Here is a 56585-nt window from a genome sequence, read left to right on the forward strand (position 1 = left end):
CCGCGGTGCCCGCTCCCGGCACGGTCGCGGCCGCGGCGACGGGCCCGGCCGTTTCCACGACCGTCCCCACCGGCGGCGTCCCACCCGTGCCCGGTGCCGCACCCGCTGCCGAGGTGACCGCCGAGCCCGGCCCGGTGACCGGCACAGCGGTCGCGGCCGGCCCGGCCCCGACCGGATCGGTGCCCGCGACGGCCGGCGCCGCGACCGCCGGTGCGCTCCCCCTCGTCGCCGAGGCGGCCGCCGCGGCTGCCGGTGTGGCCACGGCGACCGCTACCTCGGCTCCGGTTGGCGGCACGGCTCCCGGCGACTCCCCGGTCGCCACGGGGACCGCGCTGCCCGGCATCGGGAGCGCGTCGTCGGCCGGCGCCGGGGCCGCCGGGACCGGCCAGGATGCCGACGGCTCGGCGCCGGGCGACGGGTCGGCCGAGCCGACCGCCTTCAGCATCTCCGGCTCGGCGCCCTCGGCCGCGGCAGCGGCGACCGCGGACGCCGACGGCGCGACCGGCGCCGCGGCGAACCTGCCCGTGGCCGGGCAGGTCGCCCGCCAGGTCGCCGTCCTGCGCGGTGCCCCGGACGGCTCGCACACGATGACCCTGGTCCTCACCCCCGAGACGCTCGGACCGGTGGAGGTCTCCGTCACCGTCACCAAGGGCACGGTCGACCTGGTCCTGCGCGGGGCGCACGAGCACGGGCGCGCCGCGCTCCTCGACGCCCTGCCCGACCTGCGCCGCGACCTCGAGTCCGTGGGCCTGGTGACCGCCAAGCTCGAGGTGTCCAAGGACAGCGGCGGGTCCTGGCTCGACCGGCACACCGCCGGCCAGCAGGGCCACCAGGGCTCCGGTGAGCGGCCCGGACAGCAGGGCCCGTCCGACGGACGGTCACGACCATGGCTGCGCCCTGCCGATAGCGGAGAGACCAGGACCGTCCCGACCGCCGGAACCGCGTCGTCGGGCGTCGACGTCCGCGTCTGAACAGGAGACCCACCCATGACAGACCCGGTCAGCGGCGCCGCCGGCGCCACGTCCACCTACGCGACCCCGCAGGTCGACCGCCCCGACCAGATGGGCAAGGACACGTTCCTCAAGCTCCTGGTCGCGCAGATGCGCTACCAGGATCCGTCCAACCCCGTGGACAGCACCCAGATGATCGCGCAGACCGCGACCTTCACCCAGGTGGAGAAGCTCGAGCAGCTGGCCACGATGGGCGCCACCGCCCTGGTGCTCCAGGAGCACGCGGCCGCGGGCGCGATGGTCGGGCGCCGGGTCACCTACACCGACACCAACGGCGCCCCGGTCACCGGCCTGGTCTCCTCCGTCCGCCTCGCCTCCGGCAACTCCGAGGCCGTCGCCGTCGTCGACGGCAAGGACGTGCAGGTCGGCCGGATCACCGCCCTCTCCACCCCCACGCCGAGCTCAGGGACGAGCTCCTCCGCGGCGTCCTGATCCACGTCCCGTCCCGACACCCGAGGAGATCCTCCGCATGCTCCGCTCCATGTTCTCCGCCATCTCCGGCCTCAAGGCCCACCAGGCGAAGATGGACGTCACCGGTAACAACATCGCCAACGTCAACACCGTCGGCTTCAAGAGCAGCAGCACCGTCTTCCAGGACACGCTCTCGCAGGTCGTCCGGGCCGGTGGCGCTCCCGCCGCCGACCGCGGCGGCACGAACCCGGCCCAGATCGGCCTGGGCGTGAAGCTCGCGGCGATCACGACGAACTGGACCAACGGCGCCGCCCAGTCCACCGGCCGCTCGACCGACTTCATGATCGAGGGCGATGGCTTCTTCGTGACCCGGGGTCCCGGCGGCGAGCAGCTCTACACCCGGGCCGGCTCGTTCGACTTCGACGCCACCGGCCGGCTGGTGACCCCGGACGGCAGCATCCTGCAGGGCTGGGTCGCGAACGCCAACGGCGCCATCAACCCGAACGGGCCGATCGAGGACCTGACCGTGCCCTACGGCGCCACGGTGCCGCCGCGGCCCACCGGGGCGTCGGCCCTCGGCGGCAACCTGAACTCCGACGCCGCGGTCGGCGCGTTCGTGCAGACACCGGTCCGCATGTACGACCAGATGGGCGTGGCGCAGCAGGTCACGTACACGTTCACCAAGCTGGACGAGAACGAGTGGCAGCTGACGGTCAACAACGGTGACGACGACGGCGACCCGGCCACGCCGCCCCCGGCGCTCGCGCTCACCAACGCCGACGGCACCGCGTTCGACGGCGTCGTGCGGTTCAACCCCGTGAACGGGGCGATGACGGCTCCGGCCGGCCAGATCCGGTTCGCACCCGGCGCCGTGGCGTGGCCCGGCCCGGTGGGGATCGACCTGGCGGAGCTGACCCAGTTCGGTGGCAAGAGCGAGGTCGTGCCGACCGACGTCGACGGCTACGCCCAGGGCTCCCTGCAGGGCTTCGAGCTCTCGAACGACGGCACCATCACCGGCACCTACTCCAACGGGCTGCGGCAGAACCTGGGCCAGCTGTCCATGGCGTCGTTCAACAACCCGAGTGGCCTGGAGAAGGCGGGCAACTCCTCTTTCCGCGTGGCGCAGAACTCCGGCGAGGCGATGATCGGCGTCGCCGGCGCCGGCGGCCGCGGCATCCTCTCCTCGGGTGCGCTGGAGATGTCCAACGTCGACCTCTCCGAGGAGTTCACCAGCCTGATCGTCGCCCAGCGCGGCTTCCAGGCCAACAGCCGCGTGATCACCGCGTCCGACGAGCTCCTCCAGGACCTGGTCAACCTCAAGCGCTGATTCCGGACGCTCCTCCGGCGAGGTCGCCGGTCCCGCCCGCTCCCGATCGCTGGAGCGCGCGAGACCGGCGACCTCGCTCCTCCGGGTGAGCTGCCCACGGTCCGCTCGGCTCAAGAGCCGGCCGCGCGGAGCCGATGGGAACAGTGACGATTCCCGCCCCTCCCGACTTCACCCCCACCGAGCAAGAGGACCGTCCCGTGATCCGTGTGACCCGCCTGAACGGGGAGCAGTTCGCGCTCAACCCCGACCTCATCGAGCGGGTCGAGGCTCACCCCGACACCGTCGTGTTCCTGGTGGACGGCACCCGCTACGTGGTGAAGGAGACCGTCGACGACGTGCTCCGGGAGATCCTCGAGTACCGCGCCGGGATCCTCGCCACCTCCTACGAGATGGACCGGGGCGAGTACCGGCCCGACACCCCCGAACCCCTCGCCGGCGTCTCCTCCGTCGTCCCCTTCCCCGGACCCGAGGAGCGCTGACCCATGGATCCGGCCACCCTGATCGGCTTCGTCCTCTCCCTGGTCGCACTCCTGGTCTTCATGATCATGGAGGGCGCGGACCCGATGTCGCTGCTCTTCCTGCCGGCGATCATCCTCGTGATCGTGGCCACCTTCGGTGCGGCCATGTCCAGCCAGACGATGGACGACCTCAAGAAGATGCCCGGCTGGTTCAAGATGGCGGTGCTCCCCGCCAAGGTGCCGCCGCCGACCCAGCAGATCCAGACCCTGGTGAGCCTCGCGGAGAAGGCCCGCAAGGAGGGCCTGCTCGCGCTCGAGGCGCAGGTCAAGGCCATCGAGGACCCCTTCCTCAAGCGCGGCCTGCAGATGGGCATCGACGGCACCGACCCCGAAGAGCTGCGCACCGTCCTGGAGAGCGAGATCTCGGCCAAGAAGGCCGAGGACAAGGTCGCCGCGAAGTTCATGAACACGATGGGCGGCTACGCGCCCACCATCGGCATCGTCGGCTGCATCGTCGGCCTGATGAACGTCATGGGGAACCTCAGCGATCCCGAGGCGCTCGGCCCGATGATCGCCGCCGCCTTCGTCGCCACCCTCTGGGGCGTCATGGCCGCCAACTTCTGGTTCCTGCCGATGGGCGCCAAGATCATGCGCGTCAGCGAGCTGCAGGCCGCCCAGATGGAGCTGCTCGTCGAGGGGATCGCCGAGATCCAGGCCGGCACCAGCCCGCGCGCGGTCCGCCAGAAGCTCAACGCCCTGATCCCGCCGAGCGAGCTCGCCAAGGAAGCAGCGTGAGCGAGTTCGCGCGCTCCGCCAGCCGGGGAGCGCGTCCGCGAAGCGGACCGACGAGCGCCGGCGAGGAGGACCGGTGAGTGCCGGCCACGGCGGCAGCCGCAGGGCGAAGAAGCACGAGGAGGAGGAGCACGAGAACCACGAGCGGTGGATGGTGTCCTACGCGGACATGATGACGCTGCTGTTCGTGCTCTTCGTGGTGCTCTTCGCCATGAGCCAGGTGGACAAGGACAAGTTCGCCGCGCTGGCCAAGGGCCTCGCCGCGAGCTTCGGCGGCCCGATCACCGTCACGCCCGGCCCCACTCCGGAGGGGTCGGTCCTCGACGGGCTGTCCGGCGCCGTCGACATCGCCTCGGCCATCCCGCCGGATCCCACCGTCTCCGAGGCCGAGGTCGACGCCGCCGCGGCGGCCGCGGCCGCCGAGCGCGCCCAGCGGGTCGCGAACGAGGCCGAGAGCGCCTACGACGAGCTGGCCGCTGCCCGCGACCGGCTCGCGGCGGCGCTGGCGGAGGCCGGGTACCCCGACGCCGCGCGCTTCGAGATCGACGAGCGCGGCCTGGTGGTGCACATCGTCGCCGACGCGGTCCTCTTCGACGCCGAGGAGGCCGTCCTCCGGCCGGAGGGCACCGCGATCCTGACCGCCGTCGCGCCCACCCTCACCGAGCTGCCCAACGTGCTGCGGATCGAGGGGCACGCCAACCACCTGCCGGTCACCCGCGGCGGCCGGTGGCCCTCGAACTGGGAGCTGTCGGGCTGGCGGGCGAGCACCGTGCTCCGGTACCTGGTCGGTGACGGCGTCCCGGAGAACCGCCTGTCGGCGGCCGGCTACTCGTCCACCAAGCCGCTGGTGCCGATCTCCGACCCCAGCGCGCTCAGCGCCAACCGGCGCGTCGACGTCGTCGTCCTCTCCACCGCCTCGGCCGAGGCCAACGCACTGCTGCCCGGCATCGACGCCGGCCGGGCAGGGACCGCGCCGGCCGGCGCCGCCACCGGGGACACCGCACACGAGGAGGGCCACTCATGAGCAAGGACAAGCAGACCGAGACCGACGAGGAAGCCCCGAAGGGGAAGAAGAAGCTCTTCCTCATCCTGGGCGTGGCCGTGCTGGCCATCGCCGGCGCGGCGTACTTCTTCGTCTTCTCGGGCGGGAGCGCCGAGGCGGCAGCGCCGGAGCACGGCGGGTACACAGCGCTGGAGCCCATCGCGGTCAACCTGGCCGGCGGCGGCTACCTGAAGATCGGCATCACCCTCGACTACACCGCGGCTGCCGCGGGCGGGGGCCACGGCGGTGGCGGCGTCGACGGCGCCAAGGCCTACGACGCGATCATCTCGACGTTCTCGCAGGCCAATCCCGCCGACGTGACCGGCGCCCGGGACGCGCTGAAGGAAGCCCTGGAGCAGAAGATCATCGCGGCCTACACCGAGCACGACGTGCCGATGGTCATGGGCATCTACTACACCGAGTACGTCACGCAGTAACCCCGCGGAACCGCCAGGGCAGAAGTGGACATGCCCGCCCTGGCGGTTCCGGCTGGTCGACGCCCGGAGCGTCCGGGACGGCGACGGGCGCATCACGCCGGACACCTCCCGCACCACCGGTCACAGTTCTCCCGTCCCGCCGACGGCGGCCCCCGCCCCCGGTCAGGGTGACCCCACGCCCAGCCGATGAGTCAGTGCGTGACCACCCCCGAGACCGGCCCGGCCCCCCGCGGGGGCGGCTCCCAGGCCCCGGCGGCGGCACCGGCCGGCGGCTCCCGGAGCCGCCGCGGCGAGCCCCGCACCTACGACTTCCGCCGCCCCACGAAGCTCTCCCGCGAGCACGTCCGCGTCATGCAGATCGCGCAGGAGTCCTTCGCCCGCCAGGCGACGACGATCCTCACCACGTTCCTCCGGGCCGGTGCCCGCCTGGAACTGGTGAGCATCGAGCAGTTCTCCTACGACGACTACGTCCAGACGCTGCCCAACCCGGTGTTCATCACGACGTTCACGCTGGAGCCGCTGGCCGGCAAGGGCATGCTCGCCTACCCGCTGGACATCGCGATGGCGATCGTCGACCACCTGCTCGGCGGCTCCGGCGCGGCGGCCCAGCCCGCCCGGCCGATGACCGGCATGGAAACCACCATCACCACCCACCTGCTGGACCGGCTGCTCCGGGAGTTCGCGGCGTCGTTCGCGACGATCACCGAGCTCCAGCCGGCGATGACGGGATTCGAGTACAACCCCCAGCTGGCGCAGGCCGCCTCGGGCTCGGACACCGTCATGGTCGCCAGCTTCGCCATGGCCGTGGGCAGCCGCGAGGGCGAGGCGACGCTCGTCCTGCCGTTCTCCTCGTTCGCGCAGGCGCTGAACAACGCCGCCTCGCCGCAGCTGTCGGAGTCCGCGCTGCGCAAGCGCAAGAAGGCGGCCGAGGCACTGGCCGCCCGCCTCAACCTCGTCCCCGTGGACGTCAGCGTGCGGTTCGCGCCGCTCTCGGTGTCCTCGGCCGACCTGCTCTCCCTCGCCGTCGGAGACGTACTCCTGCTGCGCCATCCGCGTGACAGCCCGCTCGAGGTCACCACCAACGACGTGACGTTCGCCTACGCGATCGCCAGCAACCACCGCCGCCGTCTGGCCGCCTCGATCGTTCCCACCCCGCACGCCGCCGTGAAGGACACCGCATGAGCACCGACAGCTCCCAGGACTCCCAGACCGTCACCGCCGTGGTGGCGGCCGCGGCCCGCGCCGCGGCCGGCCTGGTGCCCGCGACGACGCAGCTCGTCGCCGGCGCACCGGTCAGCGACCCCGACACCGTCCCCCTGCCCCCCGGCGCCGCGTCGGCGGTCACCGCCGGCCTGTCGGGCGAGGTCAGCGGCGACGTCGTGCTGGTCGTCTCCGCCGACGTCGTCGAGGCGCTGAGCAACTCCCCCGTCGGGAAGATGGACGTCGCCGCCGCGCTGCGCCCCGCCCTGGAGGCCGCCGCGGCGACCCTCGGCCGGGTCCGGGTCGCCTCCGAGCGGGTCGAGGAGCCGGTCGCGGCCCTGGACGGGCTGCGCGACAAGGGCATGTTCGTGGCCGTGCCCCTCATGGCCGACGGGGAGCACCAGGCGACGTTCGCGCTCCAGGTGAACCTCCCCGCCGCCCGCGGTCAGGGCGGCAGCCTCGAGCTGCTCCGGCACGTGGCCATGGAGGTCACCGTCGAGATCGGCCGCACCCGCATGACCGTCCAGGAGCTGCTCTCGCTGCACCCCGGCGAGGTGGTCGAGCTCGACCGCGCCGCCAGCGCGCCGGCGGACCTGCTGGTCAACGGCACCCTCATCGCCCGTGGCGAGGTCGTCGTCGTCGACGAGGACTTCGGCCTGCGGATCAGCGAGATCGTCAGCGACGCCGCCGAGCTGGGTGCAACCGCATGACCTGGATGATCATCCGGCTGGTCCTGACCCTGGCGTTCGTCGGCGGGGTGCTGCTGTTCGCGGCGCGACTGGCCAAGAAGCGCGGCCTGGGCCAGAGCACCGGGCTGATCGAGGTCGTGGCCCGCCAGCGCATGGGCCGCACGAGCACGCTCAACGTCGTCCGCATCGCCGACGTCGTCCTGGTCGTCGGCGCGACCGAGGAGCACGTCACCCTCCTGGCCGAGGTGGACTCCGACAGCATCGACGCCGCGCTCCGCGAGCGGGCGCCGGTACGGCTGGCGACCGCTCCGGACTCCGCCGGCGACGACTCCCCCACCCTGGTCGCCCGGTCCCCCTCCACCGGTGTGCTGGCCGGCTCGGTCCTCGACCGCCAGGGCTGGGGCACCCTGGTCGACCAGATGCGCGAGCGGACGGTCCGCCGGTCATGACCGCCATGCTCCAGCGGCGGACGCCGGCGGCGGCGGCCCGGTGGCGCGCGTCGGCCGTCCTGCTGCTGATGCTGCTCTCCGGCGTGGCGGCGGTGCTGCTCGCCGGCCCGGCCGCCGCGGCGCCCACCAACCCGACGGCGCCCACGGCTCCCACCGAGCCGACCGTCCCGGGTGTGGGCGGGGCCGACGGCGGGGTCGACATCTCCATCGGCGGCGGCGACGCCAGCACCTCGATCACCCTGATCCTGGCGATCACCGTGCTCTCGGTGGCGCCCTCGGTGCTGCTCCTCGCGACCTCCTTCACCAAGATCATCGTCGTCCTGGGCATCACCCGGAACGCGCTGGGTCTGCCGACGTCGCCGCCGAACCAGGTGCTCACCGGACTGGCGCTGTTCCTCACGCTGTTCGTGATGGGTCCGGTCTTCGGCGACATCAACGAGATCGCGGTGCAGCCCTACATGGACGGCGCCCTCTCGGTGTCGCAGGCCTATGACGCCGGTGTCGTCCCGCTGCGCGACTTCCTGCTCGGCAACACCCGCGAGGACGAGCTCAAGCTGATGATCGGGCTGTCGGGCGAGGAGGCACCGGCCGACGCCGCCGCGGTCAGCATGACCACGCTGGTCCCGGCGTTCGTGCTCTCGGAGCTGAAGAGCGCCTTCATCATCGGGCTGGTCATCTTCATCCCGTTCCTGGTGCTCGACATGCTCGTCAGCGCCTCGCTCATGTCGATGGGCATGATGATGGTGCCCCCGACCATCGTGTCCCTGCCGTTCAAGCTGCTGCTGTTCGTCGTGGTCGACGGCTGGGCGCTGATCACCACCGCGCTCGTCGGCTCGTACGGGGGTGGCTAGGCATGAGTGACGCCGACGTCACCGAGATCGCCACCGCCACGATGATGGTCGCGGCCAAGGTCGCCGCCCCGATCCTGCTCACGGCACTGCTGGTGGGCTTCGCGATCTCGCTGTTCCAGGCTGCCACCCAGATCCAGGAGCCGACGCTGTCGTTCGTGCCCAAGATGATCGCGGTCGCCATCGCGCTGCTGGTCACCGGGAACTGGGTCCTCGCCTCGCTGGTGGACTTCACCGAGCACCTGTTCGCCCAGCTGCCGCGACTGCTCGACCGGACCTGACCCATGGACCTGTCGGTCCCCGCCGTCACCCTGGTCGCGCTGCTGCTCGGCACCGCCCGGGCCGCCGGGTTCGTGATGCTGGCCCCGCCGTTCAACTCGAAGACCATCCCCGGGCCGGTCAAGGGTGCCCTCGCGATGGCGCTGTCCCTGCTGCTGTCGACGCAGATCGCGCCCTCGCTGCCCGAGCCGACGGCCGGCTTCATCATCGTCGCGGCGGTCACCGAGGCGGTGATCGGGGCCGCGCTGGGCTTCGTCGTCCAGGTGCTGTTCACCGCCGTCCAGATGGCCGGTGACCTCATCGACGTGACCGGTGGTTTCTCGCTGCAGCCGGCCTACGACCCGCTGGCCATGACGCAGAACGCCTCGATCGGCCGGCTGCACTACCTGCTCGCCGTCACGCTGCTGTTCACCAGCGGTGGCCACCTGCTCATGGTCAAGGGCTTCGCGACCTCCTACCAGGGGCTGCCCGTCGGGGGCGAGGTCCCCGTGGACCAGCTCGGGGCGGTGCTGATCCAGGCGGTGTCGATGATGTTCCTGGCCGCCCTGCAGATCGCCGGGCCGATGGTCGCGGTGCTGCTGCTGGCCGACGTCGCCCTGGCGCTGCTCAGCCGAGCGGCGCCGGCGCTCAACATCTTCTCCTTCGGGTTCCCGGTGAAGATCATGCTGACGCTGTTCATGCTCGGCCTCACCTTCCCGCTGTTGCCGTCGGCCCTGGACTCCCTGCTCGAGCACGGGGTCCAGGCCATGGGCTCCCTCCGGAGCGGCTGACCGTGGCGGTGATCCGTGGCTAAGGACGGTCCCGGCGGTGAGAAGACCGAGAAGCCCACTGCCCAGCGCCTGAAGAAGGCGCGCAAGGAAGGGCAGATCCCCCGCACCCAGGAGCTGGGCACCTGGGCGGGGGTCGCAACGGCGAGCGTGCTGCTGCCGATGATCGCCGGCAAGGGCTTCGCCGAGGTGCAGAAGCTGTTCGTGCAGATCAAGGCCGTCGCCTCGCAGCCCGAGGACGCGGCGATCGCGGCGCTGCTCGGCCAGGCCCTGACCGCCTTCATGACCACGATCCTGCCGCTGGCCCTGGGCCTCATGGTGGTCGGCATCGTCGCGTCGGCGAGCCAGGGCGGCGTCACCTTCGCCACCAAGGGGATGAAGCCGACGCTGAAGAAGTTCAACCCCATGACCGGCCTGAAGCGCATGTTCGGCACCCAGGGCCTGTGGGAGGTGACCAAGGCACTGATCAAGACGGTCGCGCTCGTGGTGGTCGTCGTCATCACCAGCGACCGGGCGCAGACCCTGGTCTCCGCGGCCGGCGCGCTGCCGCTGTCAGCGGTGATCGACACCTTCGTCGACTCGGCGATCCTGATGTTCCGCGTGGTCGCCCTGACCGGTCTGGTCATCGCCATCGCCGACTACCTCGTGGTCCGCCAGAAGATGATGAAGCAGCTCAAGATGAGCAAGTACGAGATCACCCAGGAGCACAAGCAGGCCGAGGGCGACCCGTACATGAAGGCGCACCGGAAGGGGGTGCAGTTGTCCATGTCGCGCAACCGGATGATGGCCGAGGTCACCGAGGCCGACGTCCTGCTCGTCAACCCGACCCACGTGGCCGTGGCGCTGAAGTACGAGGCGGCCAAGGGCGCTCCGCGGGTCGTGGCCAAGGGCGCCGGCGAGGTCGCGGCCAAGCTCCGCGCGGTCGCCGCGGAGGCGCGGGTGCCGATGGTGCAGGACATCCCGCTGGCCCGCGCGCTGCACGCCTCCTGCGAGCTCGGGCAGGAGGTGCCGCCGCAGCTGTTCACCGCCGTCGCCCGGGTGCTCGCCTTCGTCATGCACCTGGGGGCGCGGGGGGTGCGCGGTGGCCTGCACCGGCCGGGCTTCGAACCGCCGGACACCACCGACCTGCCCAAGGCCGGTCGCCGCCGCGTCGTCCAGCCCGCCGCCTGAGCCCCGGCCCCTCTGCGCGGCCACGATCAGGTCACCTGATCCCAGCGCCTCCTCCCTCACGGTGGGCGGTGAGGGAGGACGCGCCATGGTGAGGGAGGACGGGGGCGCCCGGCGGTACCGGCCGCCCCCGTGCCTGCCGATGAGGAGGACGTGAGCCCGCGCCTGCCCTGCACCCACGGAGCGGACGCGTGAAGGGCCTCGGCAAGGCCGCCGTCCCCATAGGCGTCGTCGCGATCGTGCTCATGCTCGTGGTGCCGCTGCCCGCGGCGGCCATGGACCTGCTGATCGGCCTGAACCTCGCGCTCTCGCTGCTCATCCTGCTGGTCGCGATGCAGATCAAGAAGCCGCTGGACTTCGCCGTCTTCCCCTCGCTGCTCCTGGTGGCGACGCTGTTCCGGCTGTCGCTCAACGTCTCCTCGACCCGGCTGGTGCTGACCGACGGCTACGCCGGCAAGGTCATCGAGGCGTTCGGCCACATCGTCATCGCGGGCTCGCTCGTGGTCGGCCTGGTCATCTTCATCATCCTGACCGTCGTGCAGTTCGTGGTGATCACGAACGGCGCAGGCCGCGTGGCCGAGGTCGGCGCCCGCTTCACCCTCGACGCCATGCCCGGCAAGCAGATGGCCATCGACGCCGACCTCAACGCCGGCCTGATCAACGAGGACCAGGCACGCAAGCGGCGGCACGAGGTCACCGCCGAGGCCGACTTCTACGGCTCGATGGACGGCGCCAGCAAGTTCGTCAAGGGCGACGCCATCGCCGGCATCATCGTCACGCTGGTCAACCTGATCGGCGGCTTCGCCATCGGCGTCATGCAGCGCGGCATGGCACCCGCGGAGGCCGTGACCACGTTCTCGCTGCTGACCGTCGGCGACGGCCTGGTGTCGATGATCCCGGCCCTGCTGATGTCGACCGCGACCGGCATCATCGTCACCCGGTCGGCCACCGAGGGCGACATGGGCAGCGACCTCATCGCCCAGCTGGGCCGCTTCAAGCAGCCCGTCCGCATCGCCGGCGGAGCGTCCCTCGCCCTGTGCCTCATCCCCGGCCTGCCGAAGCTCCCCTTCCTGCTCGTCGGCGGCCTCTTCCTGGTCCTCGCCGCCCGCATGACCGACGAGCCGGAGGTCGACGAGGAAGCCGAGGCGCGGGCAGCCGCCGCCGAGGCCGAGCCGCAGCCGGACTCGCACGAGGCGATCGTCGAGAAGATGCGGGTGGACCCGCTGGAGCTCGAGGTGGCCTACGACCTGGTGGAGCTGGTCGACACCGCGCGCGGCGGTGACCTGCTCGACCGCGTCAAGGCGCTGCGCCGCAAGGTCGCCATGGAGACCGGTCTGGTCATCCCCCTGGTGCGCACCCGCGACAACCTGGACCTGCAGGGCTCGCAGTACGTCATCTGGCTCAACGGCGTCCCCGCGGCCAAGGGCATCTCCCCCGCCGGCACCGTGCTCGCCATCGGCGACAACCTCGACGGACTGCCCGGCAAGGCCACCCGCGAGCCGGTCTTCGGGCTGGCCGCCAAGTGGGTCCCGGTCGAGCTGCAGCGCGCTGCCGAGATGGCCGGCGCCACCGTCGTGGACCGCTCCTCGGTCATCACCACGCACCTGGCCGAGGTCGTCCGACAGAACGCCGCTGACCTGCTGGGCCGCGAGGACGTGCGCCTGCTCGTGGAGATGATCCGCCGCACGCACCCCGTCGTCGTCGAGGAACTGACCCCCGCCCTCCTCACCCTGGGAGAGGTGCAACGCGTGTTGCACGCGTTGCTCGAAGAGGGTGTGTCGATCCGGGACCTGGTCCGCATCTTCGAGGCACTCTCTGTGCGTGCGAAGCAGTCGACGGACCTGGACGGACTGGTCGAGGCCGCGCGCTCCGCACTCGGCTCGGCGATCAGCCATCCGTACGTGACCCCCGACGAGCGACTGCACGTCTTCACCCTCGACCCCGGCTTCGAGCAGCGGCTCCTGGAGTCGGTGCGGCAGAGCGAGGCCGGTGCCGTGCTGGCCCTGGACGCCGGTGCCGTCGACGCGCTCGTCGTCGGCTGCGGCGGGCTGCTCGAGGACGCCGAGCGGCAGGGCCTGTCGCCCGTGCTCGTCTGCTCGCCGCAGGTCCGGTCCGCCCTGGCCCGGCTCATGCGTCAGGTTCTTCCCCGGCTGCCGGTGATCTCGTACGCCGAGGTCTCCCGGACAGCACAGATCGAGTCGCTGGGAGTGGTGAGCGGTGCCGTTGCGATCCGTTGAGGCTGCCTCCCGCGACGATGCCATCGCCGCCGCGCGCGAGCAGTTCGGTCCGGCTGCCCGCGTCGTCGGGGTCCGTCGCGTCCGCTCCGGCGGCGTGCTCGGGTTCTTCGCGACCGAGCGCTACGTCGCCGAGGTCGCGCCCGACCCGTACGGCGCCCCCGGCGTGCCGGTGCCCGCTCCCGCACGACCGGCCGGCGCCCTGACCGAGGACCCCGACACCGGGTCCCTGGCCGCCTTCGGCTCGCCGCTCGCCTCCGCCGCGCCGGCGCGCGCCCGGACGGCTCCGCCCCGCAACGGTGCGGCCGCCTGGGCCGCCGAGGCCGCCCGGACCAGCGCTCCGTCCGCCCATGCGACTCCCCGCGCGACGCCCGCGCCCGCCGGTGCGACCCTCGGCCGTCGGGTCGAGGCGCCGGCGCCCCGCCCCGAGCCCGCCGACGACGCCCGGGTCGACGAGCTCGCCGGGCTCCTCGCCGGGCCGGCCACGCCGCCGCGGCAGCCGGCCGTCGCCTCCCGTCCCGGGGTGGCGCCCGCCAGCTTCGCGCGCGCCACCCGGGAGCGCCCCGTGCCGGCCACCGGGGACGAGGTCCCCGGGAACGGCCGGGCCGACGACGACGCCCCGGCATCCGGTGCCCCCTCGCCCTTCACCGCCGCGCTCGCGCGGATGGTGGCCGGCGACCGCGACGTCCAGCACGCGGTGCGCGAAGCGCTGGAGTCGTCCGACGCGGCGCGCTCCGGGGAGGCGCACAGCGGTGCCCGGGAACTTCGACCCGAGCCCCAGCCGGAGCCCCCGCCCGCGCCGGAGCCCGAGATCGAACCCGAGACGACGAACCAGCCAGCAGTGTGGTCGCGTGTGCCGCGCCAGAAGGAGGAAACGGTGGGAGACCAGGTCATCGCGCCGCCCTCCACGACGTTCGAGGAGCGGGTGGAGTCCCCCACCTGGACCGGCTCCGCCTCGGCCCCCGACGACTCGTTCACGGCTGATGCGTTCGTCGGCGAGCCCGTCACCGGCGGGACGTCGATCGCCGAGCTGCCCGCCGCCGTGCCATCGCCGGCCTCTCGCGAGGAGGCGATCGCCGAGGTGCTGCGCGCGGCCCTGGCCGAGGGGCACTCCGACGACGCCCTGGCCGGCATCCTGCGCAGGGTCGTCGCCGGGGACTCGCCGCAGGCCGCCCTGGTCGAGCCCTCCCCCGGCGTCGCAGCGGACGACTCCCCCTCGTCACCGGTGATCGAGACGCCCGCGGCCGAGCTGCTCGTGACTGAGGCACCCGTGACCGAGGCACCCGAGGTCGAGCTGACCGAGGCCACGCTGCCCGAGGTCGCGCTGGCCGAGGTCGAGCTTCCGGTGGCCGAGCTGCCCGAGGTCGAGCTTCCGGTGGCCGAGCTGCCCGAGGTCGAGCTTCCGGTGGCCGAGCTGTCCGTGCCGGTCCTGGCCGAGCCGCTCGAGGTGGCCCTTGCCGCGGAGCCCGTCGCCGCGTCCGCGACCGCCGCCGGGTCGATCTCCGACCTCTTCGGCCCCGTCGCCACGCCGGCCCCCACCCCGGCTGCTGCGTCCACCCCTGTCGGGCCCGCACCCGTGAGCCTGTGGGGCGAGGTGACCCCCGCCCCGGTGGCGGACATCCGCGCCGAGGAGCCGGGGACCGCGATCCGGGCACAGGCCACGCCGGCCCAGCCGGCCCCCGCCACCGAGCTGCCCTCCCCTCCCGTGGACGTGCCTGCCGTCGGGACGTCGCTGTTCGGGGAGCCCGCGGCCGCGGACCCCGGCACGCACACCGTGGGCGACCAGCGCACCCGCACGGAGAGCCCGGTGACCGAGGGCCCGGTGACCGAGGGCCCGGTGACCGAGTGCCCCGTGACCGAGGGCGCCGTGACCGAGAGCCCCGCGATGGGGAGCGCCGCCGTCGAGAGCCCCGCGGCCGAGAGCGCCGCCGTCGAGGCCGGGACCGGCATGGACCTCGAGGCCGCTCCCGTCCTGGCCCGCACCGCCAGCGACCCCGCCCCGGTCGGCCGGTCGATGACGCTGGACCAGACCACCGTGATGCCGCCGCTCTCGCTGCTGCCCGGTTCGCCCTCCCGCGGCCGCGGGCTGCCGCCCGTTCCGCCGCGCACCGGCCGCCCCTCGGTCCCGGCGTCGCGCTCCCGCGTCCCTGCCGCGTCGTCCGCCGGTCCCGTGGCCCCGCCGACGCACGGCCCCGCCGACGACGTCCCGCCGTCCCCCGGCCGTACGCCCGAGCTGCTGGCCACGGTGACCCGGCTCCCGGTCGCTCCGCTGATGGCCACGCCCGAGACGCCGGACCGGCCGGACCTGGCCGACCTGGCCGACCTCATCGAGGCCGACGGGTCGGGTCTGCTGGGCGCGGTGGATCTGCCCGCCGTCGTCCCGGCCCGGCCGGCGCGCGTGCGCATCGACCCGCCGAGCACGCCGGCAGAGGTGGTCTCGCGCCTCGCCGCCCTCGGCGTGCCGTCCGACCTGCTCGGCCCCACCTTTCTCGCGGACGTCGCGGCCGACGGCACCTACGCCGCGCTGACCCGCGTGCTCGGCGAGCGCCTGCCGGAGGCCCCGGAGCTCCCGACCGGCGCGGGCGACGTGCTGTTCGTCGTCGGTCCGGGTGTCGAGACGCTGCGCGCCGCGCGCTCGCTGGCCGCCACCCTGCGGCTGGACCCGGACCGCGTGCAGTGGGCCACCCGCGGTGACCTGGTGGGGCTCTCCCCCGAGGCGAGTCGGATGAGCACCATCGACACCGCGCTGCGCCGCCGGCAGGACGCCGCGACGTCCGGGACCGTGACGATCGTGGCCGTGGACGCGCCGCTGCGCTCGGACGCCTACTGGATGGCCCAGATGCTGGCCATCTGGTCCCCGGTCGCCGTCTGGGCGGTGGTCGAGGCGACCCGGAAGCCCGAGGACCTCGAGCACTGGCTCGACGGTCTGAGCCGCGTGGACGCGCTGATCGTGCAGGACACCGATCTCTCCGCTGATCCGGCCGCCGTGCTGGACCGCCTCACCGCGCCGGTCGCCGTCGTCGACGGACTGCGCGCCACCCCGCACCGGTGGGCCTCGGTCCTCTGCGAGCGGCTGGAGAGCGCACCGGCATGAACCCCCTGCGCTGGGACGTGCTCCTCGTCGGGTTCGTGCTGGCTCTTCCGGTGCTCGCGCTCGGGCTCCGGGGGGACCTGAGCGCTGAAGAGGTGGTGGCGCGGCTGCCGTGGTGCCTGGCGGCGGGCTGGGGCGCGGTGGCACTGCTGCGACTGGCCAGCGCTCCCCGGTCACCGGCGGGAGGGAAGGACGACGCCCGCCGTCCGCAGCAGCCGGTGCCCCAGGACGAACCCGCCGACTGACCCCGAGCTCGCCGCCGGCCCGCTCCCCACCAGCGCCTGTCCACAGGCCCGCGGCCGTCCACCGACTCCGCCGGGGCGCCCTGTTGCTGCCGGCGGCGGGCCAGCGTGGCCGGATGACGACGTCCGATCCAGCGGCATCCCTCCACCTCCGCCGCGACGCGGTCCGCGACGGGTGGTCCGACGACGAGCTCGGACGGCTGGTGCGCTCGGGCGAGCTCGCGCGATTGCGCCGGGGTGCCTACGTCGACGCCCTGCTGCCCGCGGAACCGGCCGACCGGCACCGCCTGCTCGTCCGCGCCACGTTCGCCGGGCTCCGGCTGCGCGCGGTGGTGAGCCACCAGTCGGCGGCGGTGCTGCACGGGCTCCCGGTCTGGGACGTCCCCCTGGACCGCGTGCACATCACCCGTCGCCCGCCCGCGTCCAACGACAGGGGCCGGCTGCTGCGCTGCCACGTCGGCCGGCTGCGGGACGACGAGATCGAGGAGGTCGACGGCCTCCCGGTCACCTCGCCGGCGCGCACGGCCCTCGACCTCGCGCGATCGCTGCCCCATGAAGCCGCCGTCGTCGCACTGGACGCAGCCCTGCGCCAGGGGCGGGTGGACCGCGACGTCCTGCGCGAGCGTCTCTTCGACCTGGCCGGTGCGCCCGGCAGCCGGGCCGCCGCACGCGCGGTCGACTTCGCGGACGGTCGCAGCGAGAGCGTCGGTGAGTCCCGCAGCCGGGTGCTCCTGCACCGCTGGGGCGTGGGCCCCTCGGCGCTGCAGTTCGAGGTGCGCGCCGCGGGCGGGCTGCTGATCGCGCGGACCGACTTCGCCTGGGAGGAGCACGGGGTGGTCGGAGAGTTCGACGGACGGGTGAAGTACGGCCGCCTGCTGAGGGCGGGCCAGGAACCGGGCGACGCCGTGTTCGAGGAGAAGCGCCGCGAGGACGCCGTCCGGAACGAGGGGTGGGCCGTGACCCGGTGGGTGTGGGCCGACCTGGCCGTGGGGCACCGGCTGGCCGCGCGCGTGCGCAGGGCACTCGACCGGACCCGGCGCTAGGCCGCTCCTGGGATGTTCCTCGCGCTCCGGGGGTCCTGCAGGACCCCCGGAGCGCGGGAAACACCGCACCAGCGGGCGTCAGGTCGGCAGGTCCTCCAGCATCTCCGTCACCAGCGCCGCGATCGGCGAGCGCTCCGAGCGGGTCAGCGTCATGTGGGCGAACAGCGGGTGCCCCTTGAGGTTCTCGACCACGGCGGCGATGCCGTCGTGCCGGCCCACGCGCAGGTTGTCGCGCTGGGCGACGTCGTGGGTGAGCACGACCCGCGAGCCCGCCCCCAGCCGGGACAGCACGGTGAGGAGCACGCCCCGCTCCAGCGACTGCGCCTCGTCGACGATCACGAACGAGTCGTGCAGCGACCGCCCGCGGATGTGGGTCAGCGGGAGCACCTCGATGAGGCCGCGGTCGGCGATCTCGTCGAGCACCGCGGTCGAGACCAGCGCGCCGAGGGTGTCGTAGACGGCCTGCGCCCAGGGCGACATCTTCTCGCCCTCGCCACCGGGCAGGTAGCCCAGCTCCTGACCGCCGACGGCGTACAGCGGCCGGAAGATGACCACCTTCTTGTGCGCCCGGCGCTCCATCACCGACTCCAGCCCGGCGCACAGGGCCAGCGCCGACTTGCCGGTCCCCGCGCGCCCGCCCAGGGAGACGATGCCGATCTCCGGGTCGAGCAGCAGGTCCAGGGCCACCCGCTGCTCGGCGGAGCGGCCGTGCAGCCCGAACGCCTCGCGGTCGCCGCGCACCAGCCGCACGTGCTTGTCCGGCAGCACCCGGCCCAGCGCCGAGCCCCGCGAGGAGAGCAGCACCAACCCGGTGTGCGTGGGCAGTTCGGCGGCCGCCGGGAGGTAGGCCTGGCCGGACTCGTACAGCTCGTCGATCTCGGCGTCGTCCACCGAGATCTCCGCCATCCCGGTCCACCCGGTGTCGACGGCGTCGTGCACCCGGTACTCGTCGGTCGCCAGGCCCACCGCCGCCGCCTTGACCCGCAGCGGCACGTCCTTGGTGATCAGGCAGACGTCGCGGCCCTCGGCGCGGAGGTTCAGCGCGACGACCATGATCCGGCTGTCGTTGCTGTCGTTGCGGAACCCGGCCGGCAGGACCGAGGGGTCGCTGTGGTTGAGCTCGACGTGCAGGGTGCCCCCGGACTCCCCCACCGGCACCGGGGCGTCGAGCCGGCCGTGCCGGACGCGCAGGTCGTCGAGCATGCGCAGCGATTGGCGGGCGAACCAGCCCAGCTCGGGATGGTCGCGCTTGGCCTCGAGCTCCCCGATGACGACGAGCGGGAGCACCACGTCGGAGTCGCCGAAGCGCAGCAGCGCGCCCGGGTCGGAGAGCAGGACGGAGGTGTCGAGGACGTACGTGCGGCGAGGGTTCACGTGTCGGCTCCCGTGGGGCGCACAGCGCGCCCCGACTCGATGGCGGCCGGGCCCCGGCGCAGAGGCCGGGTGCCGGCCCCCCTGGTCGACGAACTCGTCAGCACCAACCGGGCCTCCCGTGAACGATCCGGGCAACTCCGGGCCGTTCACCTGCGACGGTAGGACGGGCCACCGACGAAAGCGCCCCGCCCACCCCGAAGGGAACCCAACGTTCACCTGGAGGGGTCACACCCGCAACGCCCATCCCACCCTGCGTAGCAGCACCACCGCGCCGCCGCGGTCGGTGGGGACGACCGCGTCAGTGGCCGCGACCGCGTCCCCACGTGTCGTCCGCCGACGGGCGGCGCAGCGCCGGGCGCTCGACCGTGTCGGTGCGCTCGGCCGGCGTCGGCGCCGCGGGTGGCTGCCGGCGCGGCTCCGCCGTCCCGCCGTCGTCCCACCGGTCGTCGTCGTGCCACCGGCCGTCGTCCCAGCCGTCGTCGTGGGCCCAGTGGCCGTCGTCCCAGCCGTCGTCGTGGACCCAGTCGTCGTCGTGGGCCCAGTCGTCGTGGCCACGATCCGGCCGGCTCCGCCGCGGACGGAGTGCGACCAGCGCCCACAGCAGCGGCACGGCCAACACCGGCCATTGCACCGACGGCTCCCCCAGCCACAGCATCCCGGCCAGCAGGAACGCGGCCAGCCAGCCCGCCGTCCACAGCCCCAGCAGGCGCCGCGGATCGGGGCGGCGCACGACGCTCAGGCCCCCACGAGCTCGCCGGCGACGGCGGCCGGGGTCAGCGGCTCGTCGAGCAGCCGCAGGAAGCGGTCGGCCACCGGCTGCTCCTCCGGGCGCGCCTGCAGCCAGCGCGACAGCAGCCCGTAGCCCTCGACGTAGGTGGAGATGTACGCGCGCCAGAGCGGGTCGGTGAGGAAGCGGAGCTGCTGGCGGGCGCGGTCGCCGGCGACCAGCGACCACCGCTGCAGGTAGGCGGCCACCTCGTCGGCGTCGGCACCGCGGTCGTGCAGCAGGATCGCCGCGTCCTGCCGCACGCGGTTCAGCGGTGCCGCCGCGGCCGCGATGCGCTCGGCCAGGTGGCCGTCGAACCGGAGCCCCAGGTCACCCAGGATGTCGGCCGCCCAGGGCCCCCACCCCTCCCCGATCGCCGCCTCGACACCGAGGTCGGCCAGCCCCTCCGCCATGAGGCACTCCGGGGTGTTCACCAGGAACACGGTGTGCTCGGCCCGCCCGGCCCGCTCCACCAGACCGCGCTCCTTGCGGCAGTGCTCGGTGTGGTGGCCCGGATAGGACTCGTGGGCGACCAGGTGGGCCAGCTGGGAGAGCCGGTGCGGGAGGTCGGCGTTGATCGCCACCCGGGACCGGTAGTCCCCCTCGTAGTAGTTGAACCCCGACCAGGGCTTGTCGGTGACCACCTCGTAGCGGACCGTCTCGACCTCGGGCAGCCCGTAGCGTCCCCGCACCCGGTCGCGCAGCGCGCTGGACAGCGCGTGCACGGCTGCCTCCAGGCGGTCGGGCGGGCACTCCTCGCGACGCCGGTGCGCCGCGTACCGCTCGGTCAGCGAACCGCTGCCGGGCAGCAGCTCGTCCAGCTCGGCGTGCGCCGCGGCGTAGGTCGCCTCGTCGCCCAGGGACACGTCGACCTGGAAGTAGCAGGAGACCTCCTCGACGAAGCTCACCGGCTCACCGCTCAGCTTGCGGGCGCTGCACTCCAAACCGGTGAGCTGGCCGCGCAGGAACTCCGTCCGGTCGCCCGGCAGCTCGGCGGTGGCCAGCTCGCGGAGCAGCTCTCGTGCGCGGTCCCGCAGCTGCTGCGGCGTGGGCGCCGGCTCGTCCTGCACCTGGGCGCGGGTGCGGGGGTCACCGGTGTAGGCGTCGACGAAACCGGGCTCCAGGCGGTCGAAGCGCAGGCCCAGCCGCACGTACTCCGCGGGCAGGTCGAGGGCTCGGGCACTCATGCCGGCAGTCTCTCAGCCCGCGGCTACCCGCCGAAGCGGCGGTGCCGGGCCGAGTAGTCGCGCAGTGCACGCAGGAAATCGACCCGGCGGAAGTCGGGCCAGTAGACGTCGGTGAAGTGGAACTCGGCGTTCGCCGTCTGCCAGAGCAGGAAGCCGGACATGCGCTGTTCCCCGCTGGTCCGGATGACCAGGTCGCAGTCGGGCTGCCCGCGGGTGTAGAGGTGGTCGGCGATGTGCTCGACCTCGAGGGCCTCCACCAGGTCGTCCAGCGAGGTGCCCCGGGCTGCGTGCTCGGCCAGCAGCGAGCGCACCGCGTCGGCGATCTCCCGCCGGCCGCCGTAGCCGACGGCGAGGTTCACCGTCGCGCCCGGCCGGTCCCGCGTCTCCTCCTCGGCCTGCTTGAGGACGGCGACCGTCTCCGGCGGCAGCACCTCCGACGCGCCCATCGACCGGATCTTCCACCGCCGCCCCGGACCGGCGAGGTCGACGGCGACGTCCTCGATGATCGTCAGCAGCGCGCTGAGCTCGGGTTCGGGCCGCCGCAGGTTGTCGGTGGAGAGCATGAACAGGGTGACCACCTGCACGCCGGCGTCGTCGCACCAGCCCAGCAGGTCGACGATCTTGCTCGCACCGCGGCGGTGACCGTGGGCGACGTCCTCGAGCCCGATCGAGCGGGCCCAGCGGCGGTTGCCGTCCATGATCACGCCGACGTGGCGGGGTACGTCGGCCCCGACCAGGGCCCGGGCCAGGCGGCGCTCGTAGACGTGGGTCAGCGCGTCCCGCACCCTGCGCCGCACATCCACGAGCGCTCACCCTAGGCCTCGTCGCCCCCGCGGGCAGACCATGGCGCGGCCGAGCTGGCAGCAAGCTCACAGCTCGTCCGGATGCCGGCGGACCTACGGCTCCGTAACCTCGGCTCATGAGCACCCCGTCCCCCTCCGACCGCGAGCCCGTCCGGGTGGAGACAGACGGCGCGGAGCTCGAAGCCCCGCGCCGGGAGGCGGTCACCACCGTGCTGGAGGAGGGCGAGCACGTCGAGCAGGCGTGGACCGCCGACGACTTCGCCGACAAGGACTGGACCCACCCCGACACCCGGCCCCGCATGCGCGGCTGGCTGCACCTGTTCTCGTTCTTCGGCGCGATCATCGCCGGGGCGGTGCTGGTCCCGCTGGCCTACCTGGAGAGCCTGCGCGCCGGCCTCTCGGTGTCCCTCTACTGCCTCACCATCTGCGGCCTGTTCGGCGTCAGCGCGCTCTACCACCGCCGCCGCTGGGCACCGCGCGGCTGGCGGATCATGAAGCGGCTCGACCACTCGATGATCTTCTTGTTCATCGCCGGCACCTACACGCCCTTCGCCCTGCTCGCCGTCGACCGGGTGACCGGTTTCTGGGTGCTCGCCGTCGTCTGGATCGGCGCGCTCGCCGGCGTGACGCTGAAGATGACCTGGCCGACGGCGCCCCGCTGGGTCGGGGTGCCGCTCTACATCGCCCTCGGCTGGGTCGCGGTCTTCGTGCTGACCGACATCCTGCACTTCGCCGGCGTCGTCTCGCTGGTGCTCCTCGCGGTCGGCGGCGTGCTCTACACGCTCGGCGGGATCGCCTACGGCATCAAGAAGCCGAACCCCTGGCCGGGCACCTTCGGCTACCACGAGGTGTTCCACGCGATGACCGTCGTGGCCGCGATCTGCCACTACATCGCTGTCTACTTCGCGATGTACAACTCGCCGCTCACCTGAGCGGCGAGCCTCAGGGGGCGGGTTCGACCGCCGGTCCGGGCAGCGGCTCGACGTCGGGCCCGGGCAGCGGTTCCACCGCCGGTCCGGGCAGCGGCTCGACGTCGGACCCGGGCAGCGGCTCCACCTCGGGGGCAGGGTCGCCGGCAGGTGCCGACGGCGAGGGCGAGGCGCCCGGCCCGGTGCTGGGCCGCACCCAGACCCGGTTGCCCCGCTCGTCGTAGGTGAGCACCCGCTGCTCCTGCGGGAAGGCGTTCGCCGGTGCCGGCGGGTCCTCGTCCAGCCGCTGCACCTCCCCGCCCTCGGCGGTGTAGGTGCTGAGGTTGTCGATCGGGCGGCCGTCCTGGTCGTAGAGCAGCACGCCACTCAGCGGCTCGCCCGTGGCGGAGTAGGGGTGGATGTTGGTGATGGGTGTCCCGTCGTCGTGGCTCAGCGTCATGGGCCCCTGCTCCGGATAGGAGTAGGCCATGGCCGGCTCGGGCTGGTCGGCCACGGCGATGAGCGCGACCAGCGCGAGCAGCGCCAGCCCTCCGTTCACCACGACCCCCAGCCGCGGGTCGGCCAGCTCGGGGTTCTCCCGGACACGCAGACCACGGCGCACCGACCAGGCGATCGCCGCTCCGGTGAGCACCAGCCCGACGAGCGGGCTGAGCCCGAGGGAGGGCACGGGGAACGACGTGCTGCCGAACAGGACGGCGTCCACCGCGACCAGCGGGGCCCAGGCGCGCAGCACCCACCAGGCCGGCCGCAGTTCGGGCAGGAAGTCGCGCACCGCTGCGTACTGGCGGGTGGCGGTCAGCCGGTCCAGGTGGGCCGAGAGGCCGGCATTCCACGACGGGCCGGCCGGGGCGGCGTGCTCCACCGGCTCGGACGGCTCGGCCAGGCCGGCCGCACGACGCAGCTCGGCGGCGTACTCGGCCGGCGGCCCCAGTCGGAGGGCGAGTGGCTCACCTCCCTCGGCGGCCACCTCCACCAGGTGCTCCTCCAGATCCTCCAGCAGCTCGGCCAGCCGCTCGGCCGGGACGTCGGCCAGCGCGGCACGCACCTGGCGGGCGTAGGCGCGCACCTCGACGTCCGGCTCGGCCTGCTGAGGAGCGGTCATGCCGCCACCTCCTTCCGCGCGGCCAGGAGGGCCGCCATCGTGTCGGCGAAGCTCGACCAGGTCTTCGCGGAGCCCTCGAGCTCGGCGCGACCCGACGCGTTCAGGCCGTAGTACTTGCGGTGCGGTCCCTCGACGGAGGGGACGACGTAGGAGGTCAGGTGCCCGGCGGCGAACAGCCGGCGCAGGGTGCCGTAGACCGAGGCGTCGGCGACGTCGTCGAGGCCGGCAGCGCGCAGCCGCCGGACCACGTCGTAGCCGTAGCCGTCCTCGTCGTCCAGGACGGCCAGGACGGCGAGGTCCAGCACTCCTTTGAGCAGTTGCGTGGTGTCCATGTGCGCCTCCCGGTCGTTGCGCTGCACACTACTGCTCAATGCGCAGTACCGCACGCAGCAGCGGTCCGGGCGCGCCGGACGGCGGGGTCAGCTGAAGGGCGGGCGGTCGTCCAGGCGCACCGAGAGCCGTCCGGCCGCCCGCCACAGCCGGGCGGTGGCATCGCGATCGGACTCGGTCACCAGGTTCCCCATCACGCGCAGCGCCACGGTCATCAGCGGGCGGGACCGCATGCCCACCGGCCCGGCGGCGGGGAGGAACCGCGGGATCGTCAGGAGCCCGGCCAGCCGCCGGGCGATGGAGAACGCCTCGCCGTAGTGCCGCCGCAGCGTGGCGGGCCACGCCGCCGACCAGTCGGGCTCGTCCAGCAGGCCCGCGATCGACCGGCCGGTCTCCAGGCCGTAGTCGATCCCCTCGCCGTTGAGCGGGTTCACGCAGCCGGCCGCATCGCCGATCAGCGCCCAGTTGACCCCGGCCACCCCGGACACCGCGCCGCCCATGGGCAGCAGCGCCGATGCCGGCAACCGGACGGGACCGTCGATCCCCCATTCGCCCCGCCGGGCGTCGGTGTAGTTCTCCAGCAGCGGCTTGAGCTGCACCCCGGCCGGACGGCGGGCCGTCGCGAGCGTCCCGACGCCGATGTTCACCTCACCGGCCTCGGCGCCGAGCGGGAAGATCCAGCCGTAGCCGGAGAGCAGCTCGCCGTCGACCCCGCGCAGCTCCAGGTGCGAGGAGATCCACTCGTCGTCGCTGCGGCCGGAGCGCACGTACCCGCGCGCGGCCACCCCGTAGGCGGTGTCGCGGTGCCATTCGCGGCCGAGCACCCGGCCCAGCGGCGAGCGCACCCCGTCGGCCACGACGAGCCTCCGGCAGGACACCGTGGACCGTTCCCCACCGGGGTGCTCGAAGACCACCGCCCGCACCTGCTCGCCGTCCCGCTCGACGTCGACGGCCCGTGCGCCGTCCATGGCCTGGACCCCGGCGTCGAGGGCCACCTGCCGGATGCGCGCGTCGAGCTCGGTGCGCGGTACCGCACTGCCGTGGTCGGGGAGTTCGCCACCCGGCCAGGGCAGCTGCCACTCCCGCCCGAAGCCCGCCGCCCGCAGCCCGCGGTTGCGCGCCTTCCCGCGGGCCCAGTCCCCGAGTCCGAGCAGGTCGAGCTCGGCGATCGCGCGGGGGGTCAGGCCGTCGCCGCAGGTCTTGTCCCGGGGGAAGACGGCGGCGTCGGCGAGGACGACGTCTCGGCCGGAGCGGGCGGCCCAGGCCGCGGCTGCGGAGCCTGCCGGGCCGGCCCCGACCACGAGCACATCGGTCGCGGCGGGGACGGGGCTGGCGGACACGGAGCCCAGTGTCCCTGGTCGGCTCAGTCGGCCTGCGGCCCCCGCGCCCGGACCTCCTCCACCGAGGCCATGGCCGCGCGCAGCTCGGCCAGCCAGTCCTCGGCGTTGCGGCCCACCAGGCGCACGGCCCAGACCAGCGCCTCCGACCGGGACCGGGCGACCCCGGCGTCCACCAGGGTGTCCAGGACGAGCCGCTCGGGCTGGCGCAGTCGCGTCATCACCGGCACCGACAGGGTGGTGAACAGCTCCCGACTGCCGCCACAGGCGGCACCCCACGCCACCGAGCGGCCGTACCGCTGCTGGGCGGCGTCCGCGATACCCATGCGCTCCTGGCGGGTGTCCTCGCGGAACCGGGCGATCCGCCCGGCCTGCGCGGCCGCGGCGTCGCCTTCCCCGGCGGAGGGCTCGGGCAGCGTGCCGACCACGGTGATCTCGTCGCGGTCGATGGTGAGCTCGACCGGCCCGGTGAACCAGCCGTCCGGCAGCCGGCCGGCGAACCAGCCGGCCACCTCGGCGCGCTCGACCGGGGGCGCCTCCTGCCCACGACCGCCGGATCCGCGCGCCCGCCCGCGGCGGAAGGCGGCACCGAGGTCGGCGTCGGCGAAACGGTGTGCGTGCATGGCGGCCTCCCGTGGCAGCGGTTGATTACGCGCTTACACAGTAGGTCGCGTAGCACCGGCCGGAAGGGTCGGCGCTGCGCCGAGGGCGAACGGCGTCAGCCCCGGGCAGCGGGTCCTTCCGGCCGGCCGTCGTCGCCCCGCGGCGGCTCGATCGCCAACGGCCGGCGGCGCAGGCTGTCCAGCACCTCGGCGCCGGGCTCCCGGTCGACGAGCTCCGCGGGGCTGTCGGGTACCTCGGGCGCGGCCTCGTCGGGGTCGAAGCTGCGGGGCAGCTTCTTCAGGTGCCCGGACATGGACTTCACCAGCAGGGCCACGGCGATGAGCAGGACGACGATCAGCAGCAGGCCCAGCGGACCCGCCTTGCCGATGTCCTCCGGCAACTGCGGTTCGGCGGCCAGGACGGCCTCGACGGCGGTGCTCATCGGACCCCCACCTCGCTGCGCAGGCCGGCGAACAGGTCGTCCTCGGGCACGGGGACGTCGACCAGCGAGCGGGCGAGCTCGTAGTCCTCGGTCGGCCAGATCTGCTGCTGGGTCTCGATCGGGCAGGCGAACCAGCGGCCGAGCGGGTCGATCTGGGTGGCGTGCGCGATCAGCGCGGCGTCCCGGACGGAGAAGTACTCCGCACAGGGCACCTTCGTGGTCACCCGGTGCGAGATGTCGCGCGCGGGATCCCAGTTGGCCAGCCACTCGGTGTAGGGCGATTCCGCCCCCGTGGCCAGGATCGCCTCGTGCAGCGCCTTGGTCCGGGGCAGCGAGAACGTCATGTGGTAGTAGAGCTTGCTCGCCTGCCACGGCTCGCCGAGCTCCGGGTACCGGTCGGGGTCACCCGCGGCGTCGAAGGCGTACATCGAGACCTCGTGGGTCTTGATGTGGTCGGGGTGGGGATAGCCCCCGCGCTCGTCGTAGGTGGTGATCACCTGCGGCCTGAACCGGCGGATCAGCGCCACGAGCGGTGCGGCGGCCTCCTCGAGCGGCACGAGGGCGAAGCATCCCTCCGGCAGCGGGGGCAGCGGGTCGCCCTCGGGGAGGCCGGAGTCGACGAAGCCGAGGAACTCCTGCTCGATCCCGAGGATCTCGCGGGCCCTGGCCATCTCCTCGACCCGGATCTGGGGCAGCCGCTCCCAGACCTCGGGGCGGTCCATCGCGGGGTTGAGCACGGAGCCGCGCTCGCCACCGGTACAGGTGGCCACCATGACGCGCACGCCTTCGGCGACGTACTTGGCCATGGTGGCGGCGCCCTTGCTCGACTCGTCGTCCGGGTGGGCGTGCACGGCGAGCAGGCGCAGCTGGTCGGGTCGGGTCACCGGAGCATTGTCCCCCGTCCCGCCGGAGAGCCGGCGGACCGTCCCGCAGCCGCCGCCGGGACGACGCAGATCAGTGCCCTGGACGGGTGAAATGTGCTGCTCGTCACGCCCGGTCCGGTACCGTTCCGCAACTCTGGAGCTGCCCCGCGGATCCGTGCATCCGGCCTCCGCGCGGTGTTAGCTTGGCCGTTCGACCATCGGCCGTCCCCGTTCGGGGGCGGCCTCCCGATTCTCAGGAGTCCGTCGTGTCCACCCCCACTGACGAGCAGGACCAGGGCGTCTGGCTGACCCAGGACGCCTACGACCGGCTGAAGGCCGAGCTCGACCAGCTGGTGGCGAACCGCCCGGCCATGGCCGCGGAGATCAACGCCCGCCGCGAAGAAGGCGACCTCAAGGAGAACGGCGGCTACCACGCCGCCAAGGACGAGCAGGGCAAGCAGGAGGGCCGGATCCGTCAGCTGACCGACCTGCTGCGCAAGGCCCAGGTCGGCGAGCCCCCGACGACGGCGACCAACGCCGCGCTGGGCACCGTGATCACCATCAAGTTCGCCGGTGACGACGAGACCGAGAAGTTCCTGCTCGGCTCGCGCGAGATCGCCGGCACCACCGACCTCACCGTCTATTCCCCCGAGTCGGCCCTGGGCTCGGCGATCATGGGTGCCGCCCCGGGTGCGACGGTGACCTACCAGACGCCCAACGGCCGCGACATGACCGTCGAGGTCGTCGGCGTCGAGCCGTTCGTCCCCTGACCCGCCGGTGACCCGTTCCCGTCGGGCCGAGAACACCGGGTTCGCCTGCGTGCACTGCACGACCCCGGTGCCCGCGAACACCGACGGGCACTACCGCAACCACTGCCCGTACTGCCTGTGGTCGCTGCACGTCGACGACCTGCCCGGGGACCGGGCGAGCGAGTGCCGGCAGCCCATGGAGCCGATCGGGCTGGTGGAGAAGTCGGGCAAGGGCTGGCAGGTGGTGCACCGCTGCACGGCGTGCGGCCACCGCCAGCCCAACCGGCTGGTCCGCGAGGGCGAGTCGCCCGACGACCTGGACCTGGTGCTGTCGCTCCCCTGGCTGTGACCGGGTCCTGCGCTCAGCCCCCGAGCACCGGGTCGGTGATCCCGTCGCGGCAGGCCAAGCCCTCGACGTCCCATCCGGCCCGGGTCGCCCCGGCGAGGTACGCCGCCTCGAGGAAGGCCAGCACCGCCGCTCGCGGGTCGTCGGCGGCCCGGGCGGCGTCGTAGGGCAGGACGGCCAGATGGCTGCCGCCGCGCTCGAGCCAGGTCGCGCCCTCCGGGAGGGGGGCATCGGCCAGGCCGGCGGGCTCCGGAGCGGTGTAGGAGTAGAAGGCCGGCTCGGGGAACGTGGGATCGCCGAACCAGAAGCCCGAGCTGACGACCTCCCGGGAGTACGCCTCCCGGGTGACGGGATCGGCGCCGTCCGCAGGTGGCACGACCCGGTCGGAGAACCGGGTGACCGCGATGTCGAAGGTGTGCCAGAAGTGGTGCACCGGGCTGGTCTTGCCGGAGAACCGGCCCGCGAACTCCTCGAGGACGAGGTTGACCTGGCTGAGCACCTGCCAGTAGCGGGTCACCGCGGCCGGGTCGTACGTCGCGTGCTCGGTGTCCTGGGCGAAGGGTCGGTCGGCGTCGGGCAGGTCGAACGGACGGGCCGAGCCGATGTCCACGCCGCGGACCCCGACCGCGGCCAGCGCGCTCTGCAGTTCGCCGTGGAAGTCGGCCACGGACCGGCCGACCATGCCGAAGGATGCCCGCCGGCCCGCCACGGTGCTCACGTCGACCCGGTGGTCGAGCAGGTCCAGGTCGATGGTGAAGGTCGGATCCAGCCCCATCGGCCGGGTCGTGATGCCCCGGCCGGACAGGTGGAAGGGCACGTTCCACCAGTGATTGCGCCGGGGGCTGGCGAGCAGCCGGACACGGCCGACCACCTGGGCGAACCGGTGCACCGTCGCCAGCGTGTCCGACCACCCCGCGTACGGGACCGGCGGGAAGAGCTCCATGCGATGACCTCCACGGGACGGGCGGGCCGCCGGTGCGCGGGACACCGGGGACCGGGAGGAGCTGCCTCCTCCCGGCCGATCATGCCCGTGCCGGGAAAGCTGCGGCGCCGGGGCCTGGCCCTGGATCCCCCAGCCGGCCGCGAGACCCGGCGGCCGAGGGTGAACCGGGGTTCGGCGTCGCGGGCCGTGGCAATCCTGGCCGTCGGCGCACCGGGCGCCCTGGCCTCGGCGCATGCCAGCGCTCGTCCCGCCTGTCCTCACCGGGCTGCCCGAGTAGCAGCCCACCCTGCAGGCCGGCGATCTCACCCTGCGTCCATGGCTCGCCGAGGACGCGCCGCGGTATTGGACGGCTCCCTGGACACGGGGAACGGGGGTGGCGCCCGCCGCCGTCGAGGCCGTGGCGGCCTGGCGTTCGACCTCGGCCTGCAGCGCCTGGAGCTCCAGCACTCCACCCGCAATCGGGCCTCGTGCCGCGTGGCGGAGAAGACCGGCTTCGACCTCGAGGGGACCAAGCGGCGGGCCGGCTTGCACCAGGACGGATGGCACGACATGCACCTCCATGCCCGCCTCGCCTGACCGATGCCAGTGGGCCTCCCCGGCGATCACCTCCGCACGGTCAGCCACGCGCGGCGGTCCGTAGGTTGGACGCCGTGCCGAGAACCGTGGTGACCGTGCTGTCCGTGCTCGTCGTCGGGGCGGCGCTCGGCGCCAGCGGCTGCTCGCTGCAGGAACGGGTCTGCAGCTCCGGCGAGTACCCGGTCCGCACGACGGACTCCACGGACGGCGGTCTGGCGTGCGTCCCCGACGGCGAGGAGCCCCCGGCCGGCTACGAGCGCTTCCCCGCCGGCCAGGTCCCGGAGTTCGTCGACGACGTGTACCCGGACTAGGACGACCGCCCTTCCCCGGACGCCGTCAGGCCGGGGCCAGGCCTCTGCGACGCAGGAGCGGGGCCGGGTCGGCGTCGCGACCGCGGACGGCGCGGAAGGCCTCGAGCGGGTCGACCGAACCGCCGACGGCGAGCAGCTTCTGCCGGAAGGCGTCGCCGTTCGCGCGGGTCAGGCCGCCGTTCTCCCGGAACCAGTCGACGGTGTCGGCGTCGAGCACCTCCGACCAGATGTAGGAGTAGTAGCCGGCCGAGTAGCCCCCCGCGAAGACGTGGTTGAAGTACGTGGTCCGGTAGCGGGGCGGCACGAGCTCCGAGGCGACGCCGGCCTTCTCCAGCGCCTCCCGCTCGAACTGCACCGGGTCGCCGATCTCGGCGTCGGGCGGGATCCGGTGCCAGGCCTGGTCGAGCAGCGTGGCCGCCAGGTACTCCAGCGTCGCGAACCCCTCGCCCCAGAGGCGGGCGGCGTCGACCGCCTCGACGACCGCAGCGGGGAGCGGCTCACCGGTGTCGACGTGCCGCGCGTAGTGGGCGAGGACCTCCGGCCACGTCGCCCACATCTCGTTGACCTGACTGGGGAACTCGACGAAGTCGCGCGGCACGCTGGTGCCTGCGAACCGCGGGTAGGTCACCGCCGAGCTCAGGCCGTGCAGCGCGTGCCCGAACTCGTGGAACAGCGTGTCGACCTCGTCCAGCGTCAGCAGCGCCGGCTGGCCGGCGGGCGGACGCGAGACGTTGAGGTTGTTCACGACGACCGGCAGCGTTCCGAGCAGCCGCGACTGGGTCACGAAGGAGTTCATCCAGGCGCCGCCGCGCTTGCCCTCGCGGGCGTAGTAGTCACCCAGGTAGAGCCCCAGCGCGGACCCGTCGGCGTCGGAGACCTCCCAGACGCGCACGTCGGGGTGGTAGCCGGCCAGGTCGGGGCGCGGGGTGAAGCGGAAGCCGTAGAGCAGTTCCGCCGCGTGGAAGACCCCGTCGAGGAGCACCCGGTCCAGCTCGAAGTACGGCCGCAGGGCGGCGGTGTCGACGGCGTAGCGCTCGGCGCGCACCTGCTCGCTGTAGAACGCCCAGTCCCACGGCGCCAGCTCCACGCCGTCGCGGGCGGCCGCCTCCGCGAGCACCTCGGCCTCGGCCTGTGCGTTGGCCACCGACGCCGGCACCATGGAGGCGAGCATCGCGTCGACCGCCTCGGTGGTGCGGGCGGTCTGGTCGGCCAGCACCAGGTCGGCGTGCGTGGCGAAGCCGAGCAGGCGTGCCCGCTCGGCCCGCAGCCTGGCGACGCGCACGGCCACCGGCCCGTTGTCGTGCTCGCCGGAGGACGCCCGGCCCACCGACGCCTCGTGCACCCGGCGGCGCAGGTCGCGGTTCCGCAGCTTGGCCAGCAGCGGCTGCCGGGTGGGCAGCAGCAGGGGCAGCAGCCAGCCCTCGATCCCGCGGTCGGCCGCCGCGGTCCGTGCGGCGTCGATCTCCTCCGCAGCGAGCCCGTCCAGCTCGTCGACGTCGGTCACGTGCACCGCCGCCGCCTCGGTGGCCAGCTGCAGGTTCTGCCCGAAGGTCGTGGACAGGCCCGACAGCTCCTGGTTGAGCTCGGTGAGCCGCGCCCGGCCCGCGTCATCGAGCTGGGCGCCGGCCAGCAGGAAGTCCAGGTGGTAGCGCTCCACCAGGCGGACCGACTCGGCGTCGAGCCCCAGGTCGTGGCGCGCCTCGTGCACGGCCGCGATACGCCCGAACAGCGCGGGGTCCAGCCGCAGTGCATCGGAGTGCGCGGCGGCCAGGGGCGCGATCTCGCGCTCGATCTCCCGCAGCCGGGGCGTGGAGACCGACGAGGTCAGGTTGCCGAACACGCCCCACGCACGGGCGAGCAGGCGGCCGGAGCGCTCCATCGCGACGACGGTGTTCTCGAAGCCCGGCGGCTCGTCGGACGCCACGATCGCCGCTACCTCCGCGCGCTGCTCGGACATCCCCGCCACCAGGGCCTCCCGGCAGTGCTCCGGAGTGATCTCGCCGAACGGCGGCAGACCGAACGGCAGCGGCGAGGGGCGGAACAACGGATTGGCGGGGGTCACCGGTGCGGTGTCTGCGGCGCTCATCAAGGCCCATCCTGTCGCTCCCGGACCGACCCCGCTGCGGCGGGCGGTCCGGGAGCGCGCATGGGCCGCGACAGACGGGTCAGCGCGCGGCGGTGCGGCGGTAGGCGCGCACCGACAGCGGCACGAACACGGCCAGGATGACCGCGGTCCACAGCAACGTGTAGAGCACCGGGTTCTGCAGCGGCCAGGCCTCGGACACCGGCGCCCCGGGGACCGTGTTGCCGAACAGCTCCCGCGCCGCCTGGACCACGGTGGACACCGGGTTCCACTCCGCGAAGACACGCAGCACCGAGGGGAAGGACTCCAGCGGCACGAAGGCGTTCGACGCGAAGGTCAGCGGGAAGATCACCATGAAGCTGGCGTTGTTCACGACCTCCGGTGTGCGCACCAGGAGCCCGACCAGCGCCATCAGCCAGCTGACCGCGTAGGCGAAGACGAGCAGCAGGAGGAACCCGCCGGCCGCCTCGAGCACCGAGGAGTTGATCCGCCAGCCGACCGCCAGCCCGGTCAGGGCCATCACCGTGATCGAGATGACGTTCAACCCGGCGTCGGCGACCGTCCGGCCGATGAGCACCGCCGCGCGCGACATCGGCAGCGACCGGAACCGGTCGATGAGCCCCTTCTGCAGGTCCTCGGCGATCGAGGCGCCGGTGACCGTGGACCCGAAGACCACGGTCTGGGCGAAGATGCCCGGCAGCAGGAACTCGGCGTAGTTGATGCCGTCCGGCAGGTTGATGGCGCCGCCGAAGACGTACCGGAACAGCAGCACGAACATGATCGGCGACAGCGTTGCGAACACGATCAGGTCGGGCACCCGCTTGACCTTGATCAGGTTGCGCTTGGTGATGACGGCGCTGTCGGTCAGCGTCGCGGCGAGGCTGCTCATCGGGTTCCTCCGGTCACGGCCGGTTCGACCGGCTGCTCGTCGTCAGGTACGACCTCCTCGGCCACGCGGCCGGTGAGGGCGAGGAACACGTCGTCAAGGTCGGGCCGGCGCAGCCCGACGTCGACGATCTGCGCGACGGAGCCGTCGAGCCGGTGCAGCGCCTCCGCCAGGACCTCGGCGCCGCCGCTGACCGGCAGGGACAGCCGCCGGCCGGCGACGTCGACCTGCGGCTCGTCGACCGCCAGCGGCCGGAGCTCCGCCACCATGGCCGGCAGCACGGCGGCGTCGGTGACGGTGAACTCCAGGCGCTGCCCACCCACCTGGGCCTTGAGCTCGTCGGCGGTGCCGCGGGCGATGACCGTGCCGGAGTCGATGACCACCATCCGGTCGGCCAGCCGGTCGGCCTCCTCCAGGTACTGCGTGGTGAGGAGGATGGTCGTGCCGCCGTCGGCGAGCTCCGCGATGAACTCCCACATCGCCAGCCGGCTGCGCGGGTCGAGGCCGGTCGTCGGCTCGTCCAGGAAGAGCACGCGCGGGCGGTTGATCAACGAGGCGGCGATGTCCAGCCGGCGGCGCATGCCGCCGGAGTAGGTCTTCGCCGGGCGGTTCGCCGCGCCCGTCAGGTCGAACCGCTCCAGCAGCTCGCCGGCCCGGCTGCGGGCCTGGGCCTTGGACAGCCGGTACAGGCGGCCCACCATCTCCAGGTTCTCGTAGCCGGTCAGGTACTCGTCGACGGCGGCGTACTGGCCGGTGAGCCCGATGGCGGCCCGGACCGCGTCGGCGTCGCGCACGACATCGAGCCCGGCGACCTGCGCACGCCCCGCGTCGGGCTCCAGCAGCGTGCTCAGGATGCGCACCACCGTGGTCTTCCCGGCACCGTTGGGGCCGAGCAGCCCGAGCACCGACCCCTCGGTGACGGTCAGGTCCACTCCGTCGAGGGCGGTGGTGGCACCGAAGCGCTTCACCAGCCCCTCGACCACGATCGCGTCGGTCATGCGGGCGACCGTAGGGCCGGGTACCGACACTTCCCGACGCTTCTTCGCCGACGGCGGAGGAACGGACGGCGGCGAGCGCGCAACGGATCCATGCAGACGGTGACCGGCGAGGAGCCGCGAAGTCATCGGCCGTGCGGTGTCCAGCGCCGAGGCGAACGGTTCGGGCCCCGTTCCCGCCGCGAGCGTCGTACCGTTCCTGGGGTGACGGACACCACCGGCGTCGCTGCCGGACCGACCACCCCTTCCCCCGCTGCCACGACGTTGGGCGAGCTGCGCGCGAGCGGCGCCGTGCCCCGCCCCGTCAAGGCCGAGATCCGTGCCAACCTGCTCGCCCGCCTCGGCCGCGGCGAGCCCAGCCTGCCGGGCATGGTGGGGTTCGAGGACACCGTGCTGCCCGAGGTCGAGCGGGCCCTGATCGCCGGGCACGACCTGGTGCTGCTGGGCGAGCGCGGCCAGGGCAAGACCCGGCTGATCCGCACGCTCGTCGGCCTGCTCGACGAGTGGACCCCGGTGCTGACCGGCAGCGAGCTCAACGAGCACCCGCTGGCCCCGATCAGCGTCTGGGCGCACCGGCAGATCGCCGAGCACGGTGACGCCACCCCCGTGGGCTGGCTGCACCGCAGCGAGCGCTTCGGCGAGAAGCTGGCCACCCCCGACACCAGCGTCGGCGACCTCATCGGCGACGTCGACCCGATCAAGGTCGCCGAGGGACGCACGCTCGGTGACCCGGAGACCGTCCACTACGGCCTGGTGCCGCGCACCAACCGCGGCATCTTCAGCGTCAACGAGCTCCCGGACCTCGCCGAGCGGATCCAGGTGGCGCTGCTGAACGTCCTGGAGGAGCGGGACATCCAGATCCGCGGCTACCGCGTCCGGCTGCCGCTGGACCTGCTCCTGGTCGCCAGCGCCAACCCCGAGGACTACACCAACCGCGGCCGGATCATCACCCCGCTCAAGGACCGCTTCGGCGCCGAGGTGCGCACCCACTACCCGATCGAGCTCGCCGACGAGATCCGGCTGCTGCACCAGGAGGCGCAGACCTCCGCCCTGGGCGGCGACGGCCAGAGCGCCCCCCTCGTGCCCGACCACCTGGTCGAGATCGTCGCCCGCTTCACCCGACTGGTCCGCGAGTCGACGCACGTCGACCAGCGCTCCGGCGTCAGCGCGCGCTTCGCCATCGCCGGCCTGGAGACCGTGGCGGCCTCCGCCGTCCGCCGGGCGGCCATCGCCGGGGAGAGCCGGCCCGTCGCCCGCGTGGTCGACCTGCCCAGCGTCGTCCCCGCCAGCCGCGGCAAGATCGAGTTCGCCGACTCCGGCAGCGACAACGACGACGGCAGGGAGCTGGAGATCCTCGACCACCTCCTCCGTCAGGCGACCGCGCAGACGTTCCGCGCCCGGTGCGCGGGCCTGGACCTCACCGGCCTGCAGGAGCACTTCACCGGCGGGGAGACGGTGGAGTCCGGTGAGCTGGTGAGCGCACCGGCCCTGCTCGGGCAGCTGGGCACGATCCCGAAGCTGGCCGAGCTGCTGGGCCGGCTCGGCGTCCCCGAGGGCGACCAGTCCGCCGAGCAGGCCGCAGCCGCGGTGGAGTTCGCCCTGGAGGGCCTGTACCTGACCCGGCGGCTGGCGAAGGACACCGACGGCGGCCGCACGATCTACGGGGCCTGAGATGACCACCCGCCGGGGCCCGAAGGGGTACCGCTACGGACGCTGGCGCGGCGGGCCCGACCCGCTCGCGCCGCCCTACGACCTGGCCAACGCCGTCGACGAGATCGGCGACTCCGTCCTGGGTGGCAGCGGGGTGCGCGAGGCGCTGCGCGAACTGCTCCGCCGCGGCGCCGAGGGACGCCGCGGCCTGGACGAGCTGCGGCGCTCGGTCCGCGAACGGCTGCGCAAGGCGCGGACCGCGGGCCGGATGGACGGCACGCTGGAAGAGGTCCGCGAGCTGCTGGACCGGGCGCTCGAGGCCGAGCGCCGGGCGCTGTTCCCGGATCCGGACGACGCCGCCCGGCTGGCCGAGGGCGAGCTCGACGCGCTGCCCGAGGACACCGCGGGCGCGGTGCGCGCGCTCAAGGACTGGCAGTGGCGCTCCGACGAGGCGCGGCAGGCCTACGACCAGATCCAGGATCTGCTCCGCCGCGAGGTGCTCGACAGCTCCTTCGCCTCGATGAAGCAGGCGCTGGAGAACGCCGGCGAGCAGGACATGCAGGCGATCAAGGACATGGTCGCCGACCTCTCGCAGCTCGTCGACGCGCACAACCGTGGCGAGGACACCGACGAGCGCTTCGCCGACTTCATGGACAAGCACGGCCAGTTCTTCCCCGACGACCCGCAGACGGTCGAGGAGCTCATCGACTCCCTCGCCCGCCGCGCCGCGGCGCAGGAGCGGATGATGGCCGGGCTCTCGCCCGAGCAGCGGGCCGAGCTCGCCGACCTGATGGCCCAGACCATGGAGGACATGGGCCTGGCCAGCGAGATGGCCCACCTCGGGGACGCGCTGCGCCAGGCGCGCCCCGACCTCCCCTGGGGACGGCGGGGGCAGGTGCCCGACGGCGAGCAGGCCCTGGGCATGGGCGACGCCACCTCCGCCGTGGCCGAGCTCGCCGACCTCGAGGCGCTGTCCAACCAGCTCTCGCAGGGGTACGCGGGGGCCTCGCTGGCCGACATCGACGAGGAGCTGCTCGAGCGCGCGCTCGGCCGGCCCGCCGTCGACGACCTCGCCGCACTGCGGCAGATGGAGACCGAGCTCGAGCGGCAGGGCTACCTCAACCGCTCCGGCGGCAAGCTGGAGCTCTCCCCCAAGGCCGTGCGCCGGCTCGGGGCGACCGCGCTGCGGCGGGTCTTCGCCCAGCTAGACGCCGCCGGCCGCGGCGACCACGACGTCGCCGACGCGGGCTCGGCCGGCGAGCTCACCGGCAGCTCGCGCGAGTGGCGCTTCGGCGACGAGCAGCCGCTGGACGTCGTCCGCACGGTGAAGAACGCCGTGCTGCGGACGGCGCACGAGCCGCGCTCCGACGACAGCCGCCGGGTCCGGATCGCCGTCGAGGACTTCGAGGTCGTCGAGACCGAGCGGCGCACCGGTGCGGCGGTCGCGCTGCTGGTCGACCTGTCGTACTCCATGGCGCTGCGCGGCACGTGGGGGGCGGCGAAGTCGACCGCGATGGCCCTGCACTCCCTGGTGACCACCCGATTCCCGCAGGACGCCATCGAGATCATCGGGTTCGCCTCGACCGCCCAGGTGCTGGCACCGTCGACGCTCGCGGAGCTCTCGGTGGACACGCTGCAGGGCACCAACCTGCAGCACGGCCTGATGCTGGCGCGGCGGTTCCTGGCCAAGCACCACGATGCCGAGCCGGTCGTCCTGGTGGTCACCGACGGCGAGCCGACGGCGCACCTGGAGGACGACGGGACGCCGTTCTTCTGCTGGCCGCCGATGCCCGAGACGATCGCGCGCACCGTCGCCGAGGTGGAGCGGGTGGCGCGGTCCGGCGCCACGGTGAACGTGTTCGCCTTGGATCCGGACCCGGGACTGGTGCACTTCGTGCACGACCTCACCGAGCGGGCCGGCGGACGGGTGTTCACGCCCGACAGCGACCGGCTCGGCGAGTTCGTCGTCGCCGACTACCTGCGCGCCCGGAAGGGACGCCGCACCCGCTGACCGCAGGCGGACAGCGGACAGGGGCGTGGTGACCGGGAGGACGACCGGCCTCGTCGTCGGCGAGGCCACCGCGGAGGCGACGTACCCGCTCTGGCGGGACGTCCTCCGCGACGGGCGTCCCGACGCACGGCCGGCGGACCCTCCGGGCACCCTCCACCTGGCCGCCCGGACCGCAGACGGATGCGTCGTCGGTGTCGTCCGCTTCGTCCCTGCCGCCTGCCCGTACCGGCCGGGAGCCCGTACTACCGCCTGGCAACTGCGCGGCATGGCCACCGATCCGTCGGTGCGGGGCGCGGGCGTGGGGCGCGCCCTGGTGGAACAGGGGCTGGCGCGGGTCGCAGCCCACGGCGCAGATCTCGTCTGGTGCGACGCGCGCACCACCGCGGTCGGCTTCTACGTCCGGCTGGGCTTCACCGTGGTCACCGACGAGCAGGACAAGCCCGGCATCGGCCCACACGTCGGGATGGTCGTCCCCGCCGCCGTCAGCTCGGCCCGGACGGGGCCACGCTCGAGCTGATCCCGGGGATGCGGCCGGCGCGGAAGGCGTCGACGAAGAGTCGGAAGTCCTCCTGGGTGCGCCGGGCGTAGGAGTGCGCGAACCCGACCAGGTCGTCCACGAACTCCTGCCGGCGTCCGCCGAGCATGGCCACGATCGCCTCCTCGGTCTGGAAGGGGACCAGCGCGTGGTCGCTGTCGGCGTCCCCGACGCAGTGCAGCTTCGCCGTCGCGCGCCCGAGCTGCTCCAGGACCGGCCGGATGTCGGCGGGCTCGGTGAGGTCGTCCCAGTCCAGGTCGAGCTCGTAGGGCGACAGCTCGGCGACGACGAAGCCCGTCCGCCGGATGTCCGTGTGACCCAGGAACTGGGAGGCGTGCGACTGCAGCGCCCGCCGGCTCACCGCTGTCCGGTGCCCCTCGTGCTCGAAGTACCCGCGGATCTCCGGGTCGTCGACGATCCGGCTGGGCGCGGGCACGTTGCCCTGCTTGATCGACAGCACGACGTCGTTCTCCAGCGCCTCGTCGTACCCCTCCAGCAGCACGTTGTAGGCGGGCAGCCCGGCGCTGCCGATGCCGAAGCCGCCGGTGCCGATGAGGTCCTTGACCTCGTAGGCCACCTCCCGCCGCCACGGCCGAGGGGGCAGCGTGGCCTTGTACCGCTCCAGCGCCTCGAGCACCTCGGCGTGCTCGGCGTCGCCCAGCCGCCGGTTGCGCGGGGAGTCGGCGAAGCGCCGTTCGTCCTCCTCGATCACGGTCATCCGCTGCAGCAGCCCCAGGCGGGTGCGGGTGGCCGTCGCGCGGATCAGGTCGTGCACCGCGCCGTGGGTGTTGCCGGCGACGAGGGCGAACTCCCGGTCGGCATCCGAGCGGGTGAAGGCCTCCACCTGGTCGAGCCAGGCGTCGAGGTAGACGGCCAGCAGCTCGCCGATCACCTCGTCGGAGAAGGCCTTGCGCCAGGCCATGAGGGCGAAGCTGGCGGCGAAGCGCCGCAGGTCCCAGCTGACGTGGCCCAGGTAGGCCTCGTCGAAGTCGTTGACGTCGAAGACGATCCGGCCGTTGGCGTCCATGTAGGTGCCGAAGTTCTCCGCGTGCAGGTCACCGTGGATCCACACCCGCGACGTCCGCTCGTCACACCAGCGGTCCTCGCTGGTCGCCATGTCCGCGTAGAACAGGCAGGCGCTCCCCCGGTAGAAGGCGAACGGGTCCGCGGCCATCTTGCGGAACTTGGTGCGGAAGGCGTCGGCGTCGGCGGCCATCAGGTCGGCGAACGCGTCGACCAGGACGTCGACGATCAACCGGCTCCGCTCGTCATCATCTGTGGACTGGGTCACACCTGAGGGGGAGAGGGCCACAGCTTGCACGGTAGGCGGTCGATAACCTCGGTGGGCACGACCGCGATCGGCCCTGACGACGACCGGGAGGAGGCACCGTGATCCGAGCGAGCGCAGCCCGCCGGCTGGCGACCGGCGCCGCCTACGGCGGTGGCGGGGTCACCCTGGCCGGCGCCCTCCTGGTCACGCTGCTCCGCGAGGAGGCCCGCGCCGCGCGGCGGCGCGTGGACGCCCGGCGGGAGCCGGATCCGCCGTCGGGCAACGGCGTGTACGGCCGGGGGCGCGGCACACCGATCTCCTTCACCGTGCTCGGGGACTCCAGCGCCGTCGGTCTGGGTGTCGACCGCGCCGCCCAGACACCCGGTGTCCTCATCGCCTCGGCGCTGGCCGAGCTCGCCGAGCGGCCCGTGCGGCTCACCCGGCTGGCCGTGTCGGGCGCGAAGTCCCCCGAACTGGACGCGCAGGTCGATGCCGCGCTCGAGGAGCGGCCCGATGTCGCGCTGATCATGATCGGCGCCAACGACGTCACCAGCCGGACCCGCCCGGCGGTCTCCGTCCGCCACCTCGGGGACGCGGTCCGGCGGCTCACCGCCGCCGGCGCCGAGGTGGTCGTCGGCACGTGTCCCGACCTCGGCACCATCCGGCCGATCGGCCAGCCGTTGCGCACGCTCGCCCGCCGCTGGAGCCGGCAGATGGCCGCCGCCCAGACCATCGCCGTCGTCGAGGCAGGCGGCCGCACCGTCTCGCTGGGCTCGGTGCTCGGGCCCACCTTCGCCACCGACCGCTCGCTGTTCAGCCGGGACGAGTTCCACCCCAGCGCGTACGGCTACGCGCACGCCGCGGCGGTGATCCTGCCCTCGGTCGCCGACGCGCTCGGCGTCTGGCCGGCCGCCGCCGACCGTCGGCGCGGACCGCTGCGGCGGGAGTCCGTGCGTCCGGTCGCCAGCGCCGCCGCGCGCGCCGCGAGCCGCACCGGCAGCGAGGTCCAGCCCGCCGACGTCGCCGGGCCGGGACCGGAGCCCGGCGGCGGCTGGGCGCTGCTGCGCCGTCGCCGTCGCCAGGAGATCCCCGCCGTGGACCAGGTGGAGCAGCTCGAGCAGGCGGAGCAGGAGTCGGTTCCCGGCTGAGGCTCCGGCAGTGACGCGGGCCACAGAGCGGACGCTCGTGTGCCGCGGCTCATAGCGCGCGAAGGGGCGGGGGTAACTTCAAGGGCGACCCGACGTCCGGCGATCGCGGCCGGACCCCCTCATCGTGGAGGATTCATGCCCGAAGCAGTCATCGTCTCTACCGCCCGCTCCCCCATCGGCCGCGCCTTCAAGGGCTCGCTGAAGGACATGCGCCCGGACGACCTCGCCGCCACCATCGTGCGCGCCGCCCTCGACAAGGTGCCGGCGCTCGACCCCCGTGACATCGACGACCTGATCCTCGGCTGCGGCCTGCCCGGCGGTGAGCAGGGCTACAACATGGGCCGCGTCGTCAGCGTCCTCATGGGCATGGACCACCTGCCCGGCACCACGATCACCCGCTACTGCTCCTCGTCCCTGCAGACCACCCGCATGGCCATGCACGCCATCAAGGCCGGCGAGGGCGACGTCTTCATCTCCGCCGGCGTCGAGATGGTGTCCCGCTTCGTGAAGGGCAACAGCGACGGCCTGCCCGACACGAAGAACCCGGTCTTCAACGAGGCGCAGGCCAAGGCTGCCAAGGCCGCCGAGAGCGGCGCGGACACCTGGGTCGACCCGCGCGACGGCGGCGACATCCCGGACGTCTACATCGCCATGGGCCAGACGGCCGAGAACCTCGCGCTGATCAAGGACGTCTCCCGCCAGGAGATGGACGAGTTCGCCGCCCGCAGCCAGAACCTGGCCGTGGAGTCGATCGACAACGGCTTCTGGGCGCGGGAGATCACCCCCGTCACGACGCCGGACGGCACCGTGGTCAGCCAAGACGACGGCCCCCGCCGCGGCACCACCGTCGAGGGTCTGTCCGGCCTCAAGCCGGCCTTCCGCCCCGACGGCCGCGCCACCGCCGGCAACGCCTGCCCGCTGAACGACGGCGCCGCCGCCGTGGTCGTCATGAGCGACACCAAGGCCGCCGAGCTGGGCCTGACCCCGCTGGCCCGGATCGTCTCCACCGCGGTCACCGGCCTCTCGCCGGAGATCATGGGCTACGGCCCGGTCGACGCCTCGAAGCTGGCCCTCAAGCGCGCGGGCATGAGCATCGACGACATCGACCTCGTGGAGATCAACGAGGCCTTCGCCGCTCAGGTCATCCCGAGCTACCGGGACCTGAACATCGACATCGACAAGCTCAACGTCAACGGTGGCGCCATCGCCGTCGGCCACCCGTTCGGCATGACCGGTGCCCGCATCACCGGCACGCTGATCAACGGCCTGCAGACCCGCGACAAGACGTTCGGTCTCGAGACCATGTGCGTCGGCGGCGGCATGGGCATGGCGATGGTCATCGAGCGCCTCTCCTGATCCAGCGCTAGAACGCACAGCGGCCCGGCCCCTCAGGGGGGCCGGGCCGTTGTCGTTCCGGGCCGACCTGCATGTCGGCCGGGACAGAACAGTGGCCCCGCCCCCTCGCGGGGACCGGGCCACTGTCGTGTCGTGCGGGTTCAGCTCACTCGCGGAAGTAGCTGAGCAGACGCAGGATCTCGATGTACAGCCAGATCACGGTCAGGAGCAGACCGAAGGCGATGTACCAGGCGAACTTCGCCGGGGCACCGCGACGGATGGCCTCGTCGGCCATGTCGAAGTCCAGCAGCAGGAAGAACGCCGCGATACCGATCACGACCAGGCTGAACAGGATCGCCGGCGTCCCACCGGAGCGCAGACCCAGACCGTCGCCGCCGCCGATCAGCGCGGCACCGAAGTTGACCAGCATGAGCACGAGAGCGCCGATACCAGCCGCCAGGACCCACTTGGTGAGCTTCGGGGTGACCCGGATGGCGCCGGTCTTGTAGACGACGAGCATCCCGGCGAACACACCGAAGGTGCCGATCAGCGCCTGCACGACGATGCCGGAGTACTGCTCGTTGAACATCTCGCTGATCGCGCCGAGCGCGACGCCGTAGAGCGCACCGTAGGACAGCGTGGCGACCGGGTTGGCGATCTGCTTGAACGCGATCACCAGACCGAGGACGAAGGCCACGAGCACGGCGGGGATGGCCAGTCCCAGGGCGAGGTCGTCGGGGACCATCGCCCAGGTGACGGCCGCCGAGAGCACGGTGACCAGGAAGGACAGCCCGGTCTTCTGGACGACGTCGTCCATCGTGAGGTACTGCGTACCGGTCGCCGCGTAGGGCGACGGCGCCGCGTAGGGGTCGTGCGGGGCAGGGGCGCCGTACTGGCCGGGCGCGCCGTACTGGGGCTGGGCGCCCCAGGCCGCGTTCTGGCCGTTGCCGGCGCCGCCGAGGCCCTTGAACGCCGGGTTGCTGCTGGGCATCGTCATCTCCTCGAGGTGACCGCTGGATCGTGGCGTACACGGTGGTGCACTCCACTCGGTCTGGTCAACGCTCCGGCGGGCCGAGTAGTTCCGGCGTGTCGCACCTGTTACCCCCGGTCGTCCAGGGCGTTCCGCTGGTGCCCCCGGTCGGGTTCGAACCGACGCTGGAACCCTTTTAAGGGGTCTGCCTCTGCCAGTTGGGCTACGGGGGCGCTTCGATCTGCGGTTGCCTGGCCTGCACGCTAGCGCCGCCGGGTCAGTGGGCCGAGCCGGCCAGGTCCGTCGCCCGGGTGAGGACGGCGTCGAGCATCGGCTCGGTGAGCTTGCCGGTGAAGGTGTTCTGCTGGCTGACGTGGTAGCTGCCCAGCACGGTGAGCGGCCCGCGCGGTCCCGCCAGCTCCACTTCGGCCCCGTGCCCGAAGACCGGGCGGGGCCGCGGGATCGCGTAGCCGGCGGCGGCCAGCACCGGCCACAGCGCCGTCCACCCGAACCCCCCGAGCACCACGACCACCCGCAGCCGCGGCAGCAGGTCCAGCTCGCGGGCCAGCCACGGGGAGCAGGTGTCGCGCTCCTCGGGGGTGGGTGAGTTGCCCGGCGGGGCGCAGCGCACCGCCGCGGCGACCCGCACGTCGGTCAGCTCCAGGCCGTCGCCGAGGTGCGTCGACGTCGGCTGGTTGGCCAGACCGGCCCGCCAGAGCGCGGCGAAGATCCAGTCCCCGCTGCGGTCGCCGGTGAACACCCGCCCGGTGCGGTTGCCGCCGTGCGCGGCCGGGGCCAGGCCGACGACGGCGATGCGGGCGTCCGCGGGACCCAGCCCGGGCACCGGCCGGCCCCAGTAGTCCTCCTCGCGGAACGATGCGCGCTTCACCCGCGCGACCTCCTCGCGCCACGCCACCAGCCGCGGGCAGGCGTAGCAGCCGGAGATCCGGTCGTCGAGGACGGTGAGCTCGCGGGTGGCGCGGGCGCCACGCACCACCCCGGCGGGGGTCCGGGTGACGGGAAAGCCTCCGGCGTCGACTGCCACGCCCCGAAGCAGATCAGACGACCGGTGCGGCCGGCGCACGAGGTCCGGCACGATGCGGAGATGGACGGCGACGCGCGACGCAGCGGAACCGGTGCCGCGCCGGGCGACGAGCTGCTGATGCTCTACCGGTACCGGGACGGGCGGGTGCAGGCTGCCCTCCCGTCCGCGTGGTCGACGTCTCCCCCGACCGGCCGGTGACCTGGCTCGCTGCCGGGACGCCGATCAGGTACTGGGCCCTGCACGACGGCCGTGACCCCCGTTCCGTCCCGGTGGACGCCCGCTTCACCCAGCCGCTCACGACGGCGCCCCGCGCCTGGCGAGGTGGCGGGGTGCTGCGCGTGGTCACCCCCGGGGTCCCGTTCCAGGTGATGCACTTCTGGGACCCCACGGGCAGGTTCGCCGGCTGGTACGTGAACTTCGAGTCCCCCGTCGTGCGCACCGGCGACCGGCTGGAGGCCGTCGACTGGTTCCTCGACCTGTGGCTCGATCCCGACCGCACCGCCACGTGGAAGGACGAGGAGGAGGCGGCACGCGCGGTGCTCGCCGGTCTGCTGGCACCCGAGGACCTGGCCGCCGCTCGCGCAGCGGGACAGCGCGTCCTCGACGACGTCGACGCGTGGCTGCGGCTCGTCGGCGACTGGCGCGACTTCGCCCCCGACCCGACCTGGACGCCACCGCCGCTGCCCGCCGACTGGGAGTCCTGACCTCGGGCGGTCGGGATCAGCCGCGGGCGAGCCGCAGGGCGATGCCGTCGAGGATGTCGTGCTCGCTGACCACGACCTCGTCGAGGCCGAACTCGTCCATGAGCACCCGCAGGATCAGCGCGCCCGCGCCGATGACGTCGACCCGGCCGGGGTGCATGACCGCCAGCGCCGCCCGCTCGGCCCGCGGCATCGCCAGCAGCGTCTCGCTGACCCGGCGGACGTCGGCCAGGGGGATGCGGGAGCCGTGGATGGCCACCGGGTCGTAGGCGGGCAGGTCGAGGGCGAGTGCGGCGACGGTGGTGACCGACCCGGCGAGCCCGACCAGGCTCGCCGCCTCGGCGACCGGGACCACCTCGGTCACCAGGGCGAGCGCTGCCCGGATGTCGTCGACGGTGGCCTGCACCTCGGCGGACGACGGCGGGTCACCGTGCAGCCGGCGCTCGGTCAGCCGCACGCAGCCGATGTCGACCGACCGCGCCGCCCGCAGCCCGGAGGCGTCGCCCAGCACGAACTCCGTCGACCCGCCGCCGATGTCCACCACGAGGAACGGCGCCCGTGGCGCGGGGGTGCCGTGCGCCGCGGCCGCCGACTCCAGGGACGCCGTCGCGCCGAGGAAGGAGAGCTCGGCCTCCTCCCGACCCGGGACGACGTCGGGCAGCCGCCCGAGCGTGGTCAGCACCATCTGCTCGAAGTCGGCGCGGTTGGCGGCGTCGCGGGTGGCACTGGTCGCCACCATGCGGACGTCCTCGGCCCCCAGGTCGCGGGCCGTCGCCGCGTACTCGGCCAGCACGACGCGGGTGCGCTCGATGGCCTCCGCCGCCAGCCGCCCGGTGGCGTCGACGCCCTGGCCCAGCCGGACGACCTCCATGCGCCGCACCAGGTCGGTGGCCCCACCGGTCGGCGGGACGTCGGCGACGAGCAGGCGGATGGAGTTGGTGCCGCAGTCGATGGCGGCGACCCGGGTCACGCGGACTCCTCGGGGAGCGCGCAGGGGCCCTTCGCCCACCACTCCCCCATCTCGGCGACCGCGCGGTCGCCGATGGGGTTCACCCCGGGTCCGGCCGCCAGCGCGTGACCGGCCAGCGCGTGCAGGCACTTGACCCGGTCGGGCATGCCGCCGGCCGTCGCGCGGGTGGGGAGCACGTCCTTGGCGTCCCGCTCGGCCAGGTAGGCCTCGTGTGCCGCCCGGTACGCGGCGGCCAGCTCCGGGTCGGTGGCGAGCTCGTCCTGCCACTCGCGCATCCGGCCGGCCGACTCGAGCCGGCTGGCGGCGGCCGAGGCGCGGGGGCAGGTGAGGTAGTAGAGCGTCGGGAACGGGGTGCCGTCCTCGAGCCGCGGCGCGGTCTCCACGACGTCGGGCTGCCCGCACGGGCAGCGGTGCGCGACGCCCTCGAGGGCGCGCGGCGACCGGCCCAGCTGCCGCTCGACGACGTCGCGGTCGGCCGGGGTGATCGGCTCGGTCACTCCTGGGGCTCCTCGGGCAGGTCGCCGTCGGCCCGGGCGACCGACTCCATCAGCCCCTGGAACCACGGCTGCGGCTCCGCGGGCGTGGCCGCCTCGTCCAGCGTCCCGGCGTCGCCCTCGACCGCCTCGCCGTCGACGACGACGACCAGCCGGTCACCGGGCAGCACGTAGGTGAGCCGCTCGCGGGCCTGCTGCTGCGTCCACGCCGGGTCCCGCTGCCGTTCCAGCTGGGCCTCGAGCTCGGCGGCCCGCCGGTCGAGGGCCTGTCCCTCGGCGGTGAGCTCGACCAACTCCTGCTGTCCGGCCAGGTACTGGCGGAGGGGGCCGGCCAGGGTCAGCGCGAGCAGCAGGACCAGCGCGCCCAGGAGCACCGCCCGCCCGGTGAACAGCGGACGCCGGCGGACGGCCGCCGCGGGGGCGGTCCGTGCCGGCCGGCGCGCGGCGCGGCGCTCCCCCGGCCGCCGCGCCGGGTGCGGCGTCCCCGCCCGCAGCCCGGTGCGCACCGGGCGGGTCGTGTGGACCCGCGGTGCGCGACCGGTGCTGCGGGAGCCGGGCGGCGGTGTCCCGCCGCGCCGGCCGCGGACGCTGCTCATGTGCGACCGATCAGCCCGGGGTCAGGCGGGGGAAGGCCGCCGCACCGGCGTAACGGGCGGCGTCGTCGAGCTCCTCCTCGATGCGCAGGAGCTGGTTGTACTTGGCCACCCGCTCGCTGCGGGCCGGGGCGCCGGTCTTGATCTGCCCGCAGTCGGTGGCGACGGCGAGGTCGGCGATCGTCGTGTCCTCGGTCTCGCCGGAGCGATGGCTCATCATCGAGCGGTAGCCGCTGCGGTGGGCGAGGTTGACCGCGTCGAGGGTCTCGGTGAGCGTGCCGATCTGGTTGACCTTCACCAGCAGCGCGTTGGCCGCGCCGCGGGCGATGCCGTCGGCCAGGCGGGTCGGGTTGGTGACGAACAGGTCGTCGCCCACCAGCTGCACGCGCTCACCCAGCGCCTGGGTGAGCGAGATCCAGCCGTCCCAGTCCTCCTCGTCGAGCGGGTCCTCGATCGAGACGATCGGGTAGCCGTCGACCAGGCCGCGGTAGTAGTCGACCAGGTACTCCGCCGAGCGGGTCTGGCCCTCGAAGTCGTAGCCGCCGTCGGTGTGGAACTCGCTCGCGGCGACGTCGAGGGCGAGGGCGATGTCGGTGCCCAGCGAGTAGCCGGCCTTCTCCACCGCCTCGGCGATCAGGTCGAGCGCGTCGCGGTTGCTCGGCAGGTCGGGAGCGAAGCCGCCCTCGTCGCCCAGGCCCGTGGCCAGGCCGCGACCCTTCAGCACCGCCTTGAGCGCGTGGTAGGTCTCGGTGCCCATCGCCAGCGCCTCGGCGAAGGTGGCGGCGCCGATCGGCGCGATCATGAACTCCTGCACGTCGACGTTGCTGTCGGCGTGGGCCCCACCGTTGAGGATGTTCATCATCGGGACGGGCAGCAGGTGCGCCGACGGACCGCCGACGTAGCGGAACAGCGGCAGGCCGGTGGAGTCGGCGGCCGCACGGGCGACGGCGAGGCTGACACCCAGGATCGCGTTGGCGCCCAGGCGTGACTTGTCCGGCGTGCCGTCGAGGTCGATCAGCCGCTGGTCGACCAGCCGCTGCTCGGTCGCCTCGTAGCCGACGAGTTCGGGGCCGATGACGTCGAGGACGCCGTCGACGGCCTTGGTGACGCCCTTGCCGCCGTAGCGGCTCCCACCGTCGCGCAGTTCCACCGCCTCGAAGGCGCCGGTGGAGGCGCCACTGGGGACCGCCGCGCGGGCGATCGTCCCGTCGTCGAGGGCGACCTCGACCTCAACGGTGGGGTTTCCGCGCGAGTCGAGGATCTCCCGCGCGCCTACGGCATCGATGCTCGGCACGGGGGCAGCCTAACCAGCCGCCCGCCGGCGACCGGGACGCCTCGCTCCGCGACCCCCGATCGAGCGTCCGGCCCAGGGCGGCGTCGGGCAGGTGCACGGCGGCGAAGAGCAGCCGGTTGCGGCAGTCGTAGCGGGAGTACAGGGCCGACGTGCCGACGCCGTCCTGGGTGCCGCCGACGAGGTGGGTCACCTCGAGATCCCGGCGCACGACGGTCCGGCCGCCCGCGGCGACACCCGCAGGTTCAGGTCGATGTACTCCCAGTACATGAAGTAGCGGTCGTCGAAGCCGCCGGCCCGCTCCCGGAGGGGCAGGGAGAAACGGTGGTCATCCGCGAGCCAGCGCCAGGGCGTACTCCGGCCAGAACTGCCCGGCCACCGGACCGCCGTTGCACGTGCCGTCGGACTCACCCGGTGCCTTCACCCAGACGAAGGCGTCCACCAGTGGGTTGCCGGTCCGCGTGGTGGTGGGCTCACCGAGCGCGCGTCCGGCGGGGTTGCACCAGTCGTCGCCCGGGCCGTTGCCGTTGCGGCTGGTGTCCACGACGAAGTGCGCGCCGCCGAGCCGGGCCGACAGCGCGCTGCCGTAGGCCACGTTGTCCGCCGTGGTCCCGAAGTTGGAGACGTTGAGCGCGAAGCCGTCGGCCTGGTCCACGCCTGCCGCCCGTAACCGCTGGGCCATGGTCGAGGCGTCGATCCAGTGGGCGTGCCCGGCGTCGAGGTACGTGTGCGTTCCCGGGTTGGCCTCCAGGACGCGGACGGCGGCCAGCAGCATGCGCACGCGCTCGTCCGCATCCCCGCACAGGTGGGCGAGGGTGTCCGGCTCCACGATCACCACCGCCTCGGCGGCGCCGATCCCGGCGGCGACCGCACGCACCCACGCGTCGTACGCCGCCGCCGACTGCGCGCCACCGGACGCCGACGAGTACCCGCCGCAGTCGAGACCCGGCGCGTTGTAGGCGACGAACACCGGCACCCCCCCGGCGGCTCGCGCCTCGGCCACCCGCTGGCGGACCACCGAGGCGACGTCGCCGCTCCAGGCCCCGAGCCATATCGCGGTGGGCACGCTCGCCATCCGCGCCAGCAGGGCCGCATCGGCCGGCCGGCTGCCCTGCAGGCGTGCGGCCGCCTCCGCCGCGCTCGCGTGGCGTCCGAAGAGGGTGTCCCCGGCCAGCGGGTTCGCCGACGGGTCGCCGGCCGACCGCGCGCCGGCCAGGATCTCGGCGACCGGCTCCACCGGCTCGGCCGGCGCGGGTGCCTCGTCCGAGACCCCGGCGTCCGGGACCGCGTCCGGCGCCGGACCGGCCGGCGGGACCTCGACCGCCGCCGGCGAGGCGGGCGCGGTGGCCAGCTCGGCGCTCGGGTCCGTGGTCGCCTCGGTGGTCGGCTCCGTGGCCGGGAGTGTCTGCTCCACCGCCTGCGGGGCGGGCGCCGACGGCGCCCCGGCCAGCGGGTCGCAGGCGGTGAGCGCGGGCACCAGCAGCGCCGCGACCAGCACCGAGCGCGCCCGCCAGGTGCGGTCCCGCGTCAGCCGGGCGGGCGATGGCAGGACCGAAGAGCTACGACCATCGGGTGACGAAGCGGTCACACTACGTAGGAGCACTGGCACAAAGTAGCCGTCCGACTTCGTCTTGTCACGACAAATCGAGACAGCTCCGTCACAAACGGACGGCCAGAGTGGGCTCTCTCAGGCGGGTCGGAGTGCCAGGACCGACACCGTGAGCGGTGGGAGCCGGAGCGACACCCGCCCCTCGGCGGTGCGCTCGGATCGGATCCTCTGCGGCGCCTCGAAGGGAGCCGCCGGATCGCTCTGGAAGAGGTCGAAGGCCCGGTCCGGCGTGCCGCGCACCACGAGCTCGAGGGAGGTCTGCTGCGTCTCCGACTTGTTGATGAGCACGACGTTGTGGCCGCCGGCCTCGTTGCTGACGGCGAACACCTCGACGGCCGGGTCCCCCGGCCCGGCGACGTCGAAGAACTCGTCCGCCATGTGCGGCCAGATCTTCGCCCCGGTCCAGGCCGCGATGCCCCAGAAGGCCGGCATCGGACTGCTGTCGGGCTGCTGCACGCCCCCGGAGTCCGGATGGTGCGCCGTGTTGCCGTCGTACTCGTTCTGCACCATCACGCCCAGCGCCCGGTTCTGGGTGGCGTAGGGCATCGCCGCTCCCCCCGCCCGCATGACATGGCCGGCGACCGAGGCGATGAAGACGGTGTTCACCGCGGTGAAGAACCGGCCGTTGACCAGCTCCCCGGAGGCCGGCGACACGAAGCCGCCGTCGGCCTCGGGCGTCCCGTCGTTGCTGCGCCAGCTCAGGTTGTACTCGTCCACGTTCACGCGCTCGGGCAGCCCGAGTGTGCGCAGGTCGGCCCGGACCTCCCGCACCTCGTCGCCCCAGACCGGCGTCCTGCCCAGCGCGGCGCGGGTCGGCAGGCTCTCGGAGCCCATCGCGTAGTGGTGGTAGTCGATGCCGGCCAGCCGCGACTCCCCCATCGCTGCGGCGAAGGTCCGGAGCGCGACGCGGTCGTAGGTCGTCCAGACCGGGCCCCACACCGTCATGTCCGGCACCAGGCGGCTGCCCTCGGCGTGGATGATGGCGGCCACGTCGATCGCGGCGGCCAGCGATCCGCCTTCGGTGTTGTCAGGTTCGTTGGGCGACGAGTACTCGATCATGTCGTCGCCCAGGGCGGCGATGATCCGTTCCGCGTCGCCGGGCTGTACGTCGATGTCGGTGGTCCGGCCACCGATGACGGCGAGCACCCGGTAGCCCCACGACCGGTACAGATCAGTGAGCGCCGGGACGTCCAGGTCCGTCGGCCCGCCCGTCGCACTGCTGGTCACCCGCCCGTCCCGCCAGCCGACGGGGAGCCGGACGTACCGGGCGTCCAGCCGGCGCTCCGCTTCCCGCTGGGCCCGGCTGCCGAGGGCCGTCGCCCCGTACGTCGACACCCCCACACCCATGGCGTACGGCGTGGTGGTGGAGACCGGGCGCCCGAGGTCCACCGTCGCGGTGGATCCGCGGCCCTCCGGCCTCGTCGACTCCGTGCCGGACCGGCAGCCGAGCACCGCCGCCAGGGGGAGCAGGAGCGCGCCGCCCAGCAGGGAGCGCCGCCGGAACGCGTGCTCCGGCAGCGCCCCTCCCCTGGCCGGTGCGGTCACCGGCCGCCGCTGGCCAGGACGGCGTCGATCGTCTCCGGGGTGGCGTCGTACTTGTCGGCCAGGTCGTCGACCGTCATGGTGCCCCGGTCCGCGCGGATCCCTTCTACCTGTCCGTTGGTCAGTCCGGGGAACTGCACGCTGGGCTCGGTCATGAAGACGTCGAGCGCACGGCGCTCGGCCGCCAGCTCCGCCGCCACGCGGGCGTCCTCGGCCGCCTGGATGTCTGCCTGCTCGGCCAGGGACCGCACCCGACGCACCTCGACCCGGTCCTCGCCGGACCCCTCGGCCCACACCAGCTCGCTGTGCTCGTACGCCTCGACCACGATCGGTCCAGCGTTCTTGGCGACGTCCTCGGACCACATGAGGTAGTCGATGCCGAGGTAGTCCCCGCCCAGCTGCTCGGTGACCGCGCCGTCGGAGTCCACCTTGTAGAACCAGACGACGTCCTCGGCGTCCCACCCCGCTTCCACGAAGTCGTTCCACAGCGCGTTGCCCACCACGATCGTCGAGTCCTGGGGCAGGTCCTCCGCGGCGAAGTCCACGGCTGACGTGGCGACGTCGTTCGCGTCGTCGGTCCAGGCGACGGCGTAGGTGTAGCGCCAGTCGGCGAACTGCGCCGCCGCCACGGCCAGGACGGCCAGCATCGCCGTCCCGGCGGCCAGCCGCACCGGCACCGCCCGAGCCCGCATGAGCTGACGCCAGACGGCGTCGAGCAGGCCCACCACGAGCAGCGCGCACAACGGCAGGACGGCGACGACGTACATCTGCGGCAGGTAGCCGTCCGGCCGCAGCGCGACCGCGGCCGCGACGAGGACGCCGACGGCGATCGGACGCAACCGCCGGACGGCCAGCGCGACCAGCGCTGCCGCGACGCCACCGATGATCAGGACACCGCTGTCGAGGGCGAGCCAGCCGGTGAACGAGTCGTTCGCACCGTCGACCGGACCCTCGGAATCGAAGATCCAGCCGGAGCCGTCCCGGCCGCCGAGCTGGAAGGCCATCGCGTCCCAGACGGACACGTGGTCGGGGCCCGGGAACAGCTCGCTGCGGATCAGTGCGTACAGCAGGTAGACCCCGCCCGCGGCCGCCACGACGACGGAGAACCCCATGACCGCGAACGGGCGGGTCGGCCGGTAGGCGTTCTGCCACAGCGCGACGAGCAGCGCGGGCAGGAAGATCAGCAGCGTCTCCTTGCTGAGCACGGCGACGCCGAAGCACAGGCCCGCTGCCATGTAGTGACCCAGGTGGCGCTGCCGGCTGAGGGCGAGCAGGAAGGCGCCCAGCAGCCACGGCAGGGCGACGTTGTCCAGGAGGACCTGGCGGCCCTCGTAGACGACCAGCGGGTTCAGGCCCCACAGCAGCATGGCCGACATGGCCCAGCCGCGGGCCAGACCCACCCGCCGGGCCAGGAGGTAGACAAGCAGCGCGGCCACCAGCGTGTAGCCGACCATCATGATCCGGCCGGCCAGCAGGGAGGAGTTCGCGTTGCCGCCGAGCAGCATCTCCGGCAGCCACCGGACGACCGCCATCTGCAGCCAGCCGGCCGGCGGGTGGTCGTACCAGTAGGTGTAGGGCGCCAGGCTGCCGAGGTTCGACACGGCCCAGGCCTGCGAGTAGTAGGTGCCCTCGTCGTCCCAGTAACGGGGCCAGCCGGCCAGGTTCACCGAGTGCGCGACCCCGATGGCGACCAGCCCGAGGCCGACCATCAGCCGTTCGACGGTCACCGGGAGCCGACGCCGGGCAGGCTCCCCGGCCGGGAGATCGGCGCGGTGGGGGGTGCGGACGACCGGGCGGTCCAGAACGGTGCTCATGCCGCCTGGTCCTCGCTGCCGACCACGCGCAGCGGCGTGATGTGGGAGCCGGCGTGCGCCGTCTTCTCCCAGGCGAAGTCGCCGGTGAAGTACTTGCCGATCGCGCGCAGGACCGCCACGGCCAGCAGGAGCTGGTAGAAGGGCAGCGACACCAGCAGCCGCAGGTAGTCCCACGGCCGGACCGCCAGGTCCATCTCCTGGCTCCACTCGCGCAGGATCAGCATCTCGAACGCAAGCATGGTGACGGTGGGCAGGAGCGGCAGGAAGGTGATCAGCACGACCAACGGCGGCACGTTCGCCACGACGCCGGTCAGGATGGCCAGCGGCAGGACGATGCCCGAGAAGGCGACGGCGTGCTGCTGCACGAGCGTCCACCAGGCCTGGAACCGCTGCCTGCGGGTGGGGAGGTTCTTCCACTCCCCCTTGGCCAGCACCTGCATGAAGCCCAGCGCCCAGCGGGTCCGCTGCTTGATCAGCTGCGGGATGCGCTCGGGCGTCTCCTCCTGGGTGGCGAGCGCCGGGTCGTAGCCGACCACGATCTTCTTGCCGAGGCAGGAGAGCCGGACGCCGATCTCGCAGTCCTCGGCCAGGCAGTCGCCGTCCCAGCCGCCGACCTGCTCGATGAGGGCGCGCTTGGTGAAGACGGTGTTCCCGCCCAGCGGGATGAACCCGTTGAGGGCGTGGCCGTGCAGCCGCGAGCGGAACCAGATCCGGTACTCCATGCAGTTGCGCAGGCTGAACCAGGAGTCGCGGTAGTTCATCAGGTGCACCGCGCCCTGGACGACGTCGGCGTCGGTCTCGCGGAACGTCGCGTCGACGTGCATGAGCAGGCCCGGCTGGGTCAGCGACTCGGCGTCGATGATGCCGACGATCTCCTTGGTGCAGTCCAGCAGCGAGGTGTTCAGCTGCCGCGGCTTGTTCTTGACCGGGTCGTAGTTGATCGAGACCTTGACCCGCGTCGGCCAGCGCCGGGCGAGCTTCTCGGCGATCTGGACGGTGTTCAGGCCGTTGCTCATCGGCTTGACGTCGTCGTGCCCGACGGAGAAGACCACCTCGAAGTCGGGGTGGTCCTGCGCCAGGAGTCGCTCGACCGTGGAGGTCATGACCTCCTCCGACTCCTCCCGGCACGGGACGATGAGGCTGAACGAGTGCTTGGCCCTGCCCAGCTTCTGGAAGCCCACCGCCTCGTAGGCGACCGGCGACAGCCAGGCGTGCATCTGCCAGTACAGGGTGGCGCTCGCGATGACGAAGAGCGCCAGGGCGACGAGCACCAGGACCACGGAGAGAACGATCATGGCCGCACACCCACGGCCGAGCGGATCGGGGGCCGGGCGGGTGTCCGCGGTGCGGTCGGCTCGGGGCGTGCGGGCATGAGTGCCTCATTCGGGACGTGCGACAGGCCGGCCCGCGCGCTCCTCGAGGGAGGCACGGACTCCGCATCAGTCGTCAGGCTGGGGTCGTCAGGACCGGGCGACAGCAGCGCTGCTGTTTCGAACGGGCACGAACGGCGGTGTTCGCGGGGGCGTCGCCCCGACGGCTGGACTCGGCGCGTCCGACCGGAGGATCGAGCGGCGCCATCACGAGGTTGCGCGATTTCCCACCGCCGACCAACTCGGTCCGGCGGCTTTTTTCGACACACCAGGCGCCGATCACCCAGGGTCACGTATCGCGCGGCTTACCATTTAGTTGCGCGCATTATGCGTAAACAGTGTGTGACATCGACATTGCCGCCCGTCGAGGACACGCATCCATCGCACGGTGCATGGCGCCCGTCGTCGCCACCGACGCCTCGATGGAGGAGATCCAGGTCACGCCGCGTGATCGGCACCGAGGGCGATATGCCAGGGAGGGCGGCGTTCAGCTGCCGATGGCCGCCCGCCGGTCGGCCTCTCCGTCGAGCTCCCCGGCGTAGCGGCGGACCGCCTCGCGCAGCGCGTCCTCGACGTCCCAGCCGCGCGCCTGCGCCGCCGCGACGATGCCCAGCAGCTGCTCGCCGAGGGCCTCGGGGCTGTCGACGGCGAGCTCGGCGGCCCCGGGCGTGGGCAGCCCGGCCCGTCCCGCACGCCGGACCAGGGCCGCGCCCCACGACGCCGCCGGCTGCGACCGGGAGACGCCCTCGGTCGGCGAGCGCCGCTGCTTCTCCTGCTGCTTGATCTCGTCCCAGCCCGCCTCGACCTGCGCGACATCGCGCGGCCCGGCGTCCCCGAACACGTGCGGGTGCCGGCGGACCAGCTTGTCGACCAGCTCCCCGGCCACGGCGTCGACGTCGAACCGGCGCGCGGGCTCGGCCTCCGCCGCCACCCGGGCGTGGAAGACGACCTGCAGCAGCACGTCACCGAGCTCCTCGCGCATGGCGTCCGGGTCGTCGTCGACGATCGCGTCGTAGGCCTCGTGCGCCTCCTCGAGCAGGTACCCGCGCAGCGAGGCGTGGGTCTGCTCGGCGTCCCACGGGCAGCCGCCGGGCGAGCGCAGCCGGTCCATGACGCGGACGACGTCGAGCAGGCGGGCGCCGGGCGGCTCGGGTGCGGCGGCGACCACCTCGACACCGGGGAGGTCGGCCGCGCCGTCGGTGAGGAGGACGACGGCGTCGGGCCGGGCCAGCGCGGCCGCGGCGTCCTCGACGTCCTCGACCCGCCGGCCGGCCGCCCGCAGCGCGTCCGCGGTGGCGGAGGCGCCGGGCAGGGCGACCACCGGGTGGTCCCCCAGCGCCTGCCAGGCGGCGGGACCCAGCAGGCCGGGCAGACGGGGACTGACGACGACGGCGAGCGCGACGGGCACCGGCGTCAGTCCTCCGTGCCCAGGAGCCGGACGACGCCGCCCTCGGGTGCGACCACCGCACCGTCCTCCAGCTCCCCGTACCGGGGGTTCACGTCGACGTCCAGCTCGTCCTGGTACTCGGCGAGGATCTCCTCGCCGGCCGCCACCGTCTCCTGCAGCGCCGCGGCCGCCAGCTGGGGCCGGACCTCCTCGAACGAGGGGACGACCGGCTCGCCGACCACGACCACGAGCACGCCGGAGACCCCCTGCACGGACGTGGCGAAGACGCCACCGGGCGGCGTGGCCTCGACCCGGGCGGCCAGGTCGGGCGCCTGCGCGGCCAGCTGGTCGATCGCGGCGGGCTGCGGCGCCGGCGTCGTCCCCGCACCGGGGTAGGCGGCCGCGACCGCGGCGTAGCTCTCCGGGTCGGCCCGGAGCTCGGCCACCGTGGCGTCGGCCGTGGCCTGGTCGGGCACGGTGATGATGCCGAGCTCGACCCGCCGCGGCTGCTCGGCCAGGCCCTGCTCGTAGGTGGCGCGCAGGGCTGCCGCGGTCGGCTCCTCGGCCTCCCCTTCCGCCACGGCGATGGCCTGCAGCAGCGCGACCTGCCGCACGCGTTCGAGGGTGTCCTCCCGGCTGTAGCCCCGCGCTCCCGCCTCCTCCAGGTACGCCTCCGGGTCCTGTCCACCCAGGAGGGTCTGGAACAGCTCGGGAAGTCCGTCGGGGTCGGGGTCGACGC

General features: G+C 73.4%; 57 protein-coding genes and 1 tRNA gene (2 of these 58 only partly in view). 30 read left to right on the forward strand and 28 right to left on the reverse strand.

Translation table 11 applies throughout. The features are described from left to right. From ACI793_RS04300 to ACI793_RS04385, 18 genes are all read left to right on the forward strand, one after another. Positions 1 to 971, forward strand: the 3' portion of a protein-coding gene (locus tag ACI793_RS04300) for a flagellar hook-length control protein FliK (protein ID WP_456605124.1). Its footprint begins 400 nt before the window's first position; only the last 971 of its 1371 coding nucleotides appear in the window; its start codon lies beyond the left edge, outside the window; it ends in the stop codon at positions 969 to 971. Between the two features lie 15 nt (positions 972 to 986). After that, entirely contained in the window at positions 987 to 1442 is a 456-nt protein-coding gene (locus ACI793_RS04305) for a flagellar hook capping FlgD N-terminal domain-containing protein (RefSeq protein ID WP_456605125.1), read from the forward strand. A 37-nt stretch (positions 1443 to 1479) separates the two neighbouring features. Beyond that, positions 1480 to 2748: a flagellar hook protein FlgE gene (locus ACI793_RS04310; RefSeq protein ID WP_456605126.1), complete on the forward strand. Its 1269-nt coding sequence runs from the start codon at positions 1480 to 1482 to the stop codon at positions 2746 to 2748. A 197-nt stretch (positions 2749 to 2945) separates the two neighbouring features. Beyond that, positions 2946 to 3227: a flagellar FlbD family protein gene (locus ACI793_RS04315; protein ID WP_456605127.1), complete on the forward strand. Its 282-nt coding sequence runs from the start codon at positions 2946 to 2948 to the stop codon at positions 3225 to 3227. Positions 3228 to 3230: 3 nt separating this feature from the next. Next, the gene (locus tag ACI793_RS04320) at positions 3231 to 4001 is read left to right on the forward strand and encodes a flagellar motor protein (RefSeq protein ID WP_456605128.1); all 771 of its coding nucleotides are present in this window, start codon (positions 3231 to 3233) and stop codon (positions 3999 to 4001) included. A gap of 73 nt (positions 4002 to 4074) precedes the next feature. Continuing rightward, positions 4075 to 5022 carry a flagellar motor protein MotB gene (locus ACI793_RS04325; protein WP_456605129.1) on the forward strand — a complete coding sequence of 316 codons (948 nt, stop codon included), beginning with the start codon at positions 4075 to 4077 and terminating at the stop codon, positions 5020 to 5022. Continuing rightward, a complete protein-coding gene (locus ACI793_RS04330; RefSeq protein WP_456605130.1) occupies positions 5019 to 5477 on the forward strand; it encodes a flagellar basal body-associated FliL family protein in 459 nt (152 codons plus the stop codon). Before ACI793_RS04325 ends, ACI793_RS04330 begins: the two co-directional genes overlap by 4 nt. A 198-nt stretch (positions 5478 to 5675) precedes the next feature. After that, positions 5676 to 6659, forward strand: coding sequence for a flagellar motor switch protein FliM (locus ACI793_RS04335; protein ID WP_456605131.1), 984 nt, complete (start codon positions 5676 to 5678; stop codon positions 6657 to 6659). Beyond that, on the forward strand, positions 6656 to 7387 hold the full coding sequence (gene fliN / locus ACI793_RS04340) for a flagellar motor switch protein FliN (RefSeq protein ID WP_456605132.1): 732 nt from the start codon (positions 6656 to 6658) through the stop codon (positions 7385 to 7387). Before ACI793_RS04335 ends, fliN begins: the two co-directional genes overlap by 4 nt. After that, on the forward strand, positions 7384 to 7815 hold the full coding sequence (locus tag ACI793_RS04345; protein ID WP_456605133.1) for a FliO/MopB family protein: 432 nt from the start codon (positions 7384 to 7386) through the stop codon (positions 7813 to 7815). The genes fliN and ACI793_RS04345 overlap by 4 nt, the downstream gene beginning before the upstream one ends. Further along, positions 7812 to 8666: a flagellar type III secretion system pore protein FliP gene (gene fliP, locus ACI793_RS04350; RefSeq protein ID WP_456605134.1), complete on the forward strand. Its 855-nt coding sequence runs from the start codon at positions 7812 to 7814 to the stop codon at positions 8664 to 8666. The genes ACI793_RS04345 and fliP overlap by 4 nt, the downstream gene beginning before the upstream one ends. A 2-nt stretch (positions 8667 to 8668) precedes the next feature. Beyond that, complete coding sequence (gene fliQ / locus ACI793_RS04355; RefSeq protein WP_456605135.1) at positions 8669 to 8944, forward strand: flagellar biosynthesis protein FliQ; 276 nt, start codon at positions 8669 to 8671, stop codon at positions 8942 to 8944. Positions 8945 to 8947: 3 nt separating this feature from the next. Further along, entirely contained in the window at positions 8948 to 9712 is a 765-nt protein-coding gene (gene fliR, locus ACI793_RS04360) for a flagellar biosynthetic protein FliR (protein ID WP_456605136.1), read from the forward strand. 15 nt (positions 9713 to 9727) lie between these two features. Beyond that, a complete protein-coding gene (locus ACI793_RS04365; RefSeq protein ID WP_456605137.1) occupies positions 9728 to 10879 on the forward strand; it encodes an EscU/YscU/HrcU family type III secretion system export apparatus switch protein in 1152 nt (383 codons plus the stop codon). 188 nt (positions 10880 to 11067) lie between these two features. Beyond that, entirely contained in the window at positions 11068 to 13113 is a 2046-nt protein-coding gene (flhA, locus tag ACI793_RS04370; protein ID WP_456605138.1) for a flagellar biosynthesis protein FlhA, read from the forward strand. Further along, a complete protein-coding gene (locus ACI793_RS04375) occupies positions 13100 to 16204 on the forward strand; it encodes a hypothetical protein (protein ID WP_456605139.1) in 3105 nt (1034 codons plus the stop codon). Before flhA ends, ACI793_RS04375 begins: the two co-directional genes overlap by 14 nt. After that, positions 16201 to 16446 (forward strand): hypothetical protein, encoded by a 246-nt coding sequence (locus tag ACI793_RS04380; RefSeq protein WP_456605140.1) that lies wholly within the window; start codon positions 16201 to 16203, stop codon positions 16444 to 16446. Before ACI793_RS04375 ends, ACI793_RS04380 begins: the two co-directional genes overlap by 4 nt. A 113-nt stretch (positions 16447 to 16559) precedes the next feature. Continuing rightward, on the forward strand, positions 16560 to 17486 hold the full coding sequence (locus ACI793_RS04385) for a type IV toxin-antitoxin system AbiEi family antitoxin domain-containing protein (RefSeq protein ID WP_456605141.1): 927 nt from the start codon (positions 16560 to 16562) through the stop codon (positions 17484 to 17486). A 78-nt stretch (positions 17487 to 17564) separates the two neighbouring features. On the opposite strand, the gene ACI793_RS04390 is transcribed toward ACI793_RS04385, so the two are convergent. The 4 genes from ACI793_RS04390 to ACI793_RS04405 all read right to left on the reverse strand — a co-directional run bounded on the left by ACI793_RS04390 (position 17565) and on the right by ACI793_RS04405 (position 21616). Further along, entirely contained in the window at positions 17565 to 18860 is a 1296-nt protein-coding gene (locus tag ACI793_RS04390; protein ID WP_456605142.1) for a PhoH family protein, read from the reverse strand. Positions 18861 to 19158: 298 nt separating this feature from the next. Next, positions 19159 to 19590, reverse strand: a complete 432-nt coding sequence (locus ACI793_RS04395; RefSeq protein WP_456605143.1) for a hypothetical protein — start codon at positions 19588 to 19590, stop codon at positions 19159 to 19161. A 5-nt stretch (positions 19591 to 19595) separates the two neighbouring features. After that, positions 19596 to 20813: a DUF885 domain-containing protein gene (locus ACI793_RS04400; RefSeq protein WP_456605144.1), complete on the reverse strand. Its 1218-nt coding sequence runs from the start codon at positions 20811 to 20813 to the stop codon at positions 19596 to 19598. 23 nt (positions 20814 to 20836) lie between these two features. Beyond that, complete coding sequence (locus ACI793_RS04405) at positions 20837 to 21616, reverse strand: isoprenyl transferase (protein WP_456605145.1); 780 nt, start codon at positions 21614 to 21616, stop codon at positions 20837 to 20839. A gap of 116 nt (positions 21617 to 21732) precedes the next feature. On the opposite strand from ACI793_RS04405, the gene trhA reads away from it, so the two are divergent. After that, positions 21733 to 22548 (forward strand): PAQR family membrane homeostasis protein TrhA, encoded by an 816-nt coding sequence (gene trhA / locus ACI793_RS04410; RefSeq protein WP_456605146.1) that lies wholly within the window; start codon positions 21733 to 21735, stop codon positions 22546 to 22548. 10 nt (positions 22549 to 22558) lie between these two features. Here the strand turns inward: trhA and ACI793_RS04415 are convergent, their stop codons facing one another. The 6 genes from ACI793_RS04415 to mca all read right to left on the reverse strand — a co-directional run bounded on the left by ACI793_RS04415 (position 22559) and on the right by mca (position 27243). Then, a complete protein-coding gene (locus tag ACI793_RS04415) occupies positions 22559 to 23647 on the reverse strand; it encodes an HAAS signaling domain-containing protein (RefSeq protein WP_456605147.1) in 1089 nt (362 codons plus the stop codon). Beyond that, on the reverse strand, positions 23644 to 24006 hold the full coding sequence (locus ACI793_RS04420; protein ID WP_456605148.1) for a PadR family transcriptional regulator: 363 nt from the start codon (positions 24004 to 24006) through the stop codon (positions 23644 to 23646). Before ACI793_RS04420 ends, ACI793_RS04415 begins: the two co-directional genes overlap by 4 nt. Positions 24007 to 24066: 60 nt before the next feature. After that, entirely contained in the window at positions 24067 to 25317 is a 1251-nt protein-coding gene (locus ACI793_RS04425) for a geranylgeranyl reductase family protein (RefSeq protein WP_456605149.1), read from the reverse strand. Between the two features lie 23 nt (positions 25318 to 25340). Then, entirely contained in the window at positions 25341 to 25937 is a 597-nt protein-coding gene (locus ACI793_RS04430) for a hypothetical protein (RefSeq protein WP_456605150.1), read from the reverse strand. 95 nt (positions 25938 to 26032) lie between these two features. Beyond that, entirely contained in the window at positions 26033 to 26359 is a 327-nt protein-coding gene (locus tag ACI793_RS04435; RefSeq protein WP_456605151.1) for a hypothetical protein, read from the reverse strand. Next, positions 26356 to 27243: a mycothiol conjugate amidase Mca gene (gene mca / locus ACI793_RS04440; protein WP_456605152.1), complete on the reverse strand. Its 888-nt coding sequence runs from the start codon at positions 27241 to 27243 to the stop codon at positions 26356 to 26358. The genes ACI793_RS04435 and mca overlap by 4 nt, the downstream gene beginning before the upstream one ends. A 245-nt stretch (positions 27244 to 27488) precedes the next feature. Here mca and greA point away from each other — a divergent pair, with 245 nt between their 5' ends. Next, entirely contained in the window at positions 27489 to 27992 is a 504-nt protein-coding gene (gene greA / locus ACI793_RS04445; protein WP_456605153.1) for a transcription elongation factor GreA, read from the forward strand. A 7-nt stretch (positions 27993 to 27999) separates the two neighbouring features. Next, positions 28000 to 28320: an RNHCP domain-containing protein gene (locus tag ACI793_RS04450; protein WP_456605154.1), complete on the forward strand. Its 321-nt coding sequence runs from the start codon at positions 28000 to 28002 to the stop codon at positions 28318 to 28320. A gap of 13 nt (positions 28321 to 28333) precedes the next feature. On the opposite strand, the gene ACI793_RS04455 is transcribed toward ACI793_RS04450, so the two are convergent. Then, positions 28334 to 29260, reverse strand: a complete 927-nt coding sequence (locus ACI793_RS04455; RefSeq protein WP_456605155.1) for a DUF5996 family protein — start codon at positions 29258 to 29260, stop codon at positions 28334 to 28336. A gap of 315 nt (positions 29261 to 29575) precedes the next feature. Between ACI793_RS04455 and ACI793_RS04460 the strand changes: the two genes are divergently transcribed. Both ACI793_RS04460 and ACI793_RS04465 read left to right on the forward strand, forming a co-directional pair. After that, positions 29576 to 29836, forward strand: coding sequence for a GNAT family N-acetyltransferase (locus tag ACI793_RS04460; RefSeq protein ID WP_456605156.1), 261 nt, complete (start codon positions 29576 to 29578; stop codon positions 29834 to 29836). Positions 29837 to 29910: 74 nt separating this feature from the next. After that, a complete protein-coding gene (locus tag ACI793_RS04465) occupies positions 29911 to 30147 on the forward strand; it encodes a hypothetical protein (protein ID WP_456605157.1) in 237 nt (78 codons plus the stop codon). A 25-nt stretch (positions 30148 to 30172) separates the two neighbouring features. Here ACI793_RS04465 and ACI793_RS04470 read toward each other — a convergent pair whose 3' ends face one another. From ACI793_RS04470 to ACI793_RS04480, 3 genes are all read right to left on the reverse strand, one after another. Beyond that, positions 30173 to 32233 (reverse strand): M3 family metallopeptidase, encoded by a 2061-nt coding sequence (locus ACI793_RS04470; protein ID WP_456605158.1) that lies wholly within the window; start codon positions 32231 to 32233, stop codon positions 30173 to 30175. A 79-nt stretch (positions 32234 to 32312) separates the two neighbouring features. After that, on the reverse strand, positions 32313 to 33119 hold the full coding sequence (locus ACI793_RS04475; RefSeq protein WP_456605159.1) for an ABC transporter permease: 807 nt from the start codon (positions 33117 to 33119) through the stop codon (positions 32313 to 32315). Next, a complete protein-coding gene (locus ACI793_RS04480) occupies positions 33116 to 34114 on the reverse strand; it encodes an ATP-binding cassette domain-containing protein (protein ID WP_456605160.1) in 999 nt (332 codons plus the stop codon). The genes ACI793_RS04475 and ACI793_RS04480 overlap by 4 nt, the downstream gene beginning before the upstream one ends. 201 nt (positions 34115 to 34315) lie before the next feature. Here ACI793_RS04480 and ACI793_RS04485 point away from each other — a divergent pair, with 201 nt between their 5' ends. Genes ACI793_RS04485 through ACI793_RS04495 form a run of 3 tightly spaced genes read left to right on the forward strand, consistent with a single transcriptional unit; the run spans position 34316 to position 38289 of the window. After that, a complete protein-coding gene (locus ACI793_RS04485) occupies positions 34316 to 35782 on the forward strand; it encodes a sigma 54-interacting transcriptional regulator (protein WP_456605161.1) in 1467 nt (488 codons plus the stop codon). Position 35783: 1 nt separating this feature from the next. After that, the gene (locus tag ACI793_RS04490) at positions 35784 to 37772 is read left to right on the forward strand and encodes a VWA domain-containing protein (RefSeq protein ID WP_456605162.1); all 1989 of its coding nucleotides are present in this window, start codon (positions 35784 to 35786) and stop codon (positions 37770 to 37772) included. A gap of 25 nt (positions 37773 to 37797) precedes the next feature. Next, on the forward strand, positions 37798 to 38289 hold the full coding sequence (locus ACI793_RS04495) for a GNAT family N-acetyltransferase (RefSeq protein WP_456605163.1): 492 nt from the start codon (positions 37798 to 37800) through the stop codon (positions 38287 to 38289). On the opposite strand, the gene ACI793_RS04500 is transcribed toward ACI793_RS04495, so the two are convergent. Then, complete coding sequence (locus ACI793_RS04500; RefSeq protein ID WP_456605164.1) at positions 38255 to 39619, reverse strand: DUF2252 domain-containing protein; 1365 nt, start codon at positions 39617 to 39619, stop codon at positions 38255 to 38257. The genes ACI793_RS04495 and ACI793_RS04500 overlap by 35 nt on opposite strands. Before the next feature lie 77 nt (positions 39620 to 39696). Here ACI793_RS04500 and ACI793_RS04505 point away from each other — a divergent pair, with 77 nt between their 5' ends. Continuing rightward, positions 39697 to 40725: an SGNH/GDSL hydrolase family protein gene (locus ACI793_RS04505; protein WP_456605165.1), complete on the forward strand. Its 1029-nt coding sequence runs from the start codon at positions 39697 to 39699 to the stop codon at positions 40723 to 40725. Positions 40726 to 40860: 135 nt separating this feature from the next. Then, a complete protein-coding gene (locus ACI793_RS04510; protein WP_456605166.1) occupies positions 40861 to 42081 on the forward strand; it encodes an acetyl-CoA C-acetyltransferase in 1221 nt (406 codons plus the stop codon). Between the two features lie 145 nt (positions 42082 to 42226). On the opposite strand, the gene ACI793_RS04515 is transcribed toward ACI793_RS04510, so the two are convergent. From ACI793_RS04515 to ACI793_RS04525, 3 genes are all read right to left on the reverse strand, one after another. Next, positions 42227 to 43051 carry a Bax inhibitor-1/YccA family protein gene (locus ACI793_RS04515; protein WP_456605167.1) on the reverse strand — a complete coding sequence of 275 codons (825 nt, stop codon included), beginning with the start codon at positions 43049 to 43051 and terminating at the stop codon, positions 42227 to 42229. A 135-nt stretch (positions 43052 to 43186) separates the two neighbouring features. Further along, a tRNA-Leu gene (locus ACI793_RS04520) sits at positions 43187 to 43263 on the reverse strand. 44 nt (positions 43264 to 43307) lie between these two features. Then, complete coding sequence (locus tag ACI793_RS04525) at positions 43308 to 44075, reverse strand: uracil-DNA glycosylase (protein ID WP_456605168.1); 768 nt, start codon at positions 44073 to 44075, stop codon at positions 43308 to 43310. A 60-nt stretch (positions 44076 to 44135) separates the two neighbouring features. Here ACI793_RS04525 and ACI793_RS04530 point away from each other — a divergent pair, with 60 nt between their 5' ends. Next, on the forward strand, positions 44136 to 44273 hold the full coding sequence (locus ACI793_RS04530; protein ID WP_456605169.1) for a hypothetical protein: 138 nt from the start codon (positions 44136 to 44138) through the stop codon (positions 44271 to 44273). Then, positions 44243 to 44779: a DUF402 domain-containing protein gene (locus ACI793_RS04535; protein WP_456605170.1), complete on the forward strand. Its 537-nt coding sequence runs from the start codon at positions 44243 to 44245 to the stop codon at positions 44777 to 44779. The genes ACI793_RS04530 and ACI793_RS04535 overlap by 31 nt, the downstream gene beginning before the upstream one ends. Before the next feature lie 16 nt (positions 44780 to 44795). On the opposite strand, the gene ACI793_RS04540 is transcribed toward ACI793_RS04535, so the two are convergent. From ACI793_RS04540 to ACI793_RS04585, 10 genes are all read right to left on the reverse strand, one after another. Continuing rightward, positions 44796 to 45746 (reverse strand): Ppx/GppA phosphatase family protein, encoded by a 951-nt coding sequence (locus tag ACI793_RS04540; protein ID WP_456605171.1) that lies wholly within the window; start codon positions 45744 to 45746, stop codon positions 44796 to 44798. After that, positions 45743 to 46243, reverse strand: a complete 501-nt coding sequence (locus ACI793_RS04545) for a DUF501 domain-containing protein (protein ID WP_456605172.1) — start codon at positions 46241 to 46243, stop codon at positions 45743 to 45745. Before ACI793_RS04545 ends, ACI793_RS04540 begins: the two co-directional genes overlap by 4 nt. Then, the gene (locus ACI793_RS04550; RefSeq protein ID WP_456605173.1) at positions 46240 to 46836 is read right to left on the reverse strand and encodes an FtsB family cell division protein; all 597 of its coding nucleotides are present in this window, start codon (positions 46834 to 46836) and stop codon (positions 46240 to 46242) included. Before ACI793_RS04550 ends, ACI793_RS04545 begins: the two co-directional genes overlap by 4 nt. Positions 46837 to 46846: 10 nt before the next feature. Beyond that, positions 46847 to 48127, reverse strand: coding sequence for a phosphopyruvate hydratase (gene eno / locus ACI793_RS04555; protein ID WP_456605174.1), 1281 nt, complete (start codon positions 48125 to 48127; stop codon positions 46847 to 46849). Between the two features lie 325 nt (positions 48128 to 48452). After that, positions 48453 to 49622, reverse strand: coding sequence for a glycoside hydrolase family 6 protein (locus tag ACI793_RS04560; protein ID WP_456605175.1), 1170 nt, complete (start codon positions 49620 to 49622; stop codon positions 48453 to 48455). Between the two features lie 189 nt (positions 49623 to 49811). Beyond that, the gene (locus ACI793_RS04565) at positions 49812 to 51278 is read right to left on the reverse strand and encodes a hypothetical protein (protein WP_456605176.1); all 1467 of its coding nucleotides are present in this window, start codon (positions 51276 to 51278) and stop codon (positions 49812 to 49814) included. Beyond that, entirely contained in the window at positions 51275 to 53089 is a 1815-nt protein-coding gene (locus ACI793_RS04570; RefSeq protein ID WP_456605177.1) for an ArnT family glycosyltransferase, read from the reverse strand. Before ACI793_RS04570 ends, ACI793_RS04565 begins: the two co-directional genes overlap by 4 nt. Next, the gene (locus tag ACI793_RS04575; RefSeq protein ID WP_456605178.1) at positions 53086 to 54384 is read right to left on the reverse strand and encodes a glycosyltransferase; all 1299 of its coding nucleotides are present in this window, start codon (positions 54382 to 54384) and stop codon (positions 53086 to 53088) included. The genes ACI793_RS04570 and ACI793_RS04575 overlap by 4 nt, the downstream gene beginning before the upstream one ends. 562 nt (positions 54385 to 54946) lie before the next feature. Then, entirely contained in the window at positions 54947 to 55867 is a 921-nt protein-coding gene (locus tag ACI793_RS04580; RefSeq protein ID WP_456605179.1) for a MazG family protein, read from the reverse strand. A 5-nt stretch (positions 55868 to 55872) separates the two neighbouring features. Beyond that, positions 55873 to 56585: the 3' portion of a peptidyl-prolyl cis-trans isomerase gene (locus tag ACI793_RS04585; RefSeq protein WP_456605190.1), read on the reverse strand. 259 nt of this gene lie beyond the right edge of the window; only the last 713 of its 972 coding nucleotides appear in the window; its start codon lies beyond the right edge, outside the window — the gene reads right to left on this strand; it ends in the stop codon at positions 55873 to 55875.

The sequence above is a fragment of the Blastococcus sp. SYSU DS0617 genome, from assembly GCF_054051075.1.

Excerpts from the sequence above, each read along its gene's own strand:
- ACI793_RS04305 (WP_456605125.1), top strand. The coding sequence starts at position 987 with ATGACAGACCCGGTCAGCGGCGCCGCCGGCGCCACGTCCACCTACGCG.
- ACI793_RS04310 (WP_456605126.1), top strand. The coding sequence starts at position 1,480 with ATGCTCCGCTCCATGTTCTCCGCCATCTCCGGCCTCAAGGCCCACCAG.
- ACI793_RS04320 (WP_456605128.1), top strand. The coding sequence starts at position 3,231 with ATGGATCCGGCCACCCTGATCGGCTTCGTCCTCTCCCTGGTCGCACTC.
- ACI793_RS04330 (WP_456605130.1), top strand. The coding sequence starts at position 5,019 with ATGAGCAAGGACAAGCAGACCGAGACCGACGAGGAAGCCCCGAAGGGG.
- fliN (WP_456605132.1), top strand. The coding sequence starts at position 6,656 with ATGAGCACCGACAGCTCCCAGGACTCCCAGACCGTCACCGCCGTGGTG.
- ACI793_RS04345 (WP_456605133.1), top strand. The coding sequence starts at position 7,384 with ATGACCTGGATGATCATCCGGCTGGTCCTGACCCTGGCGTTCGTCGGC.
- fliP (WP_456605134.1), top strand. The coding sequence starts at position 7,812 with ATGACCGCCATGCTCCAGCGGCGGACGCCGGCGGCGGCGGCCCGGTGG.
- fliQ (WP_456605135.1), top strand. The coding sequence starts at position 8,669 with ATGAGTGACGCCGACGTCACCGAGATCGCCACCGCCACGATGATGGTC.
- fliR (WP_456605136.1), top strand. The coding sequence starts at position 8,948 with ATGGACCTGTCGGTCCCCGCCGTCACCCTGGTCGCGCTGCTGCTCGGC.
- ACI793_RS04380 (WP_456605140.1), top strand. The coding sequence starts at position 16,201 with ATGAACCCCCTGCGCTGGGACGTGCTCCTCGTCGGGTTCGTGCTGGCT.
- ACI793_RS04385 (WP_456605141.1), top strand. The coding sequence starts at position 16,560 with ATGACGACGTCCGATCCAGCGGCATCCCTCCACCTCCGCCGCGACGCG.
- ACI793_RS04400 (WP_456605144.1), bottom strand. The coding sequence starts at position 20,813 with ATGAGTGCCCGAGCCCTCGACCTGCCCGCGGAGTACGTGCGGCTGGGC.
- trhA (WP_456605146.1), top strand. The coding sequence starts at position 21,733 with ATGAGCACCCCGTCCCCCTCCGACCGCGAGCCCGTCCGGGTGGAGACA.
- ACI793_RS04415 (WP_456605147.1), bottom strand. The coding sequence starts at position 23,647 with ATGACCGCTCCTCAGCAGGCCGAGCCGGACGTCGAGGTGCGCGCCTAC.
- ACI793_RS04430 (WP_456605150.1), bottom strand. The coding sequence starts at position 25,937 with ATGCACGCACACCGTTTCGCCGACGCCGACCTCGGTGCCGCCTTCCGC.
- ACI793_RS04435 (WP_456605151.1), bottom strand. The coding sequence starts at position 26,359 with ATGAGCACCGCCGTCGAGGCCGTCCTGGCCGCCGAACCGCAGTTGCCG.
- ACI793_RS04455 (WP_456605155.1), bottom strand. The coding sequence starts at position 29,260 with ATGGAGCTCTTCCCGCCGGTCCCGTACGCGGGGTGGTCGGACACGCTG.
- ACI793_RS04460 (WP_456605156.1), top strand. The coding sequence starts at position 29,576 with ATGGCTCGCCGAGGACGCGCCGCGGTATTGGACGGCTCCCTGGACACG.
- ACI793_RS04470 (WP_456605158.1), bottom strand. The coding sequence starts at position 32,233 with ATGAGCGCCGCAGACACCGCACCGGTGACCCCCGCCAATCCGTTGTTC.
- ACI793_RS04475 (WP_456605159.1), bottom strand. The coding sequence starts at position 33,119 with ATGAGCAGCCTCGCCGCGACGCTGACCGACAGCGCCGTCATCACCAAG.
- ACI793_RS04480 (WP_456605160.1), bottom strand. The coding sequence starts at position 34,114 with ATGACCGACGCGATCGTGGTCGAGGGGCTGGTGAAGCGCTTCGGTGCC.
- ACI793_RS04490 (WP_456605162.1), top strand. The coding sequence starts at position 35,784 with ATGACCACCCGCCGGGGCCCGAAGGGGTACCGCTACGGACGCTGGCGC.
- ACI793_RS04510 (WP_456605166.1), top strand. The coding sequence starts at position 40,861 with ATGCCCGAAGCAGTCATCGTCTCTACCGCCCGCTCCCCCATCGGCCGC.
- ACI793_RS04515 (WP_456605167.1), bottom strand. The coding sequence starts at position 43,051 with ATGCCCAGCAGCAACCCGGCGTTCAAGGGCCTCGGCGGCGCCGGCAAC.
- ACI793_RS04530 (WP_456605169.1), top strand. The coding sequence starts at position 44,136 with ATGGACGGCGACGCGCGACGCAGCGGAACCGGTGCCGCGCCGGGCGAC.
- ACI793_RS04550 (WP_456605173.1), bottom strand. The coding sequence starts at position 46,836 with ATGAGCAGCGTCCGCGGCCGGCGCGGCGGGACACCGCCGCCCGGCTCC.
- ACI793_RS04570 (WP_456605177.1), bottom strand. The coding sequence starts at position 53,089 with ATGAGCACCGTTCTGGACCGCCCGGTCGTCCGCACCCCCCACCGCGCC.
- ACI793_RS04575 (WP_456605178.1), bottom strand. The coding sequence starts at position 54,384 with ATGATCGTTCTCTCCGTGGTCCTGGTGCTCGTCGCCCTGGCGCTCTTC.